Here is a 57,671-nt window from a genome sequence, read left to right as displayed (position 1 = left end):
TACGCATCTCCAGGTAAAGTTAAGTAAACCAAAGTAAATTTGTTTTCTGGGAAATCACGGCGACGAGATTCTTCAAAACCAAACGCTGTTTGATAAAAATCTAATGAGGCCGTCAAATCTTTGACCCGTACACAAGTGTGTGCCATTTTCATAAAATTCATTCATCCTTTCCTTTATATTACCTTCATGATAACATAATCCGTTTTTTCAGGGGAAGAAAATGTTTCGAGAGACATTTCTCGCTTGTCCACCGCAATATCATAGGGTAAAATGAAAAGAAAACTTGTTGGAGGGTATTATGTCGGAAAATGACATTGTGTTTGGGGTCAAAGATGAACAGCAAGTATATCAGCCTAGGTTTGGTGCCTATGTCGTCATCCCTAATAAAGAAGGCAAGATTATCTTGGTGCAAGCACCAAACGGCGCTTATTTTTTGCCGGGGGGCGAAATAGAAGCAGGGGAAACGAAAGAAACGGCGATCGCACGTGAATTGATCGAAGAATTAGGCTTTAAAGGCGAAATCGAGACCTATTTTGGTGAAGCGGTGGAATATTTTTATTCTCGTCACCGAGATACGTACTATTATCATCCGGGATACTTTTTTTTGATGACCATTTGGCAGAAAGTATGTGCCCCGACGGAAGACAACAATCAACTGTCCTGGCAAACACCAGAAAAAGCGATCCAACTGTTGAAACGCGGCAGCCATCAATGGGCTGTCAAACAATGGTTACAGCAAAAAAGCAAGCAGGAATAAAAACCTGGCTTGCTTTTTTTTGCTGGGCTGAAATTAGACCTCTTTTGTTTGCAAGACATATTCGTTGATTACTTTTGCCACACCGTCTTCTTCGTTGGAAGCTGTGATGACATCTGCCATGTTACGGACATTTTCGGTTGCATTTGCCATTGCGACACCGATTCCAGCGTATTCAACCATCGTCAAATCATTTTCATTGTCACCAATTGCCATTACTTCTGATTGGTCGATGCCTAGATGTTCAGCTAATTTTTTGACTGCAGCGCCTTTATGGGCTTTTTTATTTAAGACTTCTAAGAAGAAAGGGGCACTTTTGACAACATTGTATTGTTCTGTCAAAGCTGCAGGCAACTGAGGAATGACACTATCTAATAATGCTGGTTCATCGATCATCATCATCTTGATGATATTCAAATCAGGCGTCATTTCTTCTGGTGTGCGATATTTCAACGGCATGTTGACTAAGAAAGCTTCATAGACCGTATAGGGACTAATGTCGCGATTGGCTGTGAACATGGTATCTTGCGTTTCAACATGCAAGTGGACACCTAATTGACGGGCAGTCATTTCAACAAAGGCATAATCTTCATGGGATAAACCGAATTCAGAAATGATTGCTTGGTCTTTGGTTTTTTGTACCAATGAACCATTATAGGTGATCACAAAGTCATTGTCGGTAAATAAGTCCAATTCAGTCAATAAATCTTGGACACCTGTCAATGGGCGACCGGTACATAAGACGATCCGTACACCTTGTGCTTCTGCTGCTTTCAATGCTTGATACACTGCTGGTGTGATTTTCCGGTCGTCATTTAGCAATGTGCCATCGATATCGATAGCGATTAGTTTGATACTCATAATTTCCTCCTAAAGGTTGCTGGGTTTGATCAAAGCGCCATTGCGAATATAAGCCGCGAACGCTTGATAGGTTTCCTCAAATAAATCATAGTGATTTTGCAAGTTGGGGTCAATCATTTCTTTTGGAAAATAAAAGCGCCGATCCCCTTGGGTCTGACCAGCCAATGCTGCTACAAGCTGACTGGCTTTCGATAACTCGGTCAATGTGCCATCTTTTTCTTGTAATTCGATTTGGGTGCGGTGCATCCCGGATGTCGGACGATAAAAATCATAAGGCAGATCAAAGCTTGAATTGATTGCCGTATAATATGTTGGGTTAAAGCCGACTTTCTCCACCAATTTCTTTAAGTCTTCGATCAATGGCAGCTGCGAATCGTCTTTAAAGCGAATCGATTTGAAGGGTTTGCGGTTCAAGAAACGTTTCGCAAGATCACTCAGGATCAAATCTGATTCTGACGTCCATTGGGTAAAGTAGGTATTTAACACACCGTCATCTAGTTTCAAGTACGCTTCTAGAGAAAAATCTTGTCTAAGAAAGGGCAGCAGCAACTGTGAATGCTGTTGAAAAGTTTCCTCATTGTCAGCGTAACATTCAGCTGCCCGGTTCAAGAGGTGGGCCAAAACCACTTCCATCCCTCTTGAGCTTGCGTGAAAATATACTTGTACATACATTTGATAGCGGCTGACGATATAGTCTTCTACTGCGTGCATGCCACTCATTGAAAAGGCGATTCCGCCTTCGTAAGGGCGAATGACGCGTAGGATTCTCGTCAAATCAAATGTGCCATACTCTGTCCCTGTGAAATACGCATCTCGCAATAGGTAATCCATCCGATCGGCATCGATTTGGCTCGAAATCATTTGGACTACTTGCGGATTGGGATAGGTTTTGGTGATGACACTGGCGACTTTTTCAGGAAATCCTTCCGCTACGCGATTCAAGATCTGATGGACTTCGGTTTCTGGCGATGTGATGATGGCTACGGTGATGGCTTCATGATCGGTATGGAAAATATGCTCAAACGTATGAGAATAAGGACCATGACCGACATCATGCAACAGTGCTGCACACAAAGTCACCAACCGTTCCTTGTCGTCCCAGCCAGTCGGGCCAACTTTATCGACTGAATAATTTCGCTGGAAAATGTCGCAAATCCGCCGACTAATTTCATAGACGCCTAGAGAGTGGGAAAAACGGCTGTGCTCTGCACCATGAAAGGTAAAAGAAGCAGTCCCTAACTGCTTGATCCGTCTCAAGCGCTGTACTTCTTTGGAGTTGATCAAATCAAGGATCACTTGGTGCTGGACATGCACATAATTATGCACAGGATCGCGAAAGACTTTTTCGATAGCTAAGGTTTGGTATTTATAAGGGATTGGCATCGGTGACCTCCTTTAAAGATTCGTTTCTCTGTGCCATACTTGTCAGACGGACAGCGAGTGCTTCTGATTGTTCTTTTGCAGTGAGCCATTCGTCTAAATCAAGGGGCGATACAGGTTCGTTGTTCAACACGTGTAACGCATGCTTCAAACGTTCACAGACTTCTTCAATCGTAAAGTCGCGGCCAAAGACTTCTGACAATGTCGTCATCGTTTCAGGATCGACCGCGGGATAGCCATTTGTACCGAATGCCGATCTTAAGCCGGCTTGATAAAACCGGCGCACCAGCTCGCCACGTGCGTGCTGCTCGCCATTGACACTCAAGTACATCATGACAGCAACCCCTTCTTTGATTCTGCGTTGGGCGGTACCGGCAATTTTTTTGCCGGCGATACTCAGATCAAAGGTGCCGGGGCAATAAGAATGTGTGATTTCGTAGGCCGCGATCTGCTGTTCAGGAAAAGCAAGCTGCAAGAGTGCCTGCATTTTTTCATAGGCAGCATCCGTTGTCGCTGCTAAATCTTTCGGAAAGATGAGCGATACGTTCAATATACCACGATCATTGATCACACCAAGTCCCCCTGAATTTCTGATCACAGGACGAAAAGCGGCTTTTTCGACTTCAGATAATGCCGCTTTTAAATGGGGGATTCGCGTATCTTTCATGCCAAGGATCAAGGTATCTGGCAACTGCCAAAAATGACAAAAAGCTTGCCGCTCATTGCCGGCATAGGCCGTCAGGACATCAGTCAAGGCAAAAGGCAAGAAAGCGGAAGGGGCATTGGGTAGTATTTGGTCAATTGAATAAATCGTCAAGACGCGTTCAAACTCCTTTATCTATCAGTCTATGTCTTTATTATATACGATTATGCGACAATTAAGTAAAAGAATGAAATGATTCAACTTATTTTCATGCTATCGATCAAAAATGAACTAGTTGAAATGATTGACAAATATGTGAAAAAAAGCAAGAATGAGAGTGAAATCTGTGAAGGAGGCAATAAAGAATGCAAGAATTGTCACAAGGTGTACCGATTTCGATCCATTTGACCACGAATGTTCGTCAAGGCGATCAGACAGAAGATTTTCTCTTTGATTTACAAGGACAAGCGGTGAAGATTGGCGATACCTTATACATAAGATACAAAGAAATCCAGCCAGACGGGGAAGAGATTCCTGTTACCATGAAAATCATGCCAGATGGCGTGATCCAGTTGATCCGCTCGGGTGAAATGCGGATGCGTTTGAAATTTGCCTATAAGGAGCGGTTGGAAACAAGTTATCAAACCCCATACGGCAGCATGATGTTTCATACCTTTACCAATCATATGCATGTCAGTCTGAAAGATCGTCCTTATTCTGGCAAAGTCGATATTGAGTATGATTTGTTCATGGCAACGGATAAAATTGGTGCCTATAAACTGGCGCTTGAATTTACAGCATAAAGGATCATAAATACTAAAATAAAAAATTGCAATTTGATCAACAATTTTGTATGATTAGGAGTAGACTGTGAAAGGACGTGTCCAGTTTGGAAATTAATGTATTTGAAGGTGTAAACAAACACGAATTATCAATGATTGAAGTTGCCCATGCAATTTTAGAACAACGTGGAGATGTTATGGATTTTTCTGATTTGGTCAACCAAATCCAAAATTATCTTGAAACATCCGATAGTGAAATTCGTGATTCATTGGCACAGTTTTATACTGACTTGAATATTGATGGTAGTTTTATTTCTTTAGGTGACAACCGTTGGGGCTTGCGTTCATGGTATGCCATTGATTCGATTGATGAAGAAGTCAATCATGGTGTGGATGACGAAGATGAAGATACGCCGCGTCGTCGCAAACGTAAAAAAGTCAATGCCTTTATCAATGATGATGAAGATGCAATCGACTATAACGATGACGATCCTGAAGATGCTGATTTATCTGAAGACGAAGAAGACGATCTCTTTGATGATGATGACGACGAAGATGAAGAAATCTCTGCTTACAACTCTGATCTGCAAGAAATCGGCGCTGACAACAACGACGATGACGAAGAAGAGTTGCCAGGCAACATTGAAGAAGATTTAACGATCATCGATGATGATGAAGAAGATGATTTTGCAGAAGAGGAAGAAGAGGAATAATCCTCTTCTTTTTTTGCGCCGCTCCATCAGGCATCAAGTCGCTGAATGACTTGCTCATTTAGGCACAAAAAAAGGATTGCTGTAAGCAATCCTAAGATGGTTTTTGAATTATCGTTCAAAAACAAGTATACTGAATGAATTGAAGCGATAAAAAAACGCGCCTTGAGGGAATCGAACCCCCGTCTCAAGAACCGGAATCTTACGTGATATCCACTACACTAAAGGCGCGAAGCACAAATAATAGTTTAACCAATTTTAAAGAAAAAAACAAGGGGTAGAATGATGAAATTTCAACAGCAATTTTCACAACAGCAAAAACAAACGCAAAAGCTTGCTATGACGCAGAAATTACAGCAGTCGATCCAAGTGTTGCAGTTTTCTGCGGATGAATTGATTGCGTATATCGACGATCAAGCGCTGGAAAATCCGCTGATTGAACTCGGTGAATACGACACACCAATCATCCCAGCGAAAAGCAGTCAGTCCTCTGATCAAATGATGGACTACTTGAGTCAGATTCCAGATCAACAGACTTCATTGTTTGAATATCTGATCGAGCAAGTCCATCTGAATTATCGGGATACGTTTTTGCGGACGATCGTATTGTTTCTGGTGGAGTCAATTGATCTGAACGGCTTTTTGACAATTGATCTGGCGCAGGCGGCACAGCAAATGGGTGCATCGCCGATCCAAGTATTAGATGCATTGACTTTGATCCAGCAATTAGATCCAGCAGGTGTGGGTGCCAGAGATTTGCGGGAATGTCTCATGCTGCAGACAGAAAGAGATGATTATGCTCCGCCATTGGCATATATCATTTTAGAAGAGTATTTTGATGATCTGGCTGGGCGCAAATGGGAGAAGATTGCCAAGGGATTGCAGATCGCCCTGTCTGACGTTCAAGTCGTTTTTGATTATATTCAAACGCTGACACCTACGCCAGGGGCGGCTTTTGGTTCTTTAGACGGTTTATATGTCGTTCCTGATTTGAGCGTAAGGATCGAAAAAGGGGTGCCAGTGCTCTCTTCTAATAAGCGGGCGTTACCGGAAGTGCATTTTCAGCAAGGGTATTTTGACCGCTTGAAACAAAGTGGAGACCAAGAAGTACAGCGCTACTTAGAAAACAAAGCACAAGAATTTGAATGGCTCAAAAAAACACTCCAGCAACGAGGCGATACAATTTACCGCGTCGGTGAACAAATCATGACTCGTCAACAGGCTTTCTTTACCGATCCGGCACGCCCTTTGAAGCCGATGATCTTGAAAGAAATTGCTGAAGCGATCGGTGTCCATGAATCAACAGTCAGTCGTGCCGTGAATGGAAAATATTTGGAAACGAATTTTGGTGTGTTTGAACTGAAAATGTTCTTCGGCCAAAAGGTATCGACACAAGAAGATGGCGATGATCTGACAACGAAAGCAATCAAACAGGCGCTTAAAACGTTGATTGAGGAAGAAAACAAACAGAAACCACTATCCGATCAAAAACTGACAGATCAGTTGAAAAGCCAAGGTATTGATATTTCACGTCGAACCGTAGCGAAATATAGAGAAGCGATGGGCATCCAAGGATCTTCTAAGCGAAAGCGGTTTGATTAAAGGGTTCAGTTTACATCATGGAAAGGTTAGGCGAAAGCCAAAGCCTTTCCATTTTTCATTGATTGACTAAAACTTCTCATAATGTGAATATTTTCCGAAAAACTGACGATTTACAATTGAAATAGTTGCGTATAACGGCCAGAAGTGCTACTATTATTGGTGTAGGAAATACAAATCGTATTTTTTTTACAGTCAATGGGTCATTTTAAGTCATTGTAGGACGAAAGTTGTCCAACGGGAGGATGTATCATGCTCGATGAATTAAAATTGATTGAGGCAATCACCCCGGATATTCTTGCTGTACTCCAAGAACGTTACCGTATCTTACGGAACATTTATTGGATGCAACCAGTCGGACGCCGAACACTTTCAGAAAGTTTGACTATGACCGAGCGTGTGTTGAGAACCGAGACGGATACCCTCAAAAAGTTGAAACTGATTGATTCTTCCAAAAGCGGTATGCAATTGACTGCCTACGGAGAAGAAGTGTATACCAAAATTGGGACATTGATGGATCAGTTATTCGGTATGCATCAAATCGAAAAACGCTTATCAGAAATTTTTGGCATCGAACGTTGTTTGATTGCCAGCGGAGATGGTGATCGACAGCCAAAAGTGATTGCAGAATTTGGGCAATTGCTGAATGAATCACTTGATTTGCTTCTGCCAGAAGGCGACAATACGATTGCAGTCATGGGTGGCACCACGATGGCAAAAGTCGCACAAGAATTGACCAATCTAGAAACAACGAAACGCCACAACTTATTCGTACCCGCAAGAGGCGGGATCGGGGAGTCAGTCAACGTTCAAGCAAACTCGGTGAGTTCTGTGATGGCGATGCAGACCAATGGTGATTATCGTTCATTGTTTGTGCCAGAACAATTAAGCATGAACACGTATGAGTTTTTATTGAAAGAACCAGCAATCGTTGATGTCTTAAACTTGATAAGTCAAGCAAATTGTGTTATTCATAGTATTGGACGAGCTTTACACATGGCAGCAAGACGCAAAATGTCTGAAAAAGAAATTTTGATGTTGAAACAAAAAAATGCAGTAGCAGAATCGTTTGGTTATTTCTTTAATGAAGCAGGTGAAGTGGTCTATAAAGTGCCGCGGATCGGCTTGCAGTTAAAGGATCTGCAGCAAGTCCCAATCGTATTCGCGATCGCTGGCGGAAAATCAAAAGCCAAAGCGGTCAATGCATATATGAAAAATGCACCAAAACAAACCTGGCTCATCACTGATGAAGCTTGCGCAAATGAGATTTTAAAAGGGGCAACCCTTTAAAATAAATAATTTTTATGATTTTCATAAGGAGGAAATCTTAAATGACAGTTAAAGTAGGTATTAATGGATTTGGACGTATCGGACGCTTAGCATTTCGTCGTATCCAAGAAGTAGAAGGAATCGAAGTTGTGGCTATCAATGACTTAACAGATGCTAAAATGTTAGCTCACTTGTTAAAATATGATACAACACAAGGACGTTTCAACGGTACAGTTGAAGTTCATGAAGGTTCATTCAACGTGAACGGCAACGAAATCAAAGTTTTAGCTAACCGCAACCCTGAAGAATTGCCTTGGGGCGAATTAGGTGTTGAAATCGTGTTAGAATGTACTGGATTCTTCACTTCTAAAACAGCTGCTGAAAAACATTTAACAGCTGGTGCAAAACGTGTAGTTATCTCAGCTCCTGGTGGAGACGATGTACCAACAATCGTTTACAACACAAACCATGAAACTTTAACAGGTGAAGAAACAGTTATTTCAGGTGCTTCATGTACAACAAACTGTTTAGCACCAATGGCTAAAACATTGAATGACAAATTTGGTGTTATCGAAGGCTTAATGACAACGATCCATGCTTACACAGGTGACCAAATGACATTAGACGGACCACACCCTAAAGGTGACTTCCGCCGTGCCCGTGCTGCTGCTGCAAACATCGTACCTAACTCAACTGGTGCTGCTAAAGCTATCGGCTTAGTAATCCCAGACTTGAACGGTAAATTAGATGGCGCTGCACAACGTGTTCCAGTTGCAACTGGTTCATTAACTGAATTAGTTACTGTTCTTGACAAAGAAGTAACTGTTGATGAAATCAATGCAGCAATGAAAGATGCGTCAAACGAATCTTATGGTTACAACACTGACGAAATCGTTTCTTCTGATATCGTAGGTATGACTTTTGGTTCATTATTTGATGCAACTCAAACTAAAGTAATGACTGTTGGCGACAAACAATTAGTTAAAACTGTTGCTTGGTATGACAATGAAATGTCTTACACTGCACAATTGGTACGTACTTTAGAATACTTCGCTAAACTTTAAGATTGGCGCCGAGTAATTTAAAACCATCGCAAGAGAAAGCGGGGAAGCAGCGCGCTTCTCCGCTTTTTTTACAATTATGATTAGGAGGCATCTCTTCATGGCTAAAAAGACAGTCCAAGATATCGATGTGAAAGACAAAAAAGTGCTTGTACGTGTAGACTTCAACGTGCCGTTAAAAGACGGCGTGATTGGTGACGACACACGGATTAAAGCAGCATTACCTACAATCAACTATGTGATCGAAAATGGTGGAAAAGCGATTCTATTTTCTCACTTAGGCCGTGTAAAAGAAGAAGCAGATAAAGCAGGGAAATCCTTAGCACCTGTAGCTGCTCGTTTAAGTGAACTTTTAGGTAAAGATGTTACCTTTGTTGACGAAACACGTGGCGAAAAATTAGAAACAGCAATCAACAATATGCAAGATGGCGATGTGGTTGTCTTTGAAAACACACGTTTTGAAGATATTGACGGCAAAAAAGAAAGCAAAAACGATCCTGAACTTGGTAAATACTGGGCTTCATTAGGTGATGTATTTGTGAATGATGCCTTCGGTACTGCACACCGCGCCCATGCATCAAACGTGGGTATCGCTTCAACTGGGATCCCAACAGTTGCTGGCTTCTTGATGGAAAAAGAAATCAAATTCATCGGCGAAGCAGTCGAAGAACCAAAACGTCCAATGATCGCGATCCTTGGTGGTGCGAAAGTATCTGATAAAATCGGTGTGATCGAAAACTTGATTCCTAAAGCGGACAAGATTTTGATTGGCGGCGGGATGACGTATACTTTCTACAAAGCCAAAGGAATGGAAATCGGCAACTCTTTAGTCGAAGCAGATAAAGTTGAATTGGCGAAAGAATTGATCGAAAAAGCAGGCGACAAATTAGTGTTGCCAGTAGATTCAATCACAGCAGCTGAATTCTCAAACGATGTACCGACTGAAGAACATACTGGTGATGTTCCTGCAGGTCAAATGGGCTTAGATATCGGACCTGAAACGATCGCCTTGTTTGCAGAAACATTAAAAGGTGCGAAAACAGTTGTTTGGAATGGCCCAATGGGTGTATTCGAAATGTCTAATTTTGCCAATGGTACGATCGGTGTTTGTGAAGCCATCGCTAACCTTGAAGATGCAACGACGATCATCGGTGGCGGTGACTCTGCAGCTGCAGCTGAACAACTAGGTTTTGCTGATAAATTCACCCACATTTCAACAGGTGGGGGTGCCAGTCTAGAATTATTAGAAGGCAAAACACTACCTGGGTTAGCAGCAATCAACGATAAATAATCAATCACGAGGGGCAGGTGCTAAGCAGGATGCTTAGTGCCCCTTGATCATGAAAAGGAGTGCCAGAATATGCGCAAACCAATTATTGCCGGCAACTGGAAAATGAACAAAACTGCAAAAGAAGCAAAAGCATTTGCTGAAGCAGTCAAAACGAAAATCCCTAGCAACGATACTGTTGATTCAGTGATCGGTGCCCCTGCACTGTTTTTAGAAACATTGACAACTGCAGCACAAGGAACTGAACTAAAAATCGCTGCCCAAAACAGCTATTGGGAAAATGAAGGTGCCTTTACAGGTGAAACATCACCTGCAGCGTTAGCTGATCTAGGTGTGGACTATGTGATCATCGGCCATTCAGAACGCCGTGAATATTTCCACGAAACAGACGAAGACATCAACAAAAAAGCCAAAGCAATCTTTGCGAATGGTATGTTGCCAATCCTATGCTGTGGCGAAACATTAGAAACATATGAAGCAGGCAAAACTGCTGAATGGATCGAAGGACAAATCACAGCTGGTTTAGAAGGTTTGACAGATGGCCAAGTCAGCAATCTAGTGATTGCTTACGAGCCAATCTGGGCAATCGGTACAGGTAAATCAGCGGATGCGAATATCGCAGATGAAATCTGTGGTGTGGTCCGTAAAACTGTAGAAAAATTATACGGCAACGAAGTAGCACAAAGCGTACGTATCCAATACGGCGGTTCTGTGAAACCAGAAAATATTGCTGAATATATGGCGAAAGAAAATGTGGATGGTGCTTTAGTTGGTGGCGCAAGCTTACAAGCTGATTCATTCTTAGCATTATTGGACGCTGTAAAATAATTTTATTTTCATGAAATTATCATTTGCAGTATGCTGATTTTTTCACTACAATGAATATGTTCGCAAGGGCTCGTCCCTTAAGATAAAACAAACTCAAAGGAGAGACAAAACATGTCAATTATTACTGATGTTTACGCACGCGAAGTCCTTGACTCACGTGGTAACCCAACTATCGAAGTAGAAGTCTACACAGAATCAGGTGCATTCGGCCGCGGAATGGTGCCTTCAGGCGCTTCAACAGGTGAACACGAAGCAGTTGAATTACGTGATGGCGACAAAGCTCGTTATGGCGGTAAAGGTGTAACGAAAGCAGTTGACAATGTAAACAACGTCATTGCAGAAGCAATCATCGGTTACGATGTACGCGACCAAATGGCTATCGATAAAGCGATGATCGCTTTAGATGGAACTCCTAACAAAGGTAAATTAGGTGCCAATGCAATTTTAGGTGTATCTATCGCCGTTGCACGTGCAGCTGCTGATTACCTAGAAGTGCCTTTATACCACTACTTAGGCGGATTCAATACAAAAGTATTGCCTACACCTATGATGAACATCATCAATGGCGGTTCTCACTCAGACGCACCAATCGCTTTCCAAGAATTCATGATCTTGCCAGTAGGCGCGCCTACTTTCAAAGAAGGTCTACGTTGGGGTGCTGAAGTATTCCATGCCTTGAAATCAATCTTATCTAAACGTGGTTTAGAAACTTCAGTTGGTGACGAAGGTGGTTTTGCTCCTCGTTTTGAAGGAACTGAAGACGGTGTTGAAACAATCTTAGAAGCAATCAAAGCTGCTGGTTTAGAACCAGGTAAAGATGTATATCTAGGTTTTGACTGTGCATCATCAGAATTCTACGAAAATGGCGTGTATGACTACACTAAATTTGAAGGCGAAACTGGCGTGAAACGTACAGCTGCTGAACAAGTTGACTACTTAGAAGAGTTAGTTAACAAATATCCAATCATCACAATCGAAGATGGTATGGATGAAAATGACTGGGATGGTTGGAAACTATTGACTGAACGCCTAGGCGACAAAGTTCAATTAGTCGGTGATGACTTGTTTGTTACCAACACTGAAATCCTTGAAAAAGGAATCAAAAACGGTATCGGTAACTCAATCCTAATCAAAGTAAACCAAATCGGTACATTGACTGAAACATTCAATGCAATCGAAATGGCTAAAGAAGCTGGCTACACTGCAGTTGTATCTCACCGTTCAGGTGAAACAGAAGATTCAACAATCTCTGATATCGCTGTCGCAACAAACGCTGGCCAAATCAAAACTGGTTCTCTTTCACGTACTGACCGTATTGCAAAATACAACCAATTACTACGTATCGAAGACCAACTTGGTGAAGTTGCTGAATACAAAGGCTTGCAAGCATTCTACAACTTGAAAAATAAATAATCAAAAACTTGTTAAACCAACGTTTGTAGCTTGTCCTTTTGGTTCTGAGTTGTTATTTTATAACTCAGGAAACCGACTATACCCATTTTAAAATACTTCGAAAATCATGTATTGTTAAGCTGAAAATGCATGTATTTAACAATACTGGTTGTATGTAGTATTACTAAACTAAGCACTCTTTTTCTTGAATTAATTCAAGAGAGGGAGTGTTTTTTTGTTGTATTCAGAGATGTCAGTTGCTGACAACACAGCTTCTTTGGTCAATTGGAAGTCTATATTCTCGTCAATGCTAGTTGTACTAATCGCTTCTGCGCTGATTTCTTTTGTCCAAGTTGGAGATTTGCTATCGCTGAATGTGATACCTGACACTGAACCAGTTGCCGTAATCGTGATATTTTCGGCATCACGGGAAGTAATTGCTCAATACACCACCGATATGGTCGATCGTTCCAGTACCGAAACCATTTTGAATGAAGTCATCGTTGATATAAACAAAAACATCTTCAGACATATCTTCATTAAAGGCAAATACTGCGTCTGTTTCGCCCACATAGATAGTGACTGCTTGGTCAACATCTTCATATAAATCTGCTGAAGCAGTCATTCCTCCTTGAAAGAATACTGATAATAGAGCGATTGTAAGTAAGTTACGTTTTTTCATCCTAGTTCACCTATATAGTTATTGCAGTGCAAATTGACTGCCGGAAATAAGTGTACAAAAAGTAGGTAGAGGGTGATTATCCTAGATTATCCATTTTTATGCAGAATTGGATAATTTTTCTAAAGTTCCATTTGCCTGCTAAGTTTCTTCGATTATTTTATGATCTTGAGACGTGTTAGGAGAAAAAGTGACAGTCCTCTGTTCAAAATTTTGGCTCAATTTCTGTGTAAATGGTACACTAAAATGGAGGGGGGCGCCTATGATTTGGTTAGTGATCGTGTTGCTTATTTTATCTTTCGCTTTATACTATATATACCGTACAGCGTATCTAAAAAAAGGGGTTCGCTATTTCGTTTCGGCAATCATTATGCGAAACAATGAATGGTATATCAAAGAAGGTCGAAAAAAACTAGGGATCCCTTATGAAAAAAGAATCAACCAGACAGATGATACATTTTGGCAACAAGGTGCAGACTGCACGTTGGCTTCAGCCGATGATTTATTACTGACAGCGAGAGTGTTTGATCAGTGTGCAAAGACTTGGGTGATTTGTTTGCACGGGTATCGCAGCGATGGCAAGTCGGACTGTCAGGGCCCTGCTGAAAAATTTTGGCAAGCAGGGTATAATGTATTGGTACCTGATTTAAGAGCCCACGGGCAAAGCGAAGGCAAAGAAATTGGCTTGGGTTGGCTAGATCGGCTGGATTTGCTTTTATGGATCGACAAGGTATTAGAAAAAGACAATCAATGCCGTATCTATCTGTATGGTCTAGGAATGGGGGCAGCAACCTTGCTCTTGGCGAGCGGGGAAGTGATGCCGGCACAAGTCGCAGGCCTGATTGCAGACAGCAGCTATACTTCAGTGTATAGTGGGATTCGTTCGAGTTTGCCGCAGTTTTCCCGGTTGCCGATCAAACGTTTTTTGCGCATCGCCAATCGATATAGCAAACAGTTGGTGGGCTATCCCTTTTTGCAGATCTCTGTGACACGGCAAATCGGCAGCAATCATTTACCGGTGTTATTCTTGCATGGCGAAGCAGATAGTTTTTTAGCTGTCAGTGAATCCAATACATTGATGGAAGCCACGGCGGGGGAAAAACAGCAAATTATTTTTCCGGGGATGGGCCACTTACAAGCGGTCACAGATGCACCTGAATATTGGCCCACAGTCTTGGACTTTATCAATCGACAACAACAACAGACGATGTCTGATAGAAAGGATGTAGAGAATGGAGATCAAAGAAGAAAATAAACGATTTGCTTTATATGATCAGGAAACTGAAGTGGGGGAGATTACTTGGCAAGAAGCCCCTGGCGATGTTTTGGTTGTCGATCATACATTTGTAGATAGTGGGTACCGCGGACAGCAATTGGCACAAAAACTTTTAGCTGCAGTCGTTGACAAAGCCCGTCACGAAAACAAAAAAATCATGCCTGTGTGCTCCTTTGCTGTGAAAGAATTCAAAGAAAAACCGGAGTATGATGATGTGTTAGATCGTTAGTCATTGCTGTAAGCCGATGCTTGTGATCAGCCAACTGGCGTTCCATTGCATGTCTGATACGATTTATAGTAGCTTAATCGTGTATGGAATGGTACAATGGGAAAGACGACTTTAGCAAGCAAGGAGGAGCTAACGTGTATAATCTTTTACTCACTGCGGTGATTATCATTTCCGTGATCATGGTCATCACGATCATGATGCAGCCAAGCAAACAAAATAGTGCAGCAAGCGCATTTTCAGGCGGTGCAGATCAATTGTTCGGCAAGCAAAAAGCCCGTGGATTTGAAGCAGTCATGCAACGTTCAACGGCTATTTTAGGCTTTGTCTGGATGGTTTTGCTCTTTATTTTGGCTTATCTATCATCTAGTTGATCAAATTGCCGCGTAACCTCTCCTAGCGAGAGGTTTTTTTCTTTATATCAAGGCTTTTTTTAATTGTAAATACCAATGTATTTTCATGAACTATGGTAGAATTGGACGTGAGGTGAAAGGAAAGATGAAAACATTCAATCAACCAAAACCAGTATTTGCACCCCATGGCAAACGGGCAGTGATCTTGTTTCATGCCTATTCCGGCAGTCCGAATGATGTCCGGATGCTGTGCCGTTTTTTAGAACAAAAAAATTATACAGTCTATACCCCAATGTTCAGTGGGCATGGGACCCCAAATCCAGATGACATTTTAAATGAAAGTATGACCGTTTGGCAAAATGACGCCAAAGCTGCGGTGACCTATATCAAAGAGCAAGGCTATCAAGAGATTGCGGTCTTAGGCTTATCGATGGGCGGTATTTTAGCGATGGATCGCTTGACGGAGGATGATACACTGCTTGGCGGCGGCTTGTTCTGTTCACCACTGTTTGAAACGAGCAATCAAGTACCGGTCAACTTTGAAAAATACGCCGCTATGATTTTGCAGTATGCAGCGATAGATGAGGAAGAAAAGAAAGCTATCATGGCGCATGTACCAAATAAAGTCCGTCAGCAATTGGCAGGTATTGAAAAAGTGGGACAAAGTACTGCAGCCAATTTATCTGCGATCAAACGTCCGGTTTTTCTTGCCCAAGCAGGCAAAGACCAAATGATCGATCCGCAGACAGTCTTTCGTACAGCAAACGGGCTTAGCCATGTGCCTTATACATTGCAATGGTACCCGGAAAGCGGCCATGTCGTAACAGTCGGGCCGGAACGCAAAAAATTAGAGCAAGATGTGTGGGCATTTCTTGACACATTGGCTTGGAAAGAGTGAGTAATGACAGAAAATATCAAAACAAAAATAATCGACTTCTTGAAAAACAGCAGCAAAAAGAGTTTTTCAATGGAAGAGATTGCTGAAGGATTGGGGCTGCAAAAAAGTACCGACTTCAAACAGCTCGTACAAACAGTGGCAGCAATGGAGAGAGAAGGCAGTGTGATCTTCAATAAGAAAGGCAAAGTCAAGCTGCCAATGGCCCGTGTGCTGATCGAAGGCACATTCCGTGCCAATGAACGCGGCTTTGGCTTCGTATCTTTAGACGACGAAGAGGAAGATGTCTATATTCCTAAAGAAGCGACCAATTACGCAATGGATGGTGATACAGTCGCTATCGATATCGTCCATGTCGCAGATCCTTTCTCTGACAAAGGCGCTGAAGGGAAAGTCGTCGAGATCAAAAAACGAGCGATCACCCAATTGGTGGGAGAATTCACCTTGTTTGATGAACGTGAGATCGAAGAGTCAGATTTATATGGTGTTGTACAACCAAAAGACAAAAAATTAAGTGAACTGAAAGTCTTTATCGGCGCCCAAGGGATTCGACCGGTAGACGGCAGTATCGTGATCGTTGAGATCAGTCACTACCCCGAAAAAGGTTATGCCAAGAGTTTGGAAGGGCTGATCACAAAAGTTGTTGGGCACAAAAATGACGTAGGAATGGACATTCTTTCGATCGTTGTCGCCAATGGTATTCCTACGAAATTTGAAGAGGAAACGTTGGCTGCAGCTGATGCGGTGCCGGACAAAATCGATCCAGACGCCTTTCCAGAACGCAGAGATCTGCGCGATCAACAGATTGTTACCATAGATGGCGCAGATGCCAAAGATTTAGATGATGCTGTCACGGTCAAAAAACTGGCAGATGGCAGTTTTTACCTAGGCGTCCATATAGCGGATGTCTCTTATTATGTGACACAAAACAGCCCCTTAGACAAAGAAGCGTATGAAAGAGGGACAAGTGTCTATTTGACTGATCGAGTAATTCCAATGATTCCGCAACGCTTATCGAACGGCATTTGTTCTTTGAATCCTCAAGTGCCCCGTCTAACCATGAGTTGTGAAATGTGGATCGACCAAAATGGACAAATCACTGATTACAACATCTTCCAAAGTCTGATCCAAACAGATGCCAGAATGACCTATCAAGCGGTCAATCAAATTTTGGAAGAAAATGATCCAGAGGTTTCTGCACAATATGAAGCGCTTGTACCAATGTTTCATGACATGCAAGACCTGCATCAAGTGTTGGAAGCGATGCGGATCCAGCGAGGCGCTGTCTCCTTTGAAGACCGAGAAGCCAAAGTGCTGGTAGATGGTGAAGGGCATCCGCAAGACATCGTCATGCGCACCAGGGGCGTTGGTGAGCGCATGATTGAATCCTTCATGTTAGCTGCCAATGAAACAGTAGCGCGTCATTTTAATCGTTTGCATTATCCGTTCATTTATCGGATCCATGAAGAACCGAAGGAAGAGAAAATGCGCCGTTTCTTCGACTTTGCATCAGCGCTGGGCATCGTAGTGAAACAAAGCAATGGCTCAATCTCACCAAAGCAATTGCAGAAAATCGTTGAAGATGTTGCAGATAAGCCAGAATCCATGGTCGTGAATACCATGTTGCTTCGCAGTATGCAACAAGCCAAATATGCTGAGGAGAATGTCGGGCACTATGGGTTAGCTGCTGAAGACTACACCCATTTTACCTCACCGATCCGTCGGTACCCGGATTTGATCGTTCATCGGTTGATCCGCTCTTATACAGAAGACCCATCAGAAGCCAATCAAGAAAAATGGGCAGCATCCCTGCCAGATATTGCCCTGCACAGTTCACAAATGGAGCGGCGTGCAGTGGAAGCAGAACGGGAAGTCGATGCACTGAAGAAAGCAGAGTACCTATCAGATAAAGTCGGGGAAGAATTTGATGGAATCATTAGTTCTGTCGTTAAATTTGGTTTATTTATCGAACTGCCAAATACGATCGAAGGCTTGATCCATATTACTGCCCTGAAACAAGACTATTTCCATTATTTAGAAAATCATTTGGCCTTAGTGGGCGAGCGGACAGGACTAACTTTTAAAATTGGACAAAAGGTGCGGATCAAAGTGATCAAGTCTGATCCTGAAACCAGAGAGATCGATTTTGAACTTGTGGAAGCCGAAGAGATCCCAACGCTGCAAGCGCCAAAAAATAAAGCTGCTAAGCGTGGATCTCAACCGCAACGCGGCCGTCAAGGCAAGGCCGAAGACAAACAAGGTGGTGCCCATAAAGGCAGCTTTGACAAACACGTTGAAGGAAAAGGCAAAGGAAAGAAAAAAAGCAAAAGCAAGAAAAAACCTTTTTATAAAGGAATCAAGAAAAAGTAGTGGGAGGGATACTTCATGCCTAAAGGGGAAGGGAAATTAATTGCCCAAAACAAAAAAGCCCGCCATGACTACACGATTCTCGATACCATCGAAGCGGGAATCGTGCTGCAAGGAACAGAGATCAAGGCGATCCGGAATAGCCGAATCAATTTGAAAGATGGGTTTGTACGGCTAAGGAATGGGGAAGCCTTCTTAGTCAATGTCCATATCAGTCCATATGAACAGGGCAATATTTTCAATCATGATCCATTGCGGACTAGGAAATTGTTGCTGCACAAAAAACAAATTGCACGTTTGATCGGTGAAAGCAAGAATACGGGGATGACGATCATTCCATTAAAAGTCTATATCAAGGACGGGTATGCTAAGGTTTTGATTGGATTGGCAAAAGGAAAACGCGAGTATGACAAACGTGAATCATTGAAACGTAAAGATCAGGAAAGACAAATCGATCGCGCTCTCAGAAATTTCTAATAATTGATTGACTTCTTTTCGGGATTTCTAGAGGTTATTGCTTTGAAATTCAAGTTAAATTTGGTAGCATCTAAGGGAAAGCTGTTGATATATCAAGCTTTCTCAAAGCGGTTGATGGCACAGACGATTTCGGTGTTTTACGTATTTTTAGCAAATTGACTTTTTTGTCTAATTTTCTTGAAAATACTTTGAAATTTTCCAGTCGTGGTGGTATGATACCGATTGTTATGAGAGGAAACGCATTGTAACACCAGATATTTTCTGGAGATGACAGGAAAAGAGGTGAGAAAGATTGGATGAAAAATCGCTCATGTTTCATATCGGTCCAATATGGTTTGATGGAACAGTAGCAATGATGACAATCATTTCTTGTATAATTGTTTTTTTGGTGGTCTTTATTTGTACACGAAACTTGCAAATGAAACCGAAAGGGAAGCAGAACTTCATTGAATGGGTCATTGATTTTGTCCGTAATATCGTTGCGGATAACATACCAGGATCTCAAGTGAACAACTTTCATTTGCTGGGTGTAACAATGTTTCTTTTTGTGTTCGTTGCGAATGAGATTGGTTTGGTAACAAAAATCGTTACCAGTGATGATATCGCGCTTTGGAAAAGCCCGACAGCAGATCCCTTCGTTACGTTGACACTCGCACTTATTGTTATTGCCTTGACACATTTCTTTGGAATCAAATCACTAGGGTTCAAAAATTATTTGATCAATTCTTACTTAAAACCAGTTGGCTTTTTACTGCCGCTGAAAATCATTGAAGAATTTACCAATGTGATCACTTTAGGCCTTCGTTTATACGGGAATATTTATGCCGGTGAAGTCTTATTGGGGTTGATTGCCAAGATGTTTATCAGCTTGGGTTGGTGGTCATTGCCGATCGTCATGCCCCTTGAAATGATTTGGATTGGCTTCTCGTTATTTATTGGTGCGATCCAAGCCTATGTATTTGTTACATTGACCATGGTATTTATGAGCCACAAAATCGTGGCGGAACATTAATCAGTACACACATTAGGAGGAAAATAGAATGAACTTTATCGGAGCAGGATTAGCAATTATCGGAGCAGCAATTGGTGCAGGTTATGGTAATGGACAAGTTATTGCAAAAACGATTGAATCAATGGCACGTCAACCTGAAATGTCTGGACAATTCCGTTCAACCATGTTTATTGGGGTAGCGTTAGTCGAAGCGGTGCCAATTCTAGGTGTAGTTATCGCATTGCTTTTAGTCTTCCAGTAAGACGAAAGTGAAAAGGCAGAAACGAACAATTGTCCTCGTTTTTGCTTTTTTCTCATGAACCAAGGACTTTCAGAAAGGAAGAATCGTTATGCTAAATCAGTTGGTTATAGCGGAAGTACAAAATGCGACGCTCGGCAATATCATCGTTGTCAGCGGATCAATTCTTCTTTTGCTATTCTTATTGAAACACTTTGCATGGGATGCGATCAGCAGCATGATGCAAAAACGGGAAGATAAAATCGCCAATGATTTGGATTCAGCGGAACAATCACGTTTGAATGCAGCCAAATTGGAAAAAGAACGCCAAGATAAACTGGCAAGTTCTCATTCAGAAGCTGCGGAGATCATCAAGAGCGCCAAAGATAGTGGTGAATTGAGTCGGCAAAATATTTTGAGCGAAACCAAAGAAGAAGTAACACGCTTAAAAGAAAAAGCCAATTCAGATATCACCCTTGAAAAAGAAACTGCATTAAAAGAAGTGAAAGATGATGTTGCAGAATTATCACTTCAAATCGCAGAAAAAATCTTAGGCCGCGAATTGACTCCCGAAAATCATGAATCCCTCATCAATCAATATATCGAAGGATTGGGTTCAGTCAATGAAACTCGATAAATTTACAGTCGGTAAACGCTATGGAAAAGCATTGTTTGAACTGGCGATAGACGAACAACGCTTGACAGAGGTTTATCAAGAATTGATGACATTGCGTCAAGTCTATCAAGAATTGCCTGAGTTTGGTCAAATCATGACAGACAATCATCTCGATATCCATGAAAAAAGGAAATTGTTTGATCAATTGCTGAATGGATTTGACGGTCTAGTCAAAAATTTCTTAGAAATCGTCTATGAATACAATCGTATGGATGATTTACTTATGATTATCGATGCGTATGAACGACGTTATGACGAATACCAAGGACTAGTCCTTGGAACTGTTACAACAGCCGTGGCGCTTTCAGAAGCACAAAAAGCAGCAATTGAAGCACAGATCGCACAGAAACTTGGCTACAAAAAAGCCCACTTAGAAACAGTGGTCGAGCCTGAGATTTTGGGCGGCGTCATTGTTGAAGCAAATCATCAAGTAATCGATGGTAGTATAAAAAGCCAACTGGATTATCTGCGTCAGCAAATGGGCAGATAAACAAGAGATAAGAGGTGAATCGGATGGCAATCAAAGCAGAAGAAATTAGTGCCTTGATCAAAGAACAAATCAAAAATTATCAAAATGAACTTTCTGTAGAAGAAATTGGTACCGTCACTTATGTTGGGGATGGTATCGCACGTGCCCACGGTTTGGAAAATGCCATGAGTGGAGAATTGCTTGAGTTTTCAAACGGTTCTTATGGAATGGCCCAAAACTTAGAATCAAATGATGTCGGTATCATCATCTTAGGCGATTTTGAGTCCATTCGTGAAGGCGATAAAGTGAAACGCACAGGTAAAATCATGGAAGTCCCTGTTGGGGATGCTTTGATTGGTCGGGTAGTGAATCCTTTAGGACAGCCTATCGATGGTCTTGGTGAGATCGTGACAGATAAATCTCGTCCGGTAGAAGCCGCTGCACCTGGTGTTATGCAACGTAAATCAGTTGCAGAACCAATGCAAACCGGATTGAAAGCCATTGATGCGTTAGTGCCAATCGGCCGTGGTCAACGTGAATTAGTGATTGGTGACCGTAAGACAGGTAAAACAACGATCGCGATCGATACGATCATTAACCAAAAAGGCCAAAACATGATCTGTATTTATGTTGCGATTGGCCAAAAAGATTCAACAGTTCGTGCACAAGTTGAAACATTGCGCAGATATGGCGCGTTGGATTACACGATCGTTGTATCTGCTGGTGCGTCTCAGCCTGCACCATTGCTTTATATTGCACCATATGCAGGAGCAGCGATGGGTGAAGAATTCATGTATAACGGCAAACATGTTTTGATCGTCTTTGATGATTTATCCAAACAAGCTGTTGCCTATCGTGAACTTTCTTTACTATTGCGTCGTCCGCCAGGTCGTGAAGCATATCCAGGGGATGTCTTCTACTTGCATTCTCGTCTATTAGAAAGAGCAGCCAAATTGTCTGATGAGTTAGGCGGCGGTTCAATGACAGCTTTACCATTCGTTGAAACCCAAGCCGGAGATATCTCTGCTTACATTCCAACAAACGTGATTTCTATCACAGATGGTCAAATTTTCTTGGAAAATGATTTGTTCTATTCAGGTGTCCGCCCAGCCGTTGCTGCTGGATTATCCGTTTCACGGGTAGGTGGTTCTGCACAAATCAAAGCGATGAAAAAAGTAGCCGGCACGTTACGTTTGGATCTAGCGAGCTATCGTGAATTAGAAGCCTTCACGCAGTTCGGTTCTGATCTAGATGCTGCAACGCAAGCCAAGTTGAATCGTGGCCGTCGTACAGTGGAGATTTTAAAACAAAAACTGCATGAACCTTTAGCAGTTGAAAAACAAGTTGTGATCTTATATGCGTTGACGCATGGATTCATTGACAGTATCCCAGTCCACAAAGTGCTAGATTTTGAATCAGATTTGTTTGAATATATCGAAGCCAATGCGGCAACGATTTTTGAAACGATCCGTACAACAAAAGATCTGCCAGAAGAAAGTTTGTTGGATGATACGATCAAAGCAGCAAAAGATATCTTTATGGCAAGCAACACGAGCCATGTATCAGCGCAAGACAAATTGTCGACCATGGAAAACGCATAAAAGAGGTGAGAATAGATGGCTGCTTCATTAAATGAAATCAAGCAACGAATTGCCTCAACAAAAAAAACCAGTCAAATCACAAATGCCATGCAAATGGTATCTGCAGCAAAACTGACGAAATCTGAAGCCCACTCGAAACAATTTCAAGTTTATGCGAATAAAGTGAGAGAAATCGTGACCCACTTAACTGCGCAGCAGCTTTCTGACTTAGCAGGTTCTGGTCCAAAAGATGGCGTCAACTATAACAGCATGCTTGTCAGCCGCCCTGTGAAGCGAACCGGTTATATCGTGATCACTTCAGATGGCGGACTGGTCGGCGGCTATAATAGTTCAATCTTAAAACAAATGATGTCGATGCTAGAAGAAGATCATGAAAAAAATGAAGAATATGTGATGATCGCCATTGGTGCTACAGGTGCTGATTTCTTCAAAACCAGAGGCGTCAAATTAGCCTATGAATTGAGAAACTTATCTGATCAGCCAAGCTTCGATGAAGTACGCAAAATCGTGACATTGGCGACGACGATGTATCAAAATGAAGTTTTTGATGAATTATACGTGTGTTATAACCATCACATCAATTCTTTGACTAGCCAGTTTCGGATTGAAAAGATGCTGCCAATTTCTGATTTAGATCCTGAAGAAGCAGAAAGTTATGAACAAGAATATTTGTTCGAACCTTCAAGAGAGGCCATTTTGAATCAATTGTTGCCGCAATATGCGGAAAGTTTGATTTATGGTGCCATTGTTGATGCAAAAACTGCTGAACATGCTGCCGGGATGACAGCGATGAAAACAGCAACTGATAATGCCAAAAATATTATTGGGGACTTGACGATCTCTTATAACCGAGCACGTCAAGGCGCGATTACCCAAGAAATCACCGAAATTGTCGCGGGGGCATCCGCATTAGAATAGTTTCGAGAACGAATGGAGGAATACGAATGAGTTCAGGCAAGATTGTTCAAGTCATTGGTCCCGTCGTCGACGTGGAATTTTCTCTAGACCAATCCTTACCAGATATCAACAATGCGTTGATTGTGTATAAAAAAGACGCCCACAAAACAAAAGTTGTTTTGGAAGCAGCGTTGGAACTTGGGGATGGTGTGATCCGCACGATCGCCATGGAATCAACAGATGGATTACAACGAGGAATGGAAGTAATCGACACGGGTGCCTCTATTTCTGTTCCAGTTGGTACAGAAACATTAGGACGGGTCTTCAACGTCTTAGGTGATACCATTGACTTGGAAGCACCATTTCCTGATGATGCGCCTCGTAGCGGGATCCACAAAAAAGCCCCTAATTTTGATGAACTATCTACCAGTACTGAAATCTTAGAAACTGGGATCAAAGTCATCGATTTGCTTGCTCCTTATTTGAAAGGTGGTAAAGTTGGACTTTTCGGTGGTGCCGGTGTAGGTAAAACAGTATTGATCCAAGAATTGATCCACAATATCGCCCAAGAACATGGGGGGATCTCCGTCTTTACTGGTGTAGGTGAACGGACCCGTGAAGGGAACGACCTATATAATGAAATGAAAGAATCAGGCGTTATAGAAAAAACAGCAATGGTCTTTGGACAAATGAATGAGCCGCCTGGTGCCCGGATGCGTGTGGCATTAACTGGCTTGACATTGGCGGAATACTTCCGTGATGTTGAAGGACAAGATGTATTGCTCTTTATCGATAACATTTTCCGGTTTACCCAAGCTGGTTCTGAAGTATCAGCCTTATTAGGTCGGATGCCTTCAGCCGTTGGGTATCAACCAACTTTAGCAACTGAAATGGGTCAATTACAAGAACGGATCACTTCAACCAAAAAAGGATCTGTCACATCGATCCAAGCGATCTATGTTCCAGCGGATGACTATACCGATCCAGCGCCTGCTACAGCATTTGCCCATTTGGATGCCACAACCAATTTGGAACGTAAGTTGACCGAGCAAGGGATCTATCCTGCCGTTGACCCATTAGCATCCTCTTCAAGTGCATTAGCGCCTGAAATTGTCGGTGAAAAACACTATGAAGTCGCTACTGAGGTCCAACACGCATTACAACGCTATCGTGAATTACAGGATATCATCGCTATTTTAGGGATGGATGAATTGTCTGATGACGAAAAAACACTGGTTGCCCGCGCACGCCGGATCCAATTTTTCTTATCACAAAACTTCCATGTTGCCGAACAATTTACCGGACAACCAGGCTCTTATGTGCCAGTTGAAGAAACCATCAAAGGGTTTGCTGAGATTTTGGAAGGAAAATACGATGATCTTCCCGAAGAAGCCTTCCGTAGTGTTGGCCGAATCGAAGATGTGATCGAAAAAGCGAAGAAAATCGGTTATTAACTAATCAGCCAATAAGAAAGAGGGGAACCTCATGGATCATTTTCTAACAGTGAATGTGGTGACACCTGCTGGTTTGGTTTACGATCACCATGCCAAAATCGTGGTTGCCCGCACGACCGATGGCGAAATTGGGATTTTGCCGCGACATGCACCAATCATTGTGCCTTTGGCAATCGATGAGATTCGTGTCAAACGGGTCGACTCCGATACCCACGTTGACTGGGTAGCAGTCAACGGTGGGATTTTAGAGGTTCGTGACAATGTCGTATCGATCGTAGCGGATAGTGCGGAACGTGATCGGGATATTGATGTATCTCGAGCAGAACGGGCCAAACAGCGTGCGGAACGACAAATCGAAGAAGCCAAGCAAGTCGAAGATGTCGATCAATTGCGTCGGGCAACTGTTGCGTTGCACCGGGCAATCAACCGTATCAACGTGTCAAAACACTCTTAAAAAAGCAAAGGCTGCGGCCTTTGCTTTTTTTGTAGAATAGAAAACGTTTTAAAAACTTTTTAAAGACTTTTCTACCCTTTTTAAGGAAAGATTATTTTTTATATTTACAGGTTTGTGTTATGATAGTAACGTTCATAAAAAAGGGAGAAATGTTATGCAAGTATACGGGATCGATGCGGTTATCCGAATCATCAGTCACCTGGCTTTTATCTATCTTGCCTTTTGGGCATTGCAGTCCATTAGGATCGAAGCTTTTTTCAAGGCATTGCAAACAACACAAATTAGAATGGTCATGGTGCTTTTGGCAATCGTATTAGGATATACGGCAAGTACCTTTTTTCTTGAGCTCATCGCGCTTTGTCGCAATTTATTTTTAATAGGATTTTAAGATTTTCAATAATATATGCAAATATACAAGAATTCGTGCTATAATTGGCAAGGTTTTGTGTAGGTTTCGACGCATTATTTGGAGGGAACATAATGGAAGAAATGATCGTTCAAGGTGGTAATCGACTAACTGGTACAGTGAAGATCGAAGGGGCAAAGAATGCTGTTTTACCTATCTTAGCGGCAAGCCTGTTGGCAGAAGAAGGCACAACGACATTGACGAATGTACCGATTTTGTCGGATGTTTTAACTATGAGAGAAGTGATCCGGCATTTAAATGTCGCAATCGATTTTGATAAAGACAAAAATGAAATGACCATAGACGCATCAAAAGATTTGGCCATCGAAGCACCATATGAATATGTGAGTCAAATGCGGGCATCGATCGTTGTGATGGGTCCATTATTGGCCCGCAATGGTCATGCGAAAGTGGCGATGCCTGGTGGATGTGCCATTGGCAAAAGACCAATTGATTTACACTTGAAAGGATTTCAAGCATTAGGCGCTGAGATCATTCAAAAAGATGGATACATAGAAGCAATCGCAAGCGAATTAAAAGGGAACAGCATTTACTTGGACTTCCCAAGTGTTGGTGCGACCCAAAATATTATGATGGCTGCGGTCAAAGCCAAAGGCACAACAACGATCGAAAACGTTGCGCGTGAACCAGAAATCGTTGACTTAGCGAATATCTTAAATAAAATGGGTGCCAAAGTCTTTGGTGCTGGTACAGAAACCATGCGTATTGAAGGCGTGGATCATCTGCATGCAGTGAGCCATTCAATCGTCCAAGACCGTATCGAAGCTGGAACCTTTATGGTAGCAGCAGCGATGACTGAGGGCGATGTCATCATCAAAGATGCTATTTCTGAACACAACCGTCCATTGATTTCCAAGTTGACTGAAATGGGCGCAGTGATCACTGAAGTGGCAGAGGGTGTTCGTGTCGTTGGTCCTGCCCAATTAAAGGCAACAGATGTCAAAACGATGCCTCATCCTGGCTTTCCGACAGATATGCAAGCACAAATATCTGCGATCCAGTTATTAGCAGCAGGCACAAGTGTGGTCAACGAAACGGTCTTTGAAAATCGTTTCCAACATTTGGAAGAAATGCGCCGCATGAATGCCCATGTGAAGATCGATGGCAATGTAGCAGTGATCGAAGGTGGCCATGATTTACAAGGCGCACTCGTCTATGCGACTGACTTACGGGCCGCTGCAGCCTTGATTTTGTTAGGCTTACGTTCTACTGGTCGTACACGGGTACGGAACTTAAAATATTTGGATCGTGGCTATTACAAATTCCATGAAAAACTGCAACAACTAGGTGCAAATGTTGAACGCGTTTCAGAAGCAGTTGAAGAAACAGCAACTGTCATTGCCTAGATGAATAGGAGAGATAAAGGTGAACTTAAATCGCTATATTTTAACTAGCTTAATGAAAATATTGTTGGTTATTCTAGGTGCTATTTTGTTGTTTATAGCAGGGACGATGGTCGGCTATGGCATTATTGGCGACGGCAGCCCTTTTAAAGTATTCTCTCCAAGTCTTTGGAATCATATCTTCGATTTCATGAAATAAACGATTAATGAGGACGAAGCACATGCTTTGTCCTTTTTTCAACTCAATAGTGCATACCTAATAGAAAGGGAGGTAGGGATAATGCGTCAATTATTGATTGGATTGGTTCGAATGTATCAACGTTTTATCTCGCCATTATTCCCCCCGAGCTGCCGCTATTACCCCACTTGTTCGAGTTATATGATCCAAGCGATCCAAGTACATGGGGCCGTCAAAGGAACAGCCATGGGTGTGTCTCGGATTTTACGTTGTCATCCATTTGTCAAAGGTGGCATTGATTATGTGCCGCGGAACTTTTCGTTGAAGCGGAACTCTTTGGATACAGAAAAGCCAGTCTATCATACCTTTAAACGTGGATAAATGCCGTAATGAGTCCTTTGCCAAAAAGTGAGAGGAGTGAATCCATTGATTCGAAGCATGCATGCAGATGAAGTCTATCCTTGGTCATTGCTGCTTGACGCAGATCCAGATAAAGCAATCGTTGAGGGGTATCTTGATCAAAGCCAAGTGCTGATATATGAGGAAAAGAACACTGTGATAGGCATCGTGGTGTTTCAACAACAGCTTGATACTTGGGAGATCATGAATATTGCAGTAGCACCGGATCACCAAAATCGCGGTATTGGCCGACGTTTGTTGCAAGCGGTGGAAGATATGCTTGTAGCGACTGCCGCACCAGAAACACCGATCAGGTTATTGATCAAAACTGGGGATCACTCCCCAGCTCGTTTTCTGTATCAGAAGCAAGGTTTTACAATTTTTAGTTGCCAGAAAAATTATTTTGTCGATCATTATGCCGAGCCCATCTACGAAGAAGGACGGCAGCTATTTGATCAAATCATCTTAGTTAAGCACCTCATATGCAGCTGACGGATTCAGCTGCTTTTTTTGTGCTTTTTAAGGAAATCGCTTTCTTCAAACCGGCGATTGCGGTAAAATGAAAGGGATAAACTAAAGATAAATGAGGGAAATGTATGGCGATTTTAGTATTTGATATGGGTGGTTCTGCCGTGAAATATGGCGTATGGACAGGAAACGAATTGACGGATAAAGGAAAATTTACCACGCCGAAAACATGGGATGACATGAAGGCGCAATTAAAAGGGGTCCGAGAGGAAGTCACTGCTGCACTCGAAGGTGTTGGCATTAGTGCGCCAGGGGCTGTCAATGCTGCAGAACGCCAAATCAATGGCATCAGTGCGATTCCGTATATTCATGGATTTGATATCATTAGCGAATTAGAAACGTTATTCGACTTGCCAGTTACGATTGAAAATGATGCCAATTGTGCTGGGTTAGCTGAATTCTATCAAGGCGCCGGCAAAGGGTTTGAGCAAGCGGCTTTTGTGGTGATCGGGACAGGCGTTGGCGGTACGTTGATCCATCACGGTCAGTTGATTCGCGGGGCCCATCTCTATGGGGGCGAATTTGGCTTGATGATCTTAGATCAAGGGAAGACCTTTTCGCAATTAGGTACCGCTGTGCAAATGGCATGGCGCTATTGTGACCGGATGGGGATCGACCGTGACACGATTTCTGGGGAAGACGTGTTCGCGAGAAGTGAATCAGGGGATCCAATCGCCGCTGAAGAAGTTGAAAATTTTTATCGTTATTTGGCACAAGGACTATTCAGCATCCAGTTTGCCTTTGATCCAGAAGTGATCATTATCGGCGGGGGTGTGAGTGCCAAACCAAGCTTACTGGCAGAAATTGAAACGCGTTTATCTGTCATGTTAGCCGCACAAGGATTAAACGATTTCACCCCGCTGATCAAGCTGTGCGATTATCGCAATGATGCCAATTTGGTTGGGGCAGCAGCGAACTTTGAGGCGCAAAGCTGACATGTGAAGCGCCAGCCGGATCCATGTTTTGTCACCAAGACACACCGCAGCAAAAGAAACAAAAGTTTGAAGGCTTTTGTTTTTTTTTTATAAAAAACGCTACCAAAGTTACCGGAACAACGTTTGTTTAGATTCAGATTTTTTAACGGTAAAAAATACTAAATGGAATAGATGAAATATTCTGATAATTCGTTGACATTTACTCTATTATTGCGTATATTTGATAACATATCTAGGGGATGTAAAGGAGAGGATCATAAATGAAAAAGAAGTTTGCATTTTTATTTGCGAGTTTGTTTCTATTAACAGCCTGCAGCGCAGGACCAACTGGTGGCTCATCAAGTGACGGTTCAGCGGACGGCGGCAATAAACAAGAAGGCGATACAATCAAAATTGGGGTCAACTTAGAATTATCAGGTGCCGTAGCGGCGTATGGTTCTGCTGAAAAAGACGGAATCGATTTAGCGGTGGAAGAAATCAATGCTGCTGGTGGTGTTTTAGGCAAAGAAATTGAAATTATTTCTAAAGATAACAAATCTGACAACAACGAGGCTGCCACGGTTGCTGCCAACTTGACGACCAACGATAAAGTTGTAGCGATGATTGGACCAGCCACATCAGGTGCAACGAAAGCAGCTTTACCAAATGTCACAAAAGCACAAGTGCCATTGGTGACACCATCTGGAACAGATGATGCGATCACTGTGAGCAGTGACAAAGTCCAAGACTTTGCTTTTCGCTCATGTTTCCAAGATAGTTTCCAAGGAACGATCCTTGCAAAATATGCGGAAGACAATCTAGATGCATCTAAAGCCATCATTCTAGGAGATAATTCCAGCGACTATGCAATTGGTTTAACAGAAGCGTTCAAATCTAGTTATACTGGCGATATTGTGATGGAGGAAAACTTTACCGAAGGAGATAAAGACTTCCAGGCAGTCCTAACAAAAATCAAAAATGCCGATTTTGATGTCTTGTTCATTCCAGGGTACTATACCGAAGCCGGCTTGATCATCAAACAAGCACGTGAGTTAGGTATTGACCAACCAATCATCGGTGCCGATGGGTTTGGTGATGAAAAAATGGTGCAGACCGCTGGTGCTGAAAATGTATCTGATGTGTATTACACGGGTCACTTTTCTACCAATGCACCTGCAAACGATAAAGTAGAACCATTTGTCGCTGCTTTCAAAGAAAAATTTGGCAAAGAACCTTCAGCATTTAATGCATTGGCTTATGATGCAGTCTATATGATCAAACAAGCAATCGAAGATCAAGATTCTGCAGATTCTACAGCCATTGCGACAGGCTTATCTGAATTGAAAGATTTCCAAGGTGTGACAGGGGATATCACGATGGATGCCAATCACAACCCTGAAAAATCCGCAGTTGTTTTAGGTTTGACCGAAGGCAAGGAAACGTCAGCTGATACAGTGAATCCTTAAACAGAATACGAAAAACACAAACAAAACTGAGGCAAGCCAGCAACGGTTGTCTCAGTTTCTTTTCTTTCAATTATAATAGTAGTACATATTAAACAATATTGGATGTGAGCATATGGAAATGATGATCCAGCAGTTGATCAACGGCCTATTCCTAGGGAGTATTTACGCTCTTTTGGCTCTAGGGTATACAATGGTCTATGGTATCATTAAATTAATCAACTTTGCCCATGGCGAAGTATATATGATTGGTAGTTTTATCGGTTATTTCTTGATCAATCAATGGCAGTTGGGCTTTTTCCCAGCTTTGTTCATTTCAATGATCGCTAGTGCAGCACTAGGTGTAACGATTGAGTTTTTGGCGTATCGACCATTGCGCAATTCAACCCGTATCTCTGCATTGATCACCGCCATTGGTGTGTCTTACTTTTTGCAAAATATCATGATCTTTTTCTTTTCAGCAGATGTTCGGCCTTTTCCACAAGCCATTGCCCGTAAAACGTATTCAATCGGGTTTATCGAGGTCAGCAATATTCAATTATTGATTTTGGCCATTTCGCTGACACTGATGATTCTACTGCAATTGATTGTCAAAAAGACCCGTATGGGGAAAGCGATGCGTGCGGTGAGTGTTGACGCCGACGCTGCTCGGTTGATGGGGATCAATGTCAATCGGACGATTTCATTTACATTCGCGTTAGGCTCTGCGTTAGCAGCTGCTGGCGGTATGCTGATTGGCTTATACTACAATTCGATCGATCCTTCAATGGGTGTCGTTCCAGGTCTTAAATCGTTTGTGGCAGCAGTATTAGGGGGAATTGGGATTATTCCTGGTGCAGCACTAGGTGGTTTCGTTATCGGACTGATCGAAACCACAGCAACAGCATTAGGCTTCTCAGATTATAAGGATGCTTTGGTGTATGCAATTTTAATAATTATATTACTTGTTCGCCCGGCAGGGATTTTGGGCAAAAATATCAAAGAGAAAGTGTAGGTGGTCAGAATGAAAAAAAATATCCGTTACAATTTGATTTGGCTCGCTCTGGCAGCTATCGTTTACTTTGGTTTATTTGCAGCATATAACGGTGGGATGATCAATTTGTTCTCAGATGCGATTATCGTCAATATCGGCATCAATATCATTTTGGCCGTTGGACTGAATCTGATTATTGGTTTTTCTGGCCAGTTTTCATTAGGTCATGCCGGATTTATGGCGATCGGTGCGTATGCTGGTGCGATCTTATCTGCTAAGAATCCTACCTTTGGCGGGTTTTTGAGCGGTTTGTTGGTAGGTATGCTGGTTTCAGGTTTCGTTGCGTTAGTCGTTGGGATCCCAACATTGCGCTTAAAAGGCGACTATCTAGCCATTGCCACGTTAGGTGTTGCTGAGATCATTCGTATTTTGCTGATCAATCTCAGAGGTTTGACTAACGGACCAGCAGGGATTTTCGGACTGCCTCAGTTTAGCAATTGGCAAATCGTGTTTATCTTTGCGTTCTTATCGATTTTGGTGGTATCGAACTTTATCCATAGCGGACCCGGACGTGCAACACTAGCTGTGCGAGAAGATGAAATCGCCGCTGAATCGATGGGGGTCAATACGACCAAGTATAAAGTCATTGCGTTTGTGATGGGCGCAGTCTTGGCAAGCATCGCTGGTACGCTCTATGCCAGCTATCAGCAATCTGTCTTTCCAAAAGATTATGGGTTTATGAAATCGATCGATGTGTTGATCATCGTCGTTTTTGGTGGTCTTGGCAGCACGACAGGCGCAGTAGTCTCAGCTGTCGTGTTAGGGATCCTAAACATGTACTTACAAGGATTTTCTGACTTGCGGATGATCATCTATGCTTTGGCGCTGATCATCATTATGATTTTTAAACCAAGTGGTTTATTGGGCACATGGGAGTTCTCAGTAAAACGCTTGATAGACAAATTCTCGAAAAAGGGGGATGACAAAGATGCCTCTATTAGAAGTTAAAAGTTTGACCAAAAATTTTGGCGGCCTAGCAGCTGTTTCTCATGTTGATTTGCATCTTGATCACAATGAACTTGTTGGATTGATTGGACCTAATGGGGCAGGAAAAACGACATTGTTCAATTTGTTGACAGGTGTCTACGAACCAAGTGAAGGAGATGTTCTGCTGGAAGAGCAAGGTACGCCTATGCGCTTAAACGGCAAGAAACCTTACAAAATCGCTGATTTAGGTTTATCAAGAACATTCCAGAACATTCGTTTATTCAAAGATTTGACAGTGATGGACAATGTCCTGATCGCTATGAACAGCAAACACAACGAAGGCTTATTGACAAGTATATTACGCTTGCCTCGGTTCTACAAAAATGAAGAGAAGATGCGGGAAAAAGTTTTAGACCTTTTACGGATTTTTGGCTTAGACAGCAAGAGTAAGACTTTGGCTAAAAATTTACCTTATGGAGAACAACGTCGTTTGGAGATCGTTCGCGCGTTAGCGACGGAACCCAAAATATTGTTCTTGGATGAACCGGCAGCGGGTATGAATCCACAGGAAACAGCGGACTTAACAAAATTGATTTATCAAATTCAAAAAGATTTTCAGTTAACGATTCTGTTGATCGAGCATGATATGAGTTTGGTCATGGAAGTATGTGAACGAATTTATGTACTGGAATATGGTCAAGTCATCGCTCATGGTCAACCTGACGAAATCAAAAACGATCCCCGCGTGATCGAAGCTTATTTGGGAGGAGAGATTTGATGCTGACGATTCAAAACTTAAATGTGCATTATGGCATGATCCAGGCTGTACACGATGTATCCTTCCATGTAGAACAAGGAGAAATCGTTTCTCTGATCGGTGCCAATGGGGCAGGGAAAACGACGATCTTAAGAACGATCTCAGGTTTGATCCGCCCTTCTAAAGGCAGTGTGACATTTGAAGGGAAGCCGATAGAAAAAGAAGCGCCGCAAAAAATCGTGGCTTCAGGTTTATCACAAGTACCAGAAGGACGCCATGTCTTCCCAGGGTTAACTGTTCAGGAGAACCTAGAGATGGGGGCCTTCTTGCGAAAAGACAGTGGTGTAAAAGCCGATTATGAGCAAGTCTACCAAAAATTTCCCGTACTGAAGGAACGGTTATCTCAAGATGCTGCCACACTATCTGGTGGAGAACAGCAAATGTTGGCCATGGGACGTGCATTGATGTCCAAGCCTCGGTTACTGCTGCTAGATGAGCCATCCATGGGGTTAGCGCCGATTTTTATCAAAGAGATTTTTTCGATCATTCAAGAAATCAAGGAGCAAGGTACGACGGTTCTATTGATCGAACAAAATGCCAAGATGGCACTTTCTATTGCTGATCGCGGCTATGTACTTGAAACAGGTAAAATCGTACTGGAAGGTACCGGGCAAGAATTATTGGCCAGTGATGAAGTTCGTAAAGCATATCTAGGGGGGTAAAGAGATGAGTGTAAGTGATTTTATGACAAAATCAGTCGTGACAGTCCAGTCGCAGACACCGATTTTCGATGCAATTGATTTGATGAAGCAACATGATATCCACCGTCTGCCAGTTGTTGACAATGGAGGATTGGTAGGATTGATCACGGAAGGAACGATCGCCGAGGCGATGCCGTCCAAAGCAACCAGTCTGAGTGTCTATGAAATGAATTATCTGTTGAATAAAACAACAGTCGCAGATATTATGTTGAAAAAAGTAACCACCGTGGCACCAGATGCCTTATTAGAAGATGCCATTTCTTTGATGCGGGGAGAAAATGTGGGTGTCTTGCCAGTGTTAGAAGATACGCGCTTAGTAGGGATCATCACCAATAATGATATCTTTGACGCCTTTCTAAAAATCACCGGCTATCATGATGGGGGCACAAGGGTATCGATCGAGATCACTGATGACCACGTTGGGGTATTGGCAGAAGTCACGAAGCTGCTGGCTGAGCATCAGTTAAGTATCTTAACTGTCGTTGTGAATCGGATGGCACTCAAGACGATCGTGGAGATCCAAGTAGAGTCACGACAAGTGGACGAGATCAAACGCGTGCTGCATGAGGCAGGCTATACAGTCACTAGTGCGGTATTGACCAATCAAGCTTAGTTCCATGTAAAATATGCCAGGCGAGGGCTTGGCATATTTTTTCGTTTTCAAAAGAGATTTGCTTTTGCTTTTAGTGATTTTCTGGTAGAATAATGAAGTGCTTGAGAAGAGAGGTGTCAGACATGTCTAAAAAAAATAAAGATATCGAAGTACGGATCGAAGAAACCAACAAAACAATTCATGGCAAAGACTATACCGTCAACCAATTATTCATTGGCAAGAAAATGATCGGCGAGATCATGACCATCGGACCAAAAGAATTTCAAAGCTTTTTGGGTGATGAAGATTTAGGTGCAAGCCGCAGTTTAGAAACAGCGATCGAAACAGTTATCCGCCAATGGAATTTACATGATTAATTTCTAGAAAAAGTTGCATTTTGCTCTTGCAATTTGTTATCTTTTTCGGTATTATAACTATTGTCAGGTTTTTGAGAAAGCTTTTGGAGGAGTAGCGAAGTGGCTAAACGCGACGGACTGTAAATCCGTTCCTTAGGGTTCAGTGGTTCGAATCCACTCTCCTCCACCATTTATTGGGGTATAGCCAAGCGGTAAGGCAACGGACTTTGACTCCGTCATGCGTTGGTTCGAATCCAGCTACCCCAGTCAGTCATTATTCAACGAAAAGCAGCGATCGATGTCGCTGCTTTTTTTCGTTATTTATTTCAATCAGATTTATGGTGATCAAGGGCTATAAGTTGAAGATTTGTTTCATTTACGATAGGCTAAAAGAAAAGTATACAGGAGATGAAAAAAATGAAATTCAAATTGAGTATCAAAGATAAAGTCACAGAAGCTGCTGAGCACGTGTATGATGTCATGAAAAAGAATGATTATGTCATCAACGTGGCACCTAAAGGACTTAAAGTCAAGAAACAACGCCAGACGCAAGACACGATCAAATGGCGGGCGAAGAATCATTGATTTTGCTCATAGACTAAAAAAAACTGCCAATGGCAGTTTTTTTAGTCTTCGATTTCAATTCCTAAAACCGTCAAATGACCATTCGCCACCAACTTGATCACTAGTTTCGCTAATTGATTAGGCGGCATCGTAGTTTCGGCCGTCAGCCACCAATGTAAGGTGCCGACAAAGATCGATGTGATATATTCAATCACAAAGTCAAGGGGGACATCGATATCGCTTTCTGTGATTCGCAACGATGAGAAGATCTCCGCGTAACGCATAGGAAGCAGAATTCCTAATTTCTGGCGAATGACTTCAATCGCTGAACCATCCATGATCGTTAGATAAAATTGTCGATTGTCGTGGATATGCTGGAAAATAGCGGTCATCGTAGTTTCGACGTTTTTTAGTCTGATTCGGTTTCCTTGGACGATATCTTCTGAAGAAAGAATCCCCGAGAAGGAGTCTAACGCCAAGTCAAAGATCCGCTCATATAAGTCTTGTTTGTCTTTGTAATGGGCGTAGAATGTCGCACGATTGATCATCGCTTCATCTGCAATGTCTTGGACAGTTACTTGTTCATATCCCTTTTTTTCAACCAAATGAATAAAAGCATCCACAATTAGTTTGTTGGTACGCTGTACACGAAGATCGGTTTTTTTCATATGTGAACTTCCTCTCAATTTAAACGACAGATTCTATTGAGTTGTTGCTTAACCCACATTAGACGTCAATCTGTTTGTTGAATTATCAATGAATTGTCTTACAATAGACATAAGTATTATAACAAACAGTTTGTTAGTTATTCAACAATGTGTTGTTTAAATGGAGGCCCAACATGAAAAAATTCAAAGCAGGCATTGACGTAGGATCGACAACGGTCAAATTTGTGGTGCTTGATGAAGAAAATAGAACGATTTTTGCGAAATACGAACGCCATTTTGCGGATATCCAAGGTGCAACCGAAAAGATTTTGACAGATGCCCAAGAGATTATTGGCGAGGAACCACTGGCTTTGGCGATTACTGGTTCCGGCGGTATGGGACTTGCGGAAGTCCTGCATATTCCATTTGTCCAGGAAGTGATTGCTTGTACTGAAACAGTAGAAACCTTTATTCCTGAAACCGATGTGGCGATTGAATTAGGTGGAGAAGATGCCAAGATCACCTTTTTTGAAGGGGCACTGGAACAAAGGATGAACGGCAGTTGTGCAGGGGGTACAGGAGCGTTTATTGACCAGATGGCCGTGTTACTGAAAACCGATGCCAATGGAGTCAATGAATTAGCGAAAGATTATCAAACCCTTTATCCAATCGCATCTAGATGCGGCGTTTTCGCCAAGACCGATGTACAACCTTTGATCAATGAGGGGGCAGCGAAAGCAGATATTGCAGCGAGTATTTTTCAAGCAGTCGTCAACCAAACGATTGCTGGATTGGCGGCAGGCCGCAAAATCAAAGGCAAAGTAGCCTTTCTTGGCGGTCCGCTTTATTTCATGTCAGAATTGCGCCAACGCTTTGTTGATACGCTAGATTTGCAACCAGAGGACATTATCTTCCCTGACAATCCTCAATTATTTGTGGCGATGGGGGCAGCCTTATATGCAGAAGGCGCATTATCGATCACCACCCTGCTGGATCGTTTGGTCAACGGGGATCAAGGGAAATTGGTTCCGACAGATACTTTACCACCTTTGTTTGCAGATGAAGCAGATTTGGCTGCTTTTCGCAGACGTCATGCACAAGCTACGGTACAAGAAAAGCCATTAGCAACACACAAAGGCCCTGCTTTTCTAGGTATCGATGCCGGCTCCACCACGACGAAGGTCGTATTGATCAATGACATTGGGGATATTCTTTTTTCTTTCTATGGAAACAATGAAGGAGAACCATTGGCAACCACCATGACCGTCTTAAAAGATCTGTACAAAAAAATGCCGGCAGATGTCTTCATTGCCAAATCAACCATCACGGGATATGGAGAGCATTTGATCAAACATGCCTTGAAAGTCGATCTCGGCGAGGTGGAAACAATGGCGCATTACAAGGCCGCCAATCATTTTCAACCGGGTGTCGATTTTATCTTAGATATCGGTGGTCAGGATATGAAAGCCATGACCATCAAAGACGGGGCGCTATCTGCGATTCAATTAAATGAAGCGTGCTCTTCAGGGTGCGGTTCCTTTATTGAAACTTTTGCCAAATCGATGAATCAAGATGTACGAGATTTTGCACAAGCTGCAGTCATAGCCAAAACTCCAGTAGATCTAGGCTCAAGATGTACAGTCTTTATGAACTCAAAAGTCAAACAAGTCCAAAAAGAGGGCGCTTCAGTTGGTGATATTTCGGCCGGCTTATCTTATTCCGTCATCAAAAATGCCATCTATAAAGTGATCAAGGTCAGACGTCCTGAGGATCTAGGCAAAAAAATCGTTTGTCAAGGCGGTACATTCTATAACGAAGCAGTCTTACGGGCCTTTGAACTGATCAGCGGTCGGGAGGTCGTCAGACCTTCGATTGCGGGACTGATGGGGGCTTACGGTGCAGCGCTGATCTCATTGGAAAATTATGAGTTGGGTGCTGAAAGTACCCTGTTGTCGCTGAATGAGATGGAAGCCTTTGAAGCGGAAAAAGAGTTTACCCATTGCGGCTTATGCGAAAACAATTGTTTGCTGACTGTCACCTTGTTTTCGGATGGTCGGAAGTTTATCACGGGCAACCGCTGTGAACGAGGCGCCCGGATCAAAATCAAAAAAGAAGACCGCAAAGTCAATTTAGTCGATGAAAAATATCGGCGTTTATTCAAGTATCGTTCTTTAAGGAAAAAAGAGGCCATTCATGGGGAAATTGGGATGCCACGGGTATTGAACTTATATGAAAACTATCCGTTGTGGCATACCTTCTTTACTGAACTAGGCTTCAGAGTCACGTTATCACCACGCTCGAATAAAGATCTCTATGAAAAAGGCATCGAAACCATACCTAGTGACACTGTATGCTACCCGGCAAAACTAACCCATGGGCATATCCAATCCTTGATTGACCAAGAGATTCCGTTGATTTTTTATCCTGGGATCATCTTTGAAAGAAAAGAAACGCTGAGTGCTGAAAATCATTTCAATTGTCCAATCGTCCAAAGTTATCCTGAAGTGATCCGAAACAATGTGGATGCGATTCGGGAAGGCCTAGTCGATTATCGTTGCCCATTTTTGAATCTGGCGGATGAGGGATCAATGGTCAAAACGCTGACGGCGGCTTTTCAAGATTTTCAGTTTTCAGAAGAACAGATAGCAACAGCGTTACGTCATGGATTTGAAGAACTCGATCAATTCAAAGCGGATATTGCTGCAAAAGGGGAAGACACCTTGCGGATGCTGATGGAAACCAATCAAAAAGGCATCGTGCTGTCTGGCCGGCCGTATCATTTGGATCCAGAAATCAATCATGGTATCGCAGAAGTGATTACCCAAGAAGGGTTTCACGTTTTGACAGAAGATAGCATTGCCCATTTAGGCAATGTTGGCAATCTGCGGGTAGTCGATCAATGGGTCTATCATTCAAGGTTGTATGCAGCTGCTCGGGTAGTTGCCAAAAATAAACAACTGGAGTTGGTTCAATTGAATTCCTTTGGTTGTGGGATCGATGCGGTAACGACAGATCAAGTAGAAGAGATCATGGCTCAATATGGAAAATTGTATACCGTCTTAAAAATCGATGAAGGGGCAAATCTGGGTGCGATACGGATTCGTCTGCGCTCACTGAAAGCAGCCGTCAATGAGCGAGAAAAAATGAAATTTGAACCGAAAAAGCAGTTCGATGAACCAGCCAAGATCACCTTTACGAAAGATATGCGCAAACAGCACACCTTACTGCTGCCCATGTTGTCGCCAATCCATCAAAGTGGTTTGGTAGATGTCGCATTGCAAGCATCTGGCTATCGCGTTGTCTGCTTGCCTGCAGATGACCGGGAAGCCGTCAATGTCGGCCTGCGTTTTGTCAATAACGATGCGTGTTATCCAGCAATCATCTCAATTGGCCAACTCGTAGAAGCCTTGCAAAGCGGGACTTACGATGTAGATAATACCAGTGTCTTGATGACCCAGACCGGAGGCGGTTGTCGCGCAACGAATTATATTCCGTTGTTGAGAAAAGCATTGAATGATGCCGGATTCCCGCAAGTACCAGTTGTGTCGATCTCAATGGGCAATACAGGCGTTGAGTCTAATCCGGGCTTTCGGTTTACCTATCCAATGATGAAACGCGTCGCTGTTGCATTCTTATATGGTGATTTATTTGAACGCTTGGTCTATCGGACACGTCCGTATGAACAAGTGGCGGGGGCAGTCGATCAACTGCATCAAGACTGGATCAAAAAAATCGAGAAAAATGTACGCAATGGCTCATTTACCTTATTTAACCGTCAATTGAAAAAAATCATCCAGGATTTTGATACTATTCCATTAACAGATGCCCGTAAGCCACGTGTAGGTGTTGTCGGTGAAATTTTGGTGAAATACGCACCAACAGCCAATAACGATATTGTGCGTTTGTTAGAGGCGGAAGGTGCAGAGGCCGTCGTGCCAGATATCATTGGGTTTATGAATTATTCATTGTACAACCAAGTCTGGCGTTATGAACATTTAGGTATGGCCAAGAAAAGCCAAATGCTGGCGAGTTTCATGATCGCGATGATTGAAAAAATCCAAAAGCCCATGGACAAAGCTTTACGGGCGTCACAACGCTTTGAAGGGATTGACTCGATCCATCAATTGGCGGATGAAGCCAGTAAGATCATTTCAATCGGCAATCACACGGGTGAAGGTTGGTTCTTGACTGGGGAAATGATCGAGTTGTTGAAACATGACGTCAACAATATTATTTGCTTGCAGCCCTTTGGTTGTTTGCCAAACCATGTCGTCGGCAAAGGGGTCATGAAAGAACTGCGGCATCAATACCCCAAAGCCAACATTGCGGCCATCGACTATGATCCGGGGGTTTCAGTGGTCAATCAGCTCAACCGTATCCGCTTATTGATGGCGACTGCCAATAAAGCGATGGTTGCTGAATCAAAAGTCTAAGAGACCTAAACCAATTTACACAGAAGCGCTAACAGCTTGAATCTGTATTTCAGTCAATTCTTTGCAACTAGGCTTTAAACCTAGGCAAAGAATTGGCTGAATTTCGTTTATTAAGGATTTTTTTCGGCTATTCTATTGGTATTTTAGGTATATACCAGTTATAATATAGAGGAACGGAGGAATGTATTGTGGTGGAAAAATTACCTGTTTATATTCAAATTCATGATCAAATCAAAGCAAATATTGAAGATAATACATACAAAATCGGCGACCGTTTGCCTTCTGAACGGGAACTATCCAAACAATTTGGTGTCAGTCGAATGACTTTACGGCAAGCTATTCAAACATTAGCCGATGAAGGTATCCTTGAACGCAAAATCGGCTCAGGAACTTATGTTGCACGCCAAAAAGTGCAGGAGAAAATGAGTGGTACGACTAGTTTTACTGAAATCATGCATTCTTTAGGCCGTGTGCCATCAAGTAAGGCGGTTGCTTATTTTTTGACAGCGCCCAGTTCAAGTGAAATGGAGAAACTGCAACTTGCAGGACACGAAACGATATTACGAATGGAACGGATTCGTTACGCTGATGATGTGCCGATTTGTTTTGAAGTCGCAAGTATTCCCGAGAAATTGATTCGGGATCTCAGTAAAGAAGAGATTATCTCTTCCTTGTATAAAGTTTTAGAAGAAAAAGGACAACATAAAATTGGCGGTTCTTCTCAAACGATTTCTGCAATGGTCGCGTCTGAACAAATCGCAGAATACTTAGATTTAAAACGGGGCGATGCGATTTTACGGATGCGGCAAATCACTTCTTTTGAAAATGGCCAACCATTTGAATATGTCAGAACTCAGTATGCTGGCAACCGCTTTGAATTTTATATGGAAAAGTAGCCAATCACGGATACGCATAAACAAGCCGATAGACAGCATAACAATGGATAATATGTCATCCATGCGCAGTTTTATCGGCTTGTTTACCCTTTATTCGGTTATAGAGGATTTATTCCAGGAATGGACAGCAAGGTCAACCATCGGAAGTTTAGAGCGAAGGAATCGGTTTTTCGACATAAGAGGCCGGTCCGTGTTCGATCATGACCTGTCCTTGCAACAGATCGATCAATGCCGCTTCAATGCGGTCATATGCTAAGTCGGGGACCAGCAATGTCAGCTCGATTTTGTCGGTATAGTTGATTTCTTTCGTTTCGATTTGGTGCAAATCCAAGTAATTCTGTAACTTTCCCAATAAAGAATAATCGATGGTTAATATCAATGATTGATGAAAGATGCCTTCGACAAGACCAACGTGATTCAATCCGGTTGACACAGCACTTGAATAGGCCCTGATCAAGCCGCCAGCACCTAATTTCGTGCCGCCGAAATAGCGTGTGACAACAGCCGCTACATTGATCAACTGGTTTTTCTTTAAGACTTCTAACATAGGCACACCAGCTGTACCGCTAGGTTCACCATCATCGCTGCTGCGCTGGACTTCGTTATGGGAACCCAACACATAGGCACTGCAATTGTGGTTGGCTTTCCAATGCTCTTTTTTGATTTGTTGAATCAATTGCTTGGCTTCCTCTTCATCTTCAATTCGTTTTAGAAAACAAATAAAGCGGGACTTTTTGATCTCGATTTCACTTAGACCGTCGTGACTGATCGTTCGGTAAGATTCGATAGTCTTCGCCTCCTTTTGCTTTTAGTATAGGCAAAAAGGGCACAAGATTCAAATACCAATATCATTTGTAAAAAAATAAATTCAAAGGAGGCGTTGACGCTGGGCAGACGCAAAAAGTACGATTCAATCACCCATTACCTCAAAAACAACGGCGGCTCACAAGTCACACTGACATTTACGCAATTTGATGAATTTCTTTTCCCAGCAACTGGATTGCCCCGCAGCGCCCGCACAAATAGTGATTGGTGGGCCAACGATTACCGTCACCCTGAAAATGGCGCCTATGCGTGGTTGAATGCTGGATATGAAGTCGTTCATGTGAATTTAAAAAAAGAGTATATCGTTTTTAATCGCTTGGTCAAATCAAACTGGTTGATAGATAGAAAGCGTTGACAAATTCGTAACTTGATTTATACTAGAGATAGGAAATGTTATCTTATTCTTAAAATCCAGGGAGTGTTCGATATGGCAAAAAAGACAATCATGTTAGTTTGTTCTGCAGGGATGAGTACAAGTTTATTAGTAACAAAAATGCAAAAAGCTGCTGAAGCGAAAGGTTTAGAAGCAGATATCTTCGCAGTTTCAGCATCAGAAGCTGATCAACATCTAGAAAGCAAAGATGTCAATGTGCTATTATTAGGACCGCAAGTTCGTTTTATGAAGGGCGATTTCGAAAAACGTTTAGCACCTAAAGGCATCCCATTAGAAGTCATCAATATGGCTGATTACGGTATGATGAATGGCGAGAAAGTTCTAGATCAAGCGTTGACTTTGATTGGGGAGTAATCCATTCCAATAGCAGAAGATATCAAAGAGAAGTATTGCAGTGAAAACTGTCGTACTTTTCTTTTTTTTTTGCGTATTTGTTCATAGGAGTGTGATGCGAATGGATATGTTTTTTGGCAAGCAGTACCTGATAGATAAAGCACAAGTGCCTGATGACCAAGAAGGGCACTATTGTCGGGCGGCGTTGGTCATAGAAGGTTCTTTGGTTATCTGCCAGCGTTGTGGAGAAAGACACCGAAAATCTGACGTGCAATTACCGTCACAATGCTATTATTGTCCCAGTTGCAGTCGTTATGGCCGGATTACTTCTAAGGATATGTTCTGCTGGCAAGAACATCGACTGCAACCGATGGCGCATCAAATCGTGTTTCCCGGACCGTTGACCCCTTTCCAAAAAGCGCTCTCTGATCGCTTAGTCAAACATTACCAATCCGGTCGTTCGACGTTAGTTTGGTCTGTGACAGGCTCTGGGAAAACAGAAATGATCTTTGAAACGATTGCTGCAGCCCGTAAAAAGGGTGAGCGAGTGGCAATCGTATCGCCGCGGATCGATGTCTGTCGAGAGCTGTACCCCAGGATCCAACAAGCGTTCCCCAATGAAGATTGTTTGCTCCTGCATGGCGATTCTGAAGAACCTTATCGTTATACCAATTTATTGGTGGCAACGACCCATCAACTGCTGCATTTTTACCAAAGCTTTCCATTGATCATTGTGGATGAAGTTGATGCGTTTCCGTATGAAGGAGATCGGCAATTGCATTATGGATTGCAACATGCGTTATCAGACACAGGGTGTTTGGTCTATCTGAGCGCCACACCATCAGACCGATTGTTAAAGGAAATCAAGGGAAGATTTGAGATAGAAAAAATGCCTCTGCGCTTCCATCAGCGGCCATTGATCGTGCCGCAGCTGTGTTGGCTTGAGAGATGGCGGCAGTTAGATCAACGCAAAAAATGGCGCCGTCCTTTGATCAATATCATTCGCAAATTGGCAGATAAAAATTTTGTATTGGTCTTTTGCCCGAGTATCCCTTATATGGAACGAATGGCCGCACTCGTTGCCAATGATCTCAGCGACTATATCGTTTCCAGTGTTTCCTCGAAAGATCCGCAGCGAGGCGAGAAGGTCTTAGCCGCCCGTCAGCAACAATTTCAGATATTGTTTACCACGATGATCCTGGAAAGAGGGGTGACTTTCGAAAGCGTTTCAGTGGTGGTCTTAGGGGCCAACCATTCGATCTATACCAAATCAGCCCTCGTTCAAATTGCTGGGCGCGTTGACCGCAAAGGGGCGTTTCATCACGGCGAAGTGTTATTTTGCTACAACCAAATGACATCAGAGATCCGTCAAGCGATTACCGAGATCAAACATATGAATCAATTGGCAGAAAGGTGGTTAGCTGATGAGATGTAATTGGTGCATGCAGATGGTTTTAAGAGACGTATCGATGCTGGAGTTGTTGTGGCCGCTGTTGATCCCGACCAGCATTCGTTGTCACGCATGCGAAAAACGTTTCGCACGGATCGATGGGCAAACCTGCTGTCCATCATGTGGGAAGCATGCGTCGACATACTGTTCAGATTGTCAGAGCTGGGCCAGTGCTTATCCGGGTTTCACCCTCAAACATCGAGGAATATTTGCGTATAATGAGGGAATGAAAGACTGGCTTCATCAATATAAATTGATGGGGGATTTTCGCTTACGGGAAGTCGTGGCAGCAGATGTCAAGAAAGTGCTGAAAACCTATCGCTATGATTGCTTGATTCCAATCCCGTTATCTGCCGACCGCTACAACGAACGTGGGTTTAATCAAGTAACAGCAGTTCTTGATACAGCAGCGATCGCCTATCAGGAATTGCTGCTAAAACATGTTTCTCTTGTCCCGCTCGCCACGTTGTCAAAGATTGAACGTATGGCGATCCAGCAACCATTTTCTTTAGTTGATGGTGCAGAAGAACAGATAAAAGAGAAGAGAATTTTGTTGATCGATGATGTCTATACCTCTGGTCGGACGTTATATCATGCAGCTGAATTGATTCATAGTTGTCAGCCGGCATCCATTGAATCAATATCGTTTGCCCGGTAACTTTCTTTGAAAACGCTTGAAATTTATATTCGATTTACTAGGCAAATTCATCATAGTTCGATATAATAGAATCAAGAAGAAGAAAAGAGTGGTCCTTTTCCTTCTTTACTGGCAGACGAAAGGGGTAATTTTTATGTTTAGATACAATGTGCGTGGCGAAAATATCGAGGTAACAGAAGCAATCCGTGACTACGTAGAAAAAAAAGTAGGTAAACTAGAACGTTATTTTAATGATGTGCCGGAAGCAACAGCGCATGTCAATTTAAAAGTATATACAGAAAAAACCGCAAAAGTGGAAGTAACGATCCCACTGCCATTCTTGGTTCTACGTGCGGAAGAAACGTCACCTGATCTATATGCTAGTATTGATTTGGTCGTTGACAAATTAGAACGTCAAATTCGCAAGTTCAAAACAAAAATCAACCGCAAATCAAGAGAAACAGCATTGGTACCACCAACTGATGGTGATTTGTTCACTACAGAATCAAATGATGAGGAAACCAACGGTTCAGATTTGGATATCGTGCGTACAAAACGTTTATCATTGAAACCGATGGATAGTGAAGAAGCTGTTTTACAAATGAACATGCTTGGACATAACTTCTTTATCTTTGAAGACGCTGAAACCAATGGCACTAGCATTGTCTACCGCCGCAAAGATGGCAAATATGGCTTGATTGAAACCGATTGATCATTGGCTGTCTTTGACAACACGTAACACCCCAATTAAATAATCTGGATAGGGCAGCCGTAGCTGCTCTATTTTTTTGCCAAAAAAACTGTACGTCATCTTATCTTAATCAAAGATAAGTGACATACAGTTTTTCTGCATACAGGCCATAGATACTTATTTGACAGACCCTGAGGTAATCCCTTGAACATAGTATTTTTGCATATAGATAAAGAGCAAAGTGATTGGGATCGCAATCAATACACATCCAGCTGTAAAGGACATGAACAATGAATTTGCGGTCGTTTTGGTCATCATCGAATAGAGACCAATCGCGACGGTATAATTTTTCACATCATCTCCCATAATGATTCGTGCAAAGATAAAGTCCATCCAAGGCCCCATAAAGGCCATCAAAGACGTATACACGATGATTGGTTTAGATAATGGTAAGGTGATTTTTGTAAATATATCCCATTTATTGGCGCCATCAATCATTGCTGATTCATCTAAAGCCATTGGAATCGTGTCGAAGAAGCCTTTTGCTACATAGAAGCCTAATGCGGCACCTGCAGAATAAACCAAAATCAATGCCAACAGGCTCTGGGTTAAGTTCAATGCTTTGAGAATATAGTAGACTGCGATCATACTCATAAATCCAGGGAACATATTTAAGACCAATGCGACTTTCAAAAACGGTTTTCGCAATTTGAAGCGCAATCTTGACAATGAGTAAGCCATTGCGATGGTGATAAACGTTGAAAGCAAACAACTGCACGCTGCAACAAATAATGTATTTAAGAACCAACGTACAAATGGGTAATTTCCAGATGCGTTGGTGAGTAGTTGTCGATAGTTTTCCAATGTAAATTCTTTTGGAATGATATAGGGAACGAAAGCACCACCTTCGCTTCTGAAGCTTGTGAGAACGATCCACACGATGGGGAATAACCACACAACGGACAAGATGATCAGAATCGTGTAAATCAAGAAGCGTGTGTTCGATTGTCCTTTTCTGTAACTGCTTTGTTTTGCTTTAGTAGCCATAGATCAGCCCTCCTTATAAGAATTGGTTCGCGTATAGGCAAATAGACTAAAGACTGCTGATAGAATAAAGATCAAAATACCGATGACGGACGCAAGGTTATAATCCATTGTATTCACAGTCAAGTTGTACAGCCAAGTCACTAGCAGGTCGGTTGAACCGGCACCATAATAGTTGGAATTGGAAGGCCCGCCGCCAGTCAATAGGAAAATGACATTAAAGTTATTGATATTGCCGATGAATTGTTGGATCAGCGCAGGCATCATCACGAACAAAATTTGCGGAAAAGTGATCGAACGGAAAATCTGCAAGCGATTCGCGCCATCAATTTCGGCAGCTTCAATTTGTTCTTGGTCTAAGTTCTGTAAAATCCCAGTGGTGACTAACATCGTTGCAGGTATACCGATCCACATATTGACAAAGATAATACTCACTTTCGCAAATAAAGGATCCGTCAAAAAGGGAATGGCAGAATCGATCCAGCCGAGACTCAACAAAATCGAATTGATAGGTCCAGATCCATTCAATAAATTTCTCATGATCAAGAGTGAAACAAATTGAGGAACAGCCATGGTCAAAACAAAAATCGTACGCCATACTTTTTTATAGCGAATGCCTTTTGCGTTGATCAATAGCGCCAAAATCACACCAAAAAAGAAACAAGTGATCGTTGCTAAAACGGCCCAAATCAATGTCCAAGCCAAAACTGGAAAGAAGGTGGATGCCATGTCACCGGAGATCACATTGGTGAAGTTTTTCAACCCGACCCAAGTGAATAGATTCTTGGGTGGCAAGTTTTTATGGTCATAATTTGTAAATGCGATTGAGATCATATACAAGAGCGGTAAAATCGTAAAAAAGAGGACCCCAATCAAAGGAATGGTCATTAAGGTTGCATGAAAGCGTTCGTTGACTAAACTACGCAGGTCATCCATAGTCGATGGAATGGGCTGACCAGATTGTTTTAACATGTATAGATTGCGTGCGCTCTTCAGGTTGAGAACATAGAGCACGATCAGTAAAACGCATACGAGGAAGGAGGCAATCCCGAATAATAACAGTAGCATTGAATTATCGCCTTTTTGTAAAATATCGATGCCTAGTTCTTCGTTGTAGACCAATCCTTGTTTTTGGGTACCTAATGTTTGCAGCATCAGTAATGCATGGAATCCGTTCCGTATGAACCAAGCGAGAAAACCGATCTGTGCTGCTAAGAAGATGATTCCTTTAAGCCATTGTTTGTGGGCAAGATTGGCGCAGCCCATAATCAAGAATGAGGCTTTCTCAGACCAATCACCCTTTTGCAGCACTTCTCTAAATGTTACAGTGGCTTTACTTTTTTTATTGAACATCTTTATTCACCTTACTTTCTTTCCTTAACTAGAAAAGGGAAAGCCTGCTTTCCCTTTTCTATCCCATATGTGATTATTCGCTTACTTTTGAAATATCAGAAACAAATTTATCTAATTTGTCTTGGAATTCATCTGGACTGATTTGTCCTTTGTAGGTATCGTTGATCAAAGCATCCATTGGTGGCCAGAAGGAAACCATTTCAGGTAGTTTCGGCATAACAACAGAGTGTTCGTTATCAGACATTTCCATCACTGCTTTTGCCACTGCGTCGGAAGTGACTGCCTCAGAAGCTTGGGCTTCTTTATTTGATGGAACAACACCATTCTCAGTGAATTCAATTTCTTGTGTTTCTTGATTGCTCAAGTACTCAGCCAAAGCCATTGCTGCTAGCGGTGATTCTGTTTGTTGATTGACTGCATATAATTTGACCCCTAAAAAGGCCTTCATTTGTTGTGCGCCACTTCCAAAATCGATCGTAGGATATGCGGCAACGCCCATTTTATCGCCTAATGCTTTTTCAACATCATTTTTAGACCAAGGACCAGAAAGGAATGCATCAGATTTCCCTGATTGTAAATCTGATAGGGCAGATTCGCTTGCTTGCAGCACACCTGAATTATCTTTTTGATCAGCGATCCATTGCATCACTTCGATGCCGGCTTCATTATTAAAGTTTGTTCCACTAATATCTTCACCATTTTCACCATATAAGACATTGCCATTACTCATAAACAATGGACCGAAAATATAGTTGGCACCATCTTCAGCAAAGTTGGTACCGATCACGCCTGCTGACGTTAGACCTTCCCAAGTTTTGACATCATCTTCAGTTAAAGTAGATGTATTGTAGTAAAGGACTTGCGACTCAACACCATATGGATAGCCATAGATTTTGTCTTGCCAAGTCACAGCATCAACTGCAGCTTCAACATTGTCTTCTTTGATCGTTTCGGATTGTTTTGTTCCTATTGGATAAATGAGACCAGCTTCAGCCATTTGTCCGACTTGATCATGAGGCATCATAAACACATCAGCTGCTTGCTCAGGATCTTTCGATACATCTGCTTTGGCATCTGCTGAGGAACCGACAGCGACAGTCACGGTCACATCTGGATATTCTTCTTCGAATTTATCGACCTGACCTTGTAACGCATCAATATGTTCAGTGTCGACCCATAATTTGATATCTCCTTCAACTTTGGCGCTTGTTTCTGTATCGCCAGCTGTTGAGGTATCTGTTGCATCGTTGCTGCTGCCGCAGGCCCCTAAGACCACTGCGGATAAACTAAGAATACTGCCCCCAATAAGTAATTTCTTTACATCTACCTTCATCTTATTTCCTCCTAATATGAATGATTACGTTTACATCTATCATTATGCAACCGATTGCGGTAATAGTCAAGCTGTAAATTGTTTTTTTTATAAAATATATCTAGAACCTTGATAGAACAGTGATATAGAGTATTTTAAAGATTTTTCAGACGATTTAATGGCGTTTATTATAAATGTGAATTCGTAATTATTTTAGAGAAGGGCAAAATATAGTAGAGTTTAAAAGCAATCGGTTGCGAGGGTGTAAAAAAATTCAATTTGGTCAAGAATAATGAGAAAACCAGCTTATGGATTAAGTTTTTATAGCAGGATGGACTTCCATCACGAAAATTATTTCATTTATGATGAACAAGTGATAAAATGGTTAGGAGAGTTTATAGCTTGGAAAAGTAGATATAAAAGGAGAATTAGTTACGCATGGCCAATTTTTTTAGAAAATTAATCGAAAACGATAAAAAAGAATTAAAACGTCTTGACCATATTGCCACTCAAGTTGAAGCCCACGCGGATGAAATGGCCGCTTTAACAGATGAACAAATTCGTGAAAAAACCGATGAGTTTCGTCGCCGTTATCAAGGTGGAGAAACATTGGATCAATTATTGCCTGAAGCTTTTGCAGTCGTCCGTGAAGCAGCGAAGCGTGTGCTTGGTTTATATCCTTATCATGTCCAATTGATGGGTGGGGTCGTCTTGCATGACGGTAATATTCCTGAGATGCGTACCGGTGAAGGGAAAACCTTGACGGCTACATTGCCCGTTTATTTAAATGCAATCAGCGGAGAAGGCGTTCATGTCGTCACAGTCAATGAATATTTGGCAACACGTGACTCAACTGAGATGGGCGATCTTTACAACTTCTTAGGTTTGACAGTGGGGTTGAATATCAACTCGAAGTCTGCTGAAGAAAAACGTGCTGCCTATGCATGTGATATCACATATAGCACAAACAATGAACTTGGATTTGACTATTTGAGAGACAATATGGTGGTTTACCGTCATCAAATGGTACAACGACCTTTGAATTATGCCATCGTCGATGAAGTCGATTCAATCTTGATCGATGAAGCCAGAACACCATTGATCATCTCTGGCCAAGCAGAAAAATCGACAGCCTTATATAATCGAGTAGACAATTTCGTTAAACGATTAAATGAAGAAGAAGATTATAAAATCGATATTCAATCAAAAACGATTGGCTTGACTGAAAAAGGAATCGAAAAAGCAGAAGAAACATTCGGCTTGAATAATTTATATGACATCGAAAATACAGCGTTGACGCACCACATGGATCAAGCATTGCGGGCAAATTATATCATGATCCGCGACTTTGACTATGTCGTTCAAGACGGAAAAGTGTTGATCGTCGATCAATTTACTGGGCGTATCATGGACGGACGTCGTTATTCTGACGGATTGCACCAAGCTATTGAAGCCAAAGAAAATGTTGAGATCGAAGACGAAACCAAAACAATGGCGACCATTACTTTCCAGAACTATTTCCGGATGTACAAAAAACTTTCTGGAATGACCGGTACGGCCAAAACGGAAGAAGAAGAATTCCGTGAAATCTACAATATGCAGGTTATTCAAATTCCGACAAACAAACCAATCGTCCGGGATGATCGTGCAGATCTGCTTTACCCAACATTGGAAAGCAAGTTCCAAGCAGTTGTTCAAGATATCAAAGAACGTCACCGCAAAGGGCAGCCAGTCCTAGTTGGTACAGTAGCTGTTGAAACGTCTGAATTGCTTTCAAGCATGTTAGATCGTGAAAAAGTGCCTCATGAAGTGTTGAATGCCAAAAACCACTTTAAAGAAGCAGAAATCATCCTGAACGCGGGTCAAAAAGGTGCGGTAACGATTGCGACGAATATGGCTGGTCGGGGAACAGATATCAAATTAGGTCTGGGTGTCGCTGAATTAGGCGGATTGGCCGTTGTTGGTACGGAACGTCATGAATCTCGCCGGATCGATAACCAATTACGGGGACGTGCTGGACGCCAAGGCGATCCTGGGATGTCACAATTCTATCTTTCTCTAGAAGATGATCTAATGAAACGTTTTGGTTCAGAAAGAATCAAAGTCTTCTTGGATCGTATGAAAATCGATGAAGAAGATGCTGTGATCCAAAGCAAAATGTTGTCAAAACAAGTTGAATCTGCGCAAAAACGAGTAGAAGGCAATAACTATGATACACGGAAGAACGTTTTGCAATATGATGATGTGATGCGGGAACAGCGGGAAGTCATCTACGGCCAACGACAAGAAGTTATCAAAGAAGACCAAGACTTATCACAAACATTGATGAATATGGTCAAACGTTCGATCAACCGTGTTGTTGACAGCCATACACAGTTAGAAGAAACTGAATGGAATTATGAAGGCATCGTTGACTTTGCGGCAAATGCGCTGGTACATGAAGACACGATCTCAATCGACAGCATCAAAGGGAAATCTGCCCAAGAAATCAAAGACTATTTGAATCAGCGCGCGCAAGAAGTCTTTGACAAAAAGAAAGAGCAATTGAATAGTCCAGAACAATTACTCGAATTTGAAAAAGTCGTTATTCTGCGTGTTGTAGACACAAAATGGACGGACCACATCGATGCAATGGATCAATTGCGTCAGTCTGTCGGCTTACGTGCCTATGGACAAAACAATCCACTGGTCGAATACCAAACAGAAGGCTACAATATGTTTGAAAATATGGTTGGCGCGATTGAGTATGAAGTGACACGGTTATTTATGAAGGCTGAGATCCGTCAAAATGTGCAACGTGAACAAGTGGCGCAAGGAGAAGCGCAAGGTGTTGAAGAAGCGCCTGCGAAACAAGAGCCAAGTTTCAAAAATGTCGGACGGAATGATCCATGTCCTTGCGACAGCGGCAAGAAATTCAAAAATTGTCACGGAAAAAATATGTAAGAATGTGAAGGTGGAGTAGGCTGGCAGAAAATGATGTCCAGCCTACTTTTCCGTATCCATACCTATAAGAAAGAAGGAAAATCAATGGAAATCGCAGAGATTCGAAATCAATTAAATGATATGCAAGAAAAAATAAATAGTTTTAGGGGGTCTCTTTGACTTAGATCAATTAGAAGAAGCTATCGCTGAAGCAGAACATCAGATGGCAGATCCAACCTTTTGGGACAACGCTGAGCATGCTCAAACAGTCATCAATGCCAATAATGCCAATAAAGAAACCTATGATCAATTCAATCAGCTAGCCGAAGAATTAGAAGAATTAGAGGTCATGCTGGAAATGATCCAAGAAGAACCGGATGCAGAGATGGAAGATGAATTATCTGAGCGCATGCACAAGCTGAATGACAAAATGGCGACGTACGAATTGGCAATGCTTTTGGATGAGCCTTATGACCGCAACAATGCCATCATTGAATTGCATCCAGGTGCGGGTGGTACTGAATCACAGGACTGGGGCAGCATGCTATTACGCATGTATACGCGATTTTGCGAACAACATGGCTATACGGTTGAAACATTGGACTATCAAGCAGGAGATGAAGCAGGGATCAAAAGTGTGACTTTGCTGATCAAGGGGCACAATGCTTATGGTTATTTAAAATCAGAAAAAGGTGTTCATCGATTGGTGCGAATCTCACCTTTTGATTCGGCAAAACGTCGCCATACCTCTTTTTGTTCAGTTGATGTCATGCCTGAATTAGATGGGAATATCGATGTGGAGATCAATTCTGATGATTTGAAGATCGATACGTACCGAGCGAGTGGCGCTGGTGGACAACATATCAACAAAACGGAATCGGCCGTTCGAATCACGCATATTCCTACTGGTACGGTTGTGGCAAGTCAGGCGCAACGTTCACAATTAAAAAACCGCGAGCAAGCAATGGGGATGTTGAAAGCCAAATTATACCAATTAGAAGTTGAGAAAAAAGAGCAAGAAGCCGCTGCACTTAGAGGCGAGCAAATGGAGATCGGCTGGGGTTCTCAGATCCGTTCGTATGTATTCCATCCGTATTCAATGGTCAAAGACCATCGCACCAACTTTGAAACAGGAAATGTGCAAGCTGTGATGGATGGTGACTTAGATGGATTTATCGATGCCTTTTTGAAGCTAAAACTAAACCAAAAATAACCATGTATGCACTTAAACAGATTGACACACAATTGTAATCTGTTGCAAGCAACGTGCAATATATTCATGCTATAATAAGCCAGTATGAAAATTTTTGAGATGGAGAGATAGCTGTATGATTGAAATGAAAGACATAATGAAGAAGTACTCTAATGGTACGACTGCTATCCGCAACCTGTCGATCTCAATTGATCAAGGAGAATTTGTTTACGTTGTTGGCCCTTCTGGGGCAGGTAAATCTACCTTTATCAAATTGATGTATCGAGAAGAAAAAGCAACCAAAGGTGTATTGAATGTCGCGGGCTATGATTTAGTCGGCATGAAAAGTCGTGAAATTCCATTGATGCGAAGAGAAATCGGTGTCGTCTTCCAAGATTATAAACTATTGCCGCGCAAAACAGTGTTTGAAAATGTTGCTTATGCGATGCAAGTCATCGGGCGCAAACCCCGAGATGTTAAAAAACGGGTGATGGAAGTCCTTGATTTAGTGGGATTGAAACACAAAGTACGCGTTTTCCCGAGTGAACTATCAGGTGGAGAACAACAACGGGTATCGATTGCTCGTGCTATCGTCAATACCCCAAAAGTATTGATCGCAGATGAACCTACGGGGAATTTGGATCCAGAAAACTCATGGGAAATCATGAAACTGTTGGATCGGATCAACGCACAAGGGACGACTGTTGTCATGGCAACACACAACAGTACAATCGTCAATACGATCCGCCATCGCGTGATCGCAATCGAAAATGGCCGCATTATTCGCGACCAAGCGGAAGGAGAATATGGCTACGATGATTAGAACGTTTTTCCGTCATCTCCTTGAGAGTATCAAAAGTTTAAAACGAAATGGTTGGATGACCATCGCGTCATTAAGTGCGGTAACGATCACATTGACGTTGGTCGGCATTTTCTTAGGTGTCATCTTAAATGCCACAAAATTAGCGGAGGATATCCGTGAGAACGTTGATGTTTCCGTCTTTGTTGATATTGGCACAGAACAAGAGGACATGGATGCCCTTGAACAACAATTGAAAGATCTGCCGAATGTATCAGATGTTCAATTTTCTAGTCGTGACGACGAGTTGAAGAAAATCCAAGATGCTATGGGTGACTCATGGAACTTATTTGAAGGGGATAGTAATCCTTTATACAATGTCTATGTTGTCAGTGCAACCGATCCTGAGTATACCAAAGATATTGCAGATCAAGCGGGAGATTTAGCCAACGTCTTTAAAGCAGACTATGGCGGTGATTCTTCTGATAGAATCTTTTCACTATCGGCAGCTGTACGGACGTGGGGATTGGCAGCAGCAGTGCTCTTGATCTTTGTTGCCATGTTCTTGATTTCGAATACGATTCGGATCACGATCATGTCGCGACAAAGAGAAATACAGATCATGCGTCTAGTAGGGGCCAAAAATGGCTATATTCGTTGGCCGTTTTTCTTAGAAGGTGGTTGGATTGGTCTATTAGGATCGATCGTACCGATTGCAATCATGTATTTTGGTTATCACCAAGTCTATGCATTGGTTAATCCTTCTTTGCTGCGATCCAATTATAGTTTGATCGCCCCTCATTTGTTCTTGCTGCAAGTTTGCGGCATCATGGCGCTGATCGGTATTGTGATTGGTTCATTAGGGTCAGTCTTATCGATGCGTCGTTTCTTAAAAGTATAATGGAAAGAAAGCTGATTCTGATGAATCGGCTTTTTTTTTTTCGGGTGAACGGAACTATTTGTGTGAAGAGTAGCTTTACATTAAGCGCTGTCTTCGATATGCTTGTTGAGAGTAAGGAGTGGAGGTGGCCGTATGTTTGATATGGATAATCTCGTAACGATTCTTTTTGTCGTCAATTTGTTGTTATCAGCCATTATTATTTTCAGAGAACGCAAACAAACGGCGCAGACATGGGCGTGGCTTTTGGTCTTGTTATTTGTGCCGATCGTCGGTTTTGTGCTATATATCTTTCTTGGGAAGGGGATTTCTAAAGAAAAGATTTTTGATATGCGGACGCAGGCCAACGTCGGCTTGAATGTTGAGTTGGCGGAGCAGAAGCAAGCCCTCAAAAGACAACTCTTTCCCCATCCGCCGACTGATCAAGTTGAGGTCAAACAATTGGTCTATTTGTTGACGGTTTTTGGGCAATCATTGTATACCACAGGCAATCAATTGACGCTATACACCGATGGTAAAGTGAAATTTGATGCATTGATTGCGGATATCGATCAAGCTGAGGCACATATCCACATGGAGTACTATATCTATCGTAGTGATGCTTTAGGGGTTTTGGTCAATCAATCTTTAGTGAGGGCAGCTAAACGCGGCGTCAAGGTGCGGGTCTTATTAGACGCATGGGGGAGTTCTCGTGTTTCATTGAAATTTTTCGAAGAACTGCGTCTGCATGGCGGTCAAGTGTCGTTCTTTTTCCCGTTGTTTGTTCCTTATGTCAATCCGAGGATCAACTATCGCAATCACCGTAAAATCGTTGTTATTGATGGTCGAATTGGTTATACAGGCGGATTTAATGTAGGGGATGAGTATCTAGGTGAAGTTGAAAAGTTCGGTTATTGGCGGGACAATCATTTGCGTATTGTAGGTCCTGCTGTGTATTCATTACAGAATCGCTTTTTAATGGATTGGAATTCGCAACATAAGCTGGAAATCAAATATGACGAAGCACTATTTCCAACCATCCACACCACAGGCACAGTTGCAGCGCAAGTAGTAACCAGTGGACCTGATACAGAACGTGAAGAAATCAAAATGACCTATTTGAAAATGATCAATCTGGCGAAAAAAGAGATCCTGATCCAAACGCCTTATTATATTCCGGATGAATCGATCCATAATGCGTTGAAATTGGCTTTGATATCAGGGGTCAAAGTGCATATCCAAATCCCCAATAAACCAGATCATCCCTTTGTATATTGGGCGACTTATTCATTTGCGGCAGAGTTGCTGCAGTTTGGGGCTGTGATCGAAACCTATGAAAAAGGCTTTATGCACGCCAAAACCATGATCATCGATAGTGGCGTGGTATCGATTGGTTCTGCTAATATCGATGTCCGGTCCTTTCGATTAGACTTTGAGGTCAACACGCTCATTTATGATGTAGAAACGGCTGCGCAGGCAAGGGATGCTTTTTTACGTGATTCAGCGGACGCGAAAGCATTAACGATCGAAGGCTACCAGCAACGCGCTGTCATGATCAAAATCAAAGAAGGATTGGCTCGGCTGATCTCGCCTTTATTATAAAAAAACTTTCACAGTGCACTGCACTGTGAAAGTTTTTTTATCCCATGATACTTGTGTATGCGGCTAAGAAAATTGAGCCTACTGTAAGAATCAGCATGGTCCAAATGACTACCTGTGTAACTTTGGCAAATGTGCTTTTTGGTTTTTTTTCGTTCATCTTAAATCCACCTTCAAGAGTTATTCTAGTGACAGTTTACCTTCATTCTGCGGATAACTCAAGGTAAAGGCGGCAGAAATTAATAAAAAAACAACCAAATAGCAAAATTAAAGTAAGAATCAGAAGATAGGCTTGTTGAAGTGCTTTCCTTCTGCTTTAATATAAGATGAAAACTCCTTATTCAGCTGATCGATCGCCTTTTTTGGGACAAAAGTGAGATGATGTGCTGTCTGACTTATTTGTCT

At 42.2% G+C, this 57,671-nt stretch carries 60 protein-coding genes and 3 tRNA genes (1 of these 63 only partly in view); 51 read left to right on the top strand and 12 right to left on the bottom strand.

The features are described from left to right. Positions 1–152, bottom strand: partial view of a lactoylglutathione lyase gene (gene gloA, locus ACYVRS_RS00880; protein ID WP_054115554.1) — the 5' end (the start) only. The gene continues 223 nt to the left of window position 1, outside the view; the window shows 152 of its 375 coding nt (coding positions 1–152); it begins with the start codon at positions 150–152; the stop codon falls past the left edge of the window. Between the two features lie 146 nt (positions 153–298). Between gloA and ACYVRS_RS00875 the strand changes: the two genes are divergently transcribed. Beyond that, positions 299–757 (top strand): NUDIX hydrolase, encoded by a 459-nt coding sequence (locus ACYVRS_RS00875; protein ID WP_313538351.1) that lies wholly within the window; start codon positions 299–301, stop codon positions 755–757. Between the two features lie 33 nt (positions 758–790). Here the strand turns inward: ACYVRS_RS00875 and yidA are convergent, their stop codons facing one another. Genes yidA through ACYVRS_RS00860 form a run of 3 tightly spaced genes read right to left on the bottom strand, consistent with a single transcriptional unit; the run spans position 791 to position 3,812 of the window. After that, entirely contained in the window at positions 791–1,615 is an 825-nt protein-coding gene (yidA, locus tag ACYVRS_RS00870; RefSeq protein ID WP_313538349.1) for a sugar-phosphatase, read from the bottom strand. Between the two features lie 9 nt (positions 1,616–1,624). Then, the gene (locus ACYVRS_RS00865; RefSeq protein ID WP_461202153.1) at positions 1,625–2,998 is read right to left on the bottom strand and encodes an HD domain-containing protein; all 1,374 of its coding nucleotides are present in this window, start codon (positions 2,996–2,998) and stop codon (positions 1,625–1,627) included. Beyond that, the gene (locus ACYVRS_RS00860) at positions 2,982–3,812 is read right to left on the bottom strand and encodes a lipoate--protein ligase family protein (protein WP_313538347.1); all 831 of its coding nucleotides are present in this window, start codon (positions 3,810–3,812) and stop codon (positions 2,982–2,984) included. The genes ACYVRS_RS00865 and ACYVRS_RS00860 overlap by 17 nt, the downstream gene beginning before the upstream one ends. Positions 3,813–4,003: 191 nt before the next feature. Between ACYVRS_RS00860 and ACYVRS_RS00855 the strand changes: the two genes are divergently transcribed. Next, the gene (locus ACYVRS_RS00855; protein WP_054115485.1) at positions 4,004–4,441 is read left to right on the top strand and encodes a YwiB family protein; all 438 of its coding nucleotides are present in this window, start codon (positions 4,004–4,006) and stop codon (positions 4,439–4,441) included. 86 nt (positions 4,442–4,527) lie between these two features. Continuing rightward, complete coding sequence (gene rpoE, locus ACYVRS_RS00850) at positions 4,528–5,133, top strand: DNA-directed RNA polymerase subunit delta (protein WP_054115553.1); 606 nt, start codon at positions 4,528–4,530, stop codon at positions 5,131–5,133. A gap of 156 nt (positions 5,134–5,289) precedes the next feature. Here rpoE and ACYVRS_RS00845 read toward each other — a convergent pair. Beyond that, positions 5,290–5,361: transfer RNA gene (locus ACYVRS_RS00845), tRNA-Arg, on the bottom strand. Positions 5,362–5,415: 54 nt separating this feature from the next. Here ACYVRS_RS00845 and rpoN point away from each other — a divergent pair. The 6 genes from rpoN to eno all read left to right on the top strand — a co-directional run bounded on the left by rpoN (position 5,416) and on the right by eno (position 12,588). After that, a complete protein-coding gene (rpoN, locus tag ACYVRS_RS00840) occupies positions 5,416–6,732 on the top strand; it encodes an RNA polymerase factor sigma-54 (protein WP_461198167.1) in 1,317 nt (438 codons plus the stop codon). A 249-nt stretch (positions 6,733–6,981) separates the two neighbouring features. Continuing rightward, a complete protein-coding gene (locus ACYVRS_RS00835) occupies positions 6,982–8,019 on the top strand; it encodes a sugar-binding transcriptional regulator (protein ID WP_054115483.1) in 1,038 nt (345 codons plus the stop codon). Between the two features lie 41 nt (positions 8,020–8,060). Then, positions 8,061–9,062, top strand: coding sequence for a type I glyceraldehyde-3-phosphate dehydrogenase (gap, locus tag ACYVRS_RS00830; protein WP_054115482.1), 1,002 nt, complete (start codon positions 8,061–8,063; stop codon positions 9,060–9,062). 97 nt (positions 9,063–9,159) lie between these two features. Beyond that, a complete protein-coding gene (locus ACYVRS_RS00825) occupies positions 9,160–10,350 on the top strand; it encodes a phosphoglycerate kinase (RefSeq protein WP_054115481.1) in 1,191 nt (396 codons plus the stop codon). Between the two features lie 69 nt (positions 10,351–10,419). After that, positions 10,420–11,175: a triose-phosphate isomerase gene (tpiA, locus tag ACYVRS_RS00820; protein ID WP_312498617.1), complete on the top strand. Its 756-nt coding sequence runs from the start codon at positions 10,420–10,422 to the stop codon at positions 11,173–11,175. Between the two features lie 111 nt (positions 11,176–11,286). Further along, positions 11,287–12,588, top strand: coding sequence for a surface-displayed alpha-enolase (gene eno, locus ACYVRS_RS00815; RefSeq protein WP_054115479.1), 1,302 nt, complete (start codon positions 11,287–11,289; stop codon positions 12,586–12,588). Between the two features lie 403 nt (positions 12,589–12,991). On the opposite strand, the gene ACYVRS_RS00810 is transcribed toward eno, so the two are convergent. Then, entirely contained in the window at positions 12,992–13,249 is a 258-nt protein-coding gene (locus tag ACYVRS_RS00810) for a hypothetical protein (RefSeq protein ID WP_461198169.1), read from the bottom strand. A 259-nt stretch (positions 13,250–13,508) separates the two neighbouring features. On the opposite strand from ACYVRS_RS00810, the gene ACYVRS_RS00805 reads away from it, so the two are divergent. The 30 genes from ACYVRS_RS00805 (at position 13,509) to ACYVRS_RS00660 (ending at position 35,883) form a co-directional block, all read left to right on the top strand. Continuing rightward, positions 13,509–14,501, top strand: a complete 993-nt coding sequence (locus tag ACYVRS_RS00805) for an alpha/beta hydrolase (RefSeq protein WP_461198170.1) — start codon at positions 13,509–13,511, stop codon at positions 14,499–14,501. Beyond that, a complete protein-coding gene (locus tag ACYVRS_RS00800; protein WP_054115477.1) occupies positions 14,479–14,751 on the top strand; it encodes a GNAT family N-acetyltransferase in 273 nt (90 codons plus the stop codon). The genes ACYVRS_RS00805 and ACYVRS_RS00800 overlap by 23 nt, the downstream gene beginning before the upstream one ends. Before the next feature lie 134 nt (positions 14,752–14,885). Then, positions 14,886–15,122, top strand: a complete 237-nt coding sequence (gene secG, locus ACYVRS_RS00795; RefSeq protein ID WP_054115476.1) for a preprotein translocase subunit SecG — start codon at positions 14,886–14,888, stop codon at positions 15,120–15,122. 124 nt (positions 15,123–15,246) lie between these two features. Beyond that, a complete protein-coding gene (locus ACYVRS_RS00790) occupies positions 15,247–15,999 on the top strand; it encodes an alpha/beta hydrolase (protein ID WP_312498621.1) in 753 nt (250 codons plus the stop codon). A gap of 3 nt (positions 16,000–16,002) precedes the next feature. Then, positions 16,003–18,366 (top strand): ribonuclease R, encoded by a 2,364-nt coding sequence (gene rnr / locus ACYVRS_RS00785; RefSeq protein WP_461198171.1) that lies wholly within the window; start codon positions 16,003–16,005, stop codon positions 18,364–18,366. Between the two features lie 15 nt (positions 18,367–18,381). Next, on the top strand, positions 18,382–18,840 hold the full coding sequence (smpB, locus tag ACYVRS_RS00780) for an SsrA-binding protein SmpB (RefSeq protein ID WP_054115473.1): 459 nt from the start codon (positions 18,382–18,384) through the stop codon (positions 18,838–18,840). Between the two features lie 292 nt (positions 18,841–19,132). Further along, positions 19,133–19,852 (top strand): F0F1 ATP synthase subunit A, encoded by a 720-nt coding sequence (atpB, locus tag ACYVRS_RS00775; RefSeq protein ID WP_054115472.1) that lies wholly within the window; start codon positions 19,133–19,135, stop codon positions 19,850–19,852. Between the two features lie 28 nt (positions 19,853–19,880). Then, a complete protein-coding gene (gene atpE / locus ACYVRS_RS00770) occupies positions 19,881–20,093 on the top strand; it encodes an ATP synthase F0 subunit C (RefSeq protein ID WP_054115471.1) in 213 nt (70 codons plus the stop codon). Between the two features lie 88 nt (positions 20,094–20,181). Continuing rightward, positions 20,182–20,706 (top strand): F0F1 ATP synthase subunit B, encoded by a 525-nt coding sequence (gene atpF, locus ACYVRS_RS00765; RefSeq protein ID WP_312498624.1) that lies wholly within the window; start codon positions 20,182–20,184, stop codon positions 20,704–20,706. Next, positions 20,693–21,235: an ATP synthase F1 subunit delta gene (gene atpH / locus ACYVRS_RS00760; RefSeq protein ID WP_313539814.1), complete on the top strand. Its 543-nt coding sequence runs from the start codon at positions 20,693–20,695 to the stop codon at positions 21,233–21,235. Before atpF ends, atpH begins: the two co-directional genes overlap by 14 nt. Positions 21,236–21,258: 23 nt before the next feature. Continuing rightward, a complete protein-coding gene (atpA, locus tag ACYVRS_RS00755; protein WP_312541864.1) occupies positions 21,259–22,815 on the top strand; it encodes a F0F1 ATP synthase subunit alpha in 1,557 nt (518 codons plus the stop codon). Positions 22,816–22,830: 15 nt separating this feature from the next. Then, complete coding sequence (locus tag ACYVRS_RS00750; RefSeq protein WP_054115467.1) at positions 22,831–23,733, top strand: F0F1 ATP synthase subunit gamma; 903 nt, start codon at positions 22,831–22,833, stop codon at positions 23,731–23,733. A 26-nt stretch (positions 23,734–23,759) separates the two neighbouring features. Further along, positions 23,760–25,166, top strand: coding sequence for a F0F1 ATP synthase subunit beta (gene atpD, locus ACYVRS_RS00745; RefSeq protein WP_054115466.1), 1,407 nt, complete (start codon positions 23,760–23,762; stop codon positions 25,164–25,166). Positions 25,167–25,197: 31 nt separating this feature from the next. Then, positions 25,198–25,620 carry a F0F1 ATP synthase subunit epsilon gene (locus ACYVRS_RS00740; protein WP_054115465.1) on the top strand — a complete coding sequence of 141 codons (423 nt, stop codon included), beginning with the start codon at positions 25,198–25,200 and terminating at the stop codon, positions 25,618–25,620. A 154-nt stretch (positions 25,621–25,774) separates the two neighbouring features. After that, complete coding sequence (locus ACYVRS_RS00735) at positions 25,775–26,008, top strand: DUF1146 family protein (RefSeq protein ID WP_054115464.1); 234 nt, start codon at positions 25,775–25,777, stop codon at positions 26,006–26,008. A gap of 92 nt (positions 26,009–26,100) precedes the next feature. Further along, complete coding sequence (gene murA, locus ACYVRS_RS00730) at positions 26,101–27,393, top strand: UDP-N-acetylglucosamine 1-carboxyvinyltransferase (protein ID WP_313539810.1); 1,293 nt, start codon at positions 26,101–26,103, stop codon at positions 27,391–27,393. A gap of 19 nt (positions 27,394–27,412) precedes the next feature. Continuing rightward, positions 27,413–27,589 carry a DNA-directed RNA polymerase subunit beta gene (locus tag ACYVRS_RS00725; protein WP_313539809.1) on the top strand — a complete coding sequence of 59 codons (177 nt, stop codon included), beginning with the start codon at positions 27,413–27,415 and terminating at the stop codon, positions 27,587–27,589. Positions 27,590–27,670: 81 nt separating this feature from the next. Beyond that, a complete protein-coding gene (yidD, locus tag ACYVRS_RS00720) occupies positions 27,671–27,949 on the top strand; it encodes a membrane protein insertion efficiency factor YidD (protein WP_461198174.1) in 279 nt (92 codons plus the stop codon). A 45-nt stretch (positions 27,950–27,994) separates the two neighbouring features. Next, positions 27,995–28,459: a GNAT family N-acetyltransferase gene (locus tag ACYVRS_RS00715; protein WP_313539804.1), complete on the top strand. Its 465-nt coding sequence runs from the start codon at positions 27,995–27,997 to the stop codon at positions 28,457–28,459. A 104-nt stretch (positions 28,460–28,563) separates the two neighbouring features. Next, positions 28,564–29,430, top strand: coding sequence for an ROK family protein (locus tag ACYVRS_RS00710; RefSeq protein ID WP_461198177.1), 867 nt, complete (start codon positions 28,564–28,566; stop codon positions 29,428–29,430). Between the two features lie 260 nt (positions 29,431–29,690). Next, on the top strand, positions 29,691–30,875 hold the full coding sequence (locus ACYVRS_RS00705; protein ID WP_054115459.1) for an ABC transporter substrate-binding protein: 1,185 nt from the start codon (positions 29,691–29,693) through the stop codon (positions 30,873–30,875). Between the two features lie 112 nt (positions 30,876–30,987). Beyond that, the gene (locus ACYVRS_RS00700; protein ID WP_054115458.1) at positions 30,988–31,866 is read left to right on the top strand and encodes a branched-chain amino acid ABC transporter permease; all 879 of its coding nucleotides are present in this window, start codon (positions 30,988–30,990) and stop codon (positions 31,864–31,866) included. A gap of 9 nt (positions 31,867–31,875) precedes the next feature. After that, entirely contained in the window at positions 31,876–32,853 is a 978-nt protein-coding gene (locus ACYVRS_RS00695; RefSeq protein WP_312498597.1) for a branched-chain amino acid ABC transporter permease, read from the top strand. Further along, positions 32,834–33,610, top strand: a complete 777-nt coding sequence (locus ACYVRS_RS00690; protein ID WP_461198179.1) for an ABC transporter ATP-binding protein — start codon at positions 32,834–32,836, stop codon at positions 33,608–33,610. Before ACYVRS_RS00695 ends, ACYVRS_RS00690 begins: the two co-directional genes overlap by 20 nt. After that, positions 33,610–34,311: an ABC transporter ATP-binding protein gene (locus tag ACYVRS_RS00685; protein WP_054115455.1), complete on the top strand. Its 702-nt coding sequence runs from the start codon at positions 33,610–33,612 to the stop codon at positions 34,309–34,311. Before ACYVRS_RS00690 ends, ACYVRS_RS00685 begins: the two co-directional genes overlap by 1 nt. A gap of 4 nt (positions 34,312–34,315) precedes the next feature. Beyond that, complete coding sequence (locus tag ACYVRS_RS00680; RefSeq protein ID WP_312498601.1) at positions 34,316–34,963, top strand: CBS and ACT domain-containing protein; 648 nt, start codon at positions 34,316–34,318, stop codon at positions 34,961–34,963. A gap of 122 nt (positions 34,964–35,085) precedes the next feature. Next, positions 35,086–35,319, top strand: coding sequence for a DUF2969 domain-containing protein (locus ACYVRS_RS00675; RefSeq protein ID WP_054115453.1), 234 nt, complete (start codon positions 35,086–35,088; stop codon positions 35,317–35,319). A gap of 85 nt (positions 35,320–35,404) precedes the next feature. After that, positions 35,405–35,488 (top strand) — tRNA-Tyr (locus tag ACYVRS_RS00670). A gap of 5 nt (positions 35,489–35,493) precedes the next feature. Continuing rightward, positions 35,494–35,565: transfer RNA gene (locus tag ACYVRS_RS00665), tRNA-Gln, on the top strand. Between the two features lie 150 nt (positions 35,566–35,715). After that, entirely contained in the window at positions 35,716–35,883 is a 168-nt protein-coding gene (locus ACYVRS_RS00660) for a hypothetical protein (protein ID WP_162838222.1), read from the top strand. A 41-nt stretch (positions 35,884–35,924) separates the two neighbouring features. Here the strand turns inward: ACYVRS_RS00660 and ACYVRS_RS00655 are convergent, their stop codons facing one another. Then, on the bottom strand, positions 35,925–36,530 hold the full coding sequence (locus ACYVRS_RS00655; RefSeq protein ID WP_312498602.1) for a TetR/AcrR family transcriptional regulator: 606 nt from the start codon (positions 36,528–36,530) through the stop codon (positions 35,925–35,927). A gap of 173 nt (positions 36,531–36,703) precedes the next feature. On the opposite strand from ACYVRS_RS00655, the gene ACYVRS_RS00650 reads away from it, so the two are divergent. Then, a complete protein-coding gene (locus ACYVRS_RS00650; protein ID WP_461202150.1) occupies positions 36,704–40,942 on the top strand; it encodes an acyl-CoA dehydratase activase-related protein in 4,239 nt (1,412 codons plus the stop codon). Between the two features lie 188 nt (positions 40,943–41,130). Beyond that, positions 41,131–41,838 carry a GntR family transcriptional regulator gene (locus ACYVRS_RS00645; protein WP_313538389.1) on the top strand — a complete coding sequence of 236 codons (708 nt, stop codon included), beginning with the start codon at positions 41,131–41,133 and terminating at the stop codon, positions 41,836–41,838. A gap of 148 nt (positions 41,839–41,986) precedes the next feature. On the opposite strand, the gene ACYVRS_RS00640 is transcribed toward ACYVRS_RS00645, so the two are convergent. After that, on the bottom strand, positions 41,987–42,625 hold the full coding sequence (locus ACYVRS_RS00640; protein WP_313538416.1) for a YigZ family protein: 639 nt from the start codon (positions 42,623–42,625) through the stop codon (positions 41,987–41,989). A 99-nt stretch (positions 42,626–42,724) separates the two neighbouring features. On the opposite strand from ACYVRS_RS00640, the gene ACYVRS_RS00635 reads away from it, so the two are divergent. The 5 genes from ACYVRS_RS00635 (at position 42,725) to hpf (ending at position 46,189) form a co-directional block, all read left to right on the top strand. After that, positions 42,725–43,018, top strand: a complete 294-nt coding sequence (locus tag ACYVRS_RS00635) for a DUF7662 domain-containing protein (RefSeq protein WP_054115552.1) — start codon at positions 42,725–42,727, stop codon at positions 43,016–43,018. 72 nt (positions 43,019–43,090) lie between these two features. After that, complete coding sequence (locus tag ACYVRS_RS00630; protein ID WP_005228768.1) at positions 43,091–43,411, top strand: PTS sugar transporter subunit IIB; 321 nt, start codon at positions 43,091–43,093, stop codon at positions 43,409–43,411. A 100-nt stretch (positions 43,412–43,511) separates the two neighbouring features. Beyond that, positions 43,512–44,825: a DEAD/DEAH box helicase gene (locus ACYVRS_RS00625; protein WP_461202148.1), complete on the top strand. Its 1,314-nt coding sequence runs from the start codon at positions 43,512–43,514 to the stop codon at positions 44,823–44,825. Continuing rightward, on the top strand, positions 44,815–45,498 hold the full coding sequence (locus ACYVRS_RS00620) for a ComF family protein (protein WP_461202146.1): 684 nt from the start codon (positions 44,815–44,817) through the stop codon (positions 45,496–45,498). Before ACYVRS_RS00625 ends, ACYVRS_RS00620 begins: the two co-directional genes overlap by 11 nt. A gap of 133 nt (positions 45,499–45,631) precedes the next feature. Further along, positions 45,632–46,189, top strand: coding sequence for a ribosome hibernation-promoting factor, HPF/YfiA family (gene hpf / locus ACYVRS_RS00615; protein ID WP_054115446.1), 558 nt, complete (start codon positions 45,632–45,634; stop codon positions 46,187–46,189). A gap of 156 nt (positions 46,190–46,345) precedes the next feature. Here the strand turns inward: hpf and ACYVRS_RS00610 are convergent, their stop codons facing one another. From ACYVRS_RS00610 to ACYVRS_RS00600, 3 genes are all read right to left on the bottom strand, one after another. Then, positions 46,346–47,215, bottom strand: a complete 870-nt coding sequence (locus ACYVRS_RS00610) for a sugar ABC transporter permease (RefSeq protein WP_054115445.1) — start codon at positions 47,213–47,215, stop codon at positions 46,346–46,348. A 3-nt stretch (positions 47,216–47,218) separates the two neighbouring features. Further along, a complete protein-coding gene (locus ACYVRS_RS00605) occupies positions 47,219–48,565 on the bottom strand; it encodes a carbohydrate ABC transporter permease (protein WP_312498608.1) in 1,347 nt (448 codons plus the stop codon). A 73-nt stretch (positions 48,566–48,638) separates the two neighbouring features. Beyond that, positions 48,639–49,898, bottom strand: a complete 1,260-nt coding sequence (locus ACYVRS_RS00600; RefSeq protein WP_312498609.1) for an extracellular solute-binding protein — start codon at positions 49,896–49,898, stop codon at positions 48,639–48,641. Between the two features lie 417 nt (positions 49,899–50,315). Here ACYVRS_RS00600 and secA point away from each other — a divergent pair, with 417 nt between their 5' ends. The 5 genes from secA to cls all read left to right on the top strand — a co-directional run bounded on the left by secA (position 50,316) and on the right by cls (position 57,269). After that, entirely contained in the window at positions 50,316–52,820 is a 2,505-nt protein-coding gene (gene secA, locus ACYVRS_RS00595; protein ID WP_461202143.1) for a preprotein translocase subunit SecA, read from the top strand. 84 nt (positions 52,821–52,904) lie between these two features. Beyond that, a protein-coding gene (prfB, locus tag ACYVRS_RS00590; RefSeq protein WP_461202141.1) for a peptide chain release factor 2 occupies positions 52,905–54,012 on the top strand; the annotation gives its coding sequence in 2 pieces (ribosomal slippage) (positions 52,905–52,976 and positions 52,978–54,012; 1,107 coding nt in all). 115 nt (positions 54,013–54,127) lie between these two features. Beyond that, a complete protein-coding gene (gene ftsE, locus ACYVRS_RS00585) occupies positions 54,128–54,814 on the top strand; it encodes a cell division ATP-binding protein FtsE (RefSeq protein ID WP_054115440.1) in 687 nt (228 codons plus the stop codon). Beyond that, complete coding sequence (ftsX, locus tag ACYVRS_RS00580) at positions 54,807–55,691, top strand: permease-like cell division protein FtsX (RefSeq protein ID WP_054115439.1); 885 nt, start codon at positions 54,807–54,809, stop codon at positions 55,689–55,691. The genes ftsE and ftsX overlap by 8 nt, the downstream gene beginning before the upstream one ends. 132 nt (positions 55,692–55,823) lie before the next feature. Beyond that, on the top strand, positions 55,824–57,269 hold the full coding sequence (cls, locus tag ACYVRS_RS00575; protein ID WP_461202139.1) for a cardiolipin synthase: 1,446 nt from the start codon (positions 55,824–55,826) through the stop codon (positions 57,267–57,269). A gap of 37 nt (positions 57,270–57,306) precedes the next feature. On the opposite strand, the gene ACYVRS_RS00570 is transcribed toward cls, so the two are convergent. Further along, positions 57,307–57,426 carry a DUF4044 domain-containing protein gene (locus tag ACYVRS_RS00570; RefSeq protein WP_082348610.1) on the bottom strand — a complete coding sequence of 40 codons (120 nt, stop codon included), beginning with the start codon at positions 57,424–57,426 and terminating at the stop codon, positions 57,307–57,309. Positions 57,427–57,671 lie beyond the last annotated feature (245 nt).

This window comes from Enterococcus salsurae (assembly GCF_054784955.1).
Note: the sequence above shows the minus strand (reverse complement) of the source record. Positions and strands in the feature narration are given on the sequence as shown.

Bases quoted from the DNA above. Each gene is read 5' to 3' on its own strand.
- ACYVRS_RS00835 (WP_054115483.1), top strand. From the start codon at position 6,982: ATGCTCGATGAATTAAAATTGATTGAGGCAATCACCCCGGATATTCTT.
- murA (WP_313539810.1), top strand. From the start codon at position 26,101: ATGGAAGAAATGATCGTTCAAGGTGGTAATCGACTAACTGGTACAGTG.
- yidD (WP_461198174.1), top strand. From the start codon at position 27,671: ATGCGTCAATTATTGATTGGATTGGTTCGAATGTATCAACGTTTTATC.
- atpH (WP_313539814.1), top strand. From the start codon at position 20,693: ATGAAACTCGATAAATTTACAGTCGGTAAACGCTATGGAAAAGCATTG.
- ACYVRS_RS00790 (WP_312498621.1), top strand. From the start codon at position 15,247: ATGAAAACATTCAATCAACCAAAACCAGTATTTGCACCCCATGGCAAA.
- eno (WP_054115479.1), top strand. From the start codon at position 11,287: ATGTCAATTATTACTGATGTTTACGCACGCGAAGTCCTTGACTCACGT.
- atpD (WP_054115466.1), top strand. From the start codon at position 23,760: ATGAGTTCAGGCAAGATTGTTCAAGTCATTGGTCCCGTCGTCGACGTG.
- ACYVRS_RS00650 (WP_461202150.1), top strand. From the start codon at position 36,704: ATGAAAAAATTCAAAGCAGGCATTGACGTAGGATCGACAACGGTCAAA.
- ACYVRS_RS00705 (WP_054115459.1), top strand. From the start codon at position 29,691: ATGAAAAAGAAGTTTGCATTTTTATTTGCGAGTTTGTTTCTATTAACA.
- ACYVRS_RS00810 (WP_461198169.1), bottom strand. From the start codon at position 13,249: ATGAAAAAACGTAACTTACTTACAATCGCTCTATTATCAGTATTCTTT.
- ACYVRS_RS00735 (WP_054115464.1), top strand. From the start codon at position 25,775: ATGCAAGTATACGGGATCGATGCGGTTATCCGAATCATCAGTCACCTG.
- ACYVRS_RS00700 (WP_054115458.1), top strand. From the start codon at position 30,988: ATGGAAATGATGATCCAGCAGTTGATCAACGGCCTATTCCTAGGGAGT.
- ACYVRS_RS00625 (WP_461202148.1), top strand. From the start codon at position 43,512: ATGGATATGTTTTTTGGCAAGCAGTACCTGATAGATAAAGCACAAGTG.
- ftsE (WP_054115440.1), top strand. From the start codon at position 54,128: ATGATTGAAATGAAAGACATAATGAAGAAGTACTCTAATGGTACGACT.
- ACYVRS_RS00570 (WP_082348610.1), bottom strand. From the start codon at position 57,426: ATGAACGAAAAAAAACCAAAAAGCACATTTGCCAAAGTTACACAGGTA.
- ACYVRS_RS00740 (WP_054115465.1), top strand. From the start codon at position 25,198: ATGGATCATTTTCTAACAGTGAATGTGGTGACACCTGCTGGTTTGGTT.
- tpiA (WP_312498617.1), top strand. From the start codon at position 10,420: ATGCGCAAACCAATTATTGCCGGCAACTGGAAAATGAACAAAACTGCA.
- cls (WP_461202139.1), top strand. From the start codon at position 55,824: ATGTTTGATATGGATAATCTCGTAACGATTCTTTTTGTCGTCAATTTG.
- ACYVRS_RS00865 (WP_461202153.1), bottom strand. From the start codon at position 2,998: ATGCCAATCCCTTATAAATACCAAACCTTAGCTATCGAAAAAGTCTTT.
- atpA (WP_312541864.1), top strand. From the start codon at position 21,259: ATGGCAATCAAAGCAGAAGAAATTAGTGCCTTGATCAAAGAACAAATC.
- ACYVRS_RS00855 (WP_054115485.1), top strand. From the start codon at position 4,004: ATGCAAGAATTGTCACAAGGTGTACCGATTTCGATCCATTTGACCACG.
- yidA (WP_313538349.1), bottom strand. From the start codon at position 1,615: ATGAGTATCAAACTAATCGCTATCGATATCGATGGCACATTGCTAAAT.
- ACYVRS_RS00610 (WP_054115445.1), bottom strand. From the start codon at position 47,215: ATGGCTACTAAAGCAAAACAAAGCAGTTACAGAAAAGGACAATCGAAC.
- smpB (WP_054115473.1), top strand. From the start codon at position 18,382: ATGCCTAAAGGGGAAGGGAAATTAATTGCCCAAAACAAAAAAGCCCGC.
- gap (WP_054115482.1), top strand. From the start codon at position 8,061: ATGACAGTTAAAGTAGGTATTAATGGATTTGGACGTATCGGACGCTTA.
- secA (WP_461202143.1), top strand. From the start codon at position 50,316: ATGGCCAATTTTTTTAGAAAATTAATCGAAAACGATAAAAAAGAATTA.
- ACYVRS_RS00695 (WP_312498597.1), top strand. From the start codon at position 31,876: ATGAAAAAAAATATCCGTTACAATTTGATTTGGCTCGCTCTGGCAGCT.
- ACYVRS_RS00655 (WP_312498602.1), bottom strand. From the start codon at position 36,530: ATGAAAAAAACCGATCTTCGTGTACAGCGTACCAACAAACTAATTGTG.
- ACYVRS_RS00825 (WP_054115481.1), top strand. From the start codon at position 9,160: ATGGCTAAAAAGACAGTCCAAGATATCGATGTGAAAGACAAAAAAGTG.
- atpE (WP_054115471.1), top strand. From the start codon at position 19,881: ATGAACTTTATCGGAGCAGGATTAGCAATTATCGGAGCAGCAATTGGT.
- rpoN (WP_461198167.1), top strand. From the start codon at position 5,416: ATGAAATTTCAACAGCAATTTTCACAACAGCAAAAACAAACGCAAAAG.
- ACYVRS_RS00600 (WP_312498609.1), bottom strand. From the start codon at position 49,898: ATGAAGGTAGATGTAAAGAAATTACTTATTGGGGGCAGTATTCTTAGT.
- ACYVRS_RS00630 (WP_005228768.1), top strand. From the start codon at position 43,091: ATGGCAAAAAAGACAATCATGTTAGTTTGTTCTGCAGGGATGAGTACA.
- ftsX (WP_054115439.1), top strand. From the start codon at position 54,807: ATGATTAGAACGTTTTTCCGTCATCTCCTTGAGAGTATCAAAAGTTTA.
- ACYVRS_RS00875 (WP_313538351.1), top strand. From the start codon at position 299: ATGTCGGAAAATGACATTGTGTTTGGGGTCAAAGATGAACAGCAAGTA.
- hpf (WP_054115446.1), top strand. From the start codon at position 45,632: ATGTTTAGATACAATGTGCGTGGCGAAAATATCGAGGTAACAGAAGCA.
- ACYVRS_RS00800 (WP_054115477.1), top strand. From the start codon at position 14,479: ATGGAGATCAAAGAAGAAAATAAACGATTTGCTTTATATGATCAGGAA.
- ACYVRS_RS00675 (WP_054115453.1), top strand. From the start codon at position 35,086: ATGTCTAAAAAAAATAAAGATATCGAAGTACGGATCGAAGAAACCAAC.
- ACYVRS_RS00685 (WP_054115455.1), top strand. From the start codon at position 33,610: ATGCTGACGATTCAAAACTTAAATGTGCATTATGGCATGATCCAGGCT.
- ACYVRS_RS00805 (WP_461198170.1), top strand. From the start codon at position 13,509: ATGATTTGGTTAGTGATCGTGTTGCTTATTTTATCTTTCGCTTTATAC.
- ACYVRS_RS00710 (WP_461198177.1), top strand. From the start codon at position 28,564: ATGGCGATTTTAGTATTTGATATGGGTGGTTCTGCCGTGAAATATGGC.
- ACYVRS_RS00660 (WP_162838222.1), top strand. From the start codon at position 35,716: ATGAAATTCAAATTGAGTATCAAAGATAAAGTCACAGAAGCTGCTGAG.
- ACYVRS_RS00620 (WP_461202146.1), top strand. From the start codon at position 44,815: ATGAGATGTAATTGGTGCATGCAGATGGTTTTAAGAGACGTATCGATG.
- rnr (WP_461198171.1), top strand. From the start codon at position 16,003: ATGACAGAAAATATCAAAACAAAAATAATCGACTTCTTGAAAAACAGC.
- ACYVRS_RS00690 (WP_461198179.1), top strand. From the start codon at position 32,834: ATGCCTCTATTAGAAGTTAAAAGTTTGACCAAAAATTTTGGCGGCCTA.
- atpF (WP_312498624.1), top strand. From the start codon at position 20,182: ATGCTAAATCAGTTGGTTATAGCGGAAGTACAAAATGCGACGCTCGGC.
- ACYVRS_RS00605 (WP_312498608.1), bottom strand. From the start codon at position 48,565: ATGTTCAATAAAAAAAGTAAAGCCACTGTAACATTTAGAGAAGTGCTG.
- ACYVRS_RS00750 (WP_054115467.1), top strand. From the start codon at position 22,831: ATGGCTGCTTCATTAAATGAAATCAAGCAACGAATTGCCTCAACAAAA.
- ACYVRS_RS00680 (WP_312498601.1), top strand. From the start codon at position 34,316: ATGAGTGTAAGTGATTTTATGACAAAATCAGTCGTGACAGTCCAGTCG.